Here is a 57175-nt window from a genome sequence, read left to right as displayed (position 1 = left end):
GCTCGGCTCACGCGACGGCGATGTGCGCGGCGCGACGATCTACACCCTCTCCGACCGCGCCTCCGACGCCGAGGCGCAGCGGCTCGCCGATTCGGAAAACAAGGCCGACATGATCGCCGGCCTCGACCTTTCCGAGGAGCCGGCGGACGTGGCGGGCATCCTGTTCGACCTTGCCCAGCGCGAGACCCGTAATTTTTCCGCGCAGTTCGCCCGGACCCTGGCGGGGAACGTGGCCAACGCGGCGCGGATGCACAAGGCGCCGCTCAAATCGGCGGGATTCAAGGTGCTGAAGGCGCCGGACGTGCCGTCCGTGCTGTTCGAGCTCGGCTATCTTTCGAGCGCGAAGGACCTTGAACTCATGACATCGGCCGATTGGCAGTCTAGTGTGACCGAAGCCATGGTCGGGGCGATCGACGCTTACTTCGCGACGCAGAAACCCCATGACGCTGTTCCGGCCGCTCTGCCCGCGAGTATCGGCGGGACGGGCGGCGAGCCATTGGCCTCCACCCGGCCGGAACCAGCCGCGATTAGGCCATAGTTGCCACGCACACGGTGCCGTTCAGGGCGACGACAGGATAACGACACGCGGCGTGCGCGCGGCGGCGTCTTCAGCTACGGGGTCTAGGCCGCATGCGGCTGCTTCTGCGGTTTTTGGGGTTCATGTTCGCCCTCGGCACGATCGTCTTCGTGGTGGGCGGAGCCGTCGCCGGCTATTTCGTGTGGAAATTCTCGCAGGATCTGCCGGACTACTCGCAGCTGCAGAACTACGAGCCGCCGGTGATGACGCGCATCCACGCGACGGATGGCTCGCTGCTGGCCGAGTACGCCAAGGAGCGCCGGCTCTATCTGCCGATCCAGAACATTCCCAAGCGGGTGATCGACGCCTTCCTCTCCGCCGAGGACAAGAACTTCTATTCGCATGGCGGCATCGACCTGTCCGGCATCGGCCGCGCGGGCTATGCCTTCCTGCAGAATTACGGCTCGGGCCGCCGCCCGCAGGGCGCCTCGACCATCACCCAGCAGGTGGCGAAGAACTTCCTCCTGACCAACGAGGTCTCGATCGATCGCAAGATCAAGGAAGCCCTGCTGGCGCTGCGCATGGAGCGCGCCTACTCGAAGGAGAAGATCCTTGAGCTCTATCTCAACGAGATCTATCTCGGCATCGGCGCCTATGGCGTCGCTGCGGCCTCGCTGCTGTATTTCGACAAGTCGGTCGGCGAACTGACCGTCGCCGAGGCGGCCTATCTCGCCGCCCTGCCGAAGGGTCCGAACAACTACCACCCCTTCCGCCGCCACGAGGCGGCCGTCGACCGCCGCAACTGGGTGATCGACCGCATGGCCGAGAACGGCGTGATCACGCAGAAGGAGGCCGACGAGGCCAAGGCGACCGACCTCGCCGTGACCGTCCGCCCCACCGGCGCGCAGATCTTCTCGGCCGAGTACTTCGCCGAGGAAGTGCGTCGCGAGATTTTCGAGCGCTATGGCGAGGACAAGCTCTATGGAGGCGGCCTGTCGGTCCGCACCTCGCTCAACCCGAAGCTCCAGCAGATCGCCAAGAAGGCGCTGCTCGACGGGCTGACGCGCTATGACGAGCAGCGCGGCTGGCGCGGTCCGGTCACCCGCATCGAGACCTCCGGCGACTGGGGCGCGCGGCTCGCGGATGTGCGCACCTTCACCGACATTCCCTGGCGCCTCGCCGTGGTGCTCGAATCGGACGCCAAGGGCGCGCGCATCGGGCTGCAGCCGCAGCGGGATCGTTCCGGCGTGCTCAGCAACCAGCGCGACGTCGGCGTCGTCACGCCGGACGGCGTGAAATGGGCGCTGCGCGGCAACAAGAACGGCGTGGCCGGCGTGCTGAAGCCCGGCGACGTGGTGTATGTCGAGCCCGTCGACGGCAAGCCCGACCAGTGGCGCCTGCGCCAGCAGCCCAACATCGAGGGCGCGCTCGTCGCGATGGACCCGTCCACCGGGCGCGTGCTCGCCATGGCGGGCGGCTTCTCCTTCGACGAGAGCCAGTTCAACCGCGCCACCCAGGCGCAGCGCCAGCCCGGCTCGTCCTTCAAGCCGTTCGTCTACGCCGCCGCGCTGGACAATGGCTACACGCCTTCCAGCGTGATCATGGACGCGCCGTTCGAGCTCGCCCAGCAGGGGCAGGCGACGTGGCGGCCGGAGAACTACTCCGGCAAGTTCTACGGCCCGCAGACCTTGCGCTTCGGCATCCAGCAGTCGCGCAACGTGATGACGGTTCGCCTTGCCAATGATCTCGGCATGCCGATGATCGCCGAATACGCCAAGCGCTTCGGCGTATCCGACAACCTGCTGCCGGTGTTGTCGATGTCGCTCGGCGCGGGCGAGACCACCGTACTGCGCATGGCGGGCGGCTACTCGATGTTCGCCAATGGCGGAAAGCGCATCAAGCCGACCTTGATCGACCGTATCCAGGACCGTTACGGCAAGACCATCTACAAGCACGACGAGCGCGAATGCCGCGGCTGCGACGCGGTCTCCTGGACCGGCCAGAACGAGCCCGTGCTGATCGACCGTCGCGAGCAGGTGCTCGACCCCATGACCGCCTACCAGATCACCTCGATGCTGGAAGGCGTGGTGCAGCGCGGCACCGGCACGGCGCTGAAGGAGCTCGGCAAGCCGATCGCCGGCAAGACGGGGACGACCAACGACGAGAAGGACGCCTGGTTCGTCGGCTACACCCCGGACATGGTGGTCGCCGTCTATCTCGGCTTCGATTCGCCCAAGCCCATGGGCAAGGGCTCGACCGGCGGTCTTATCGCCGCCCCCGTGGTGCGTGACTTCATGAAAGTCGCGCTGGCGGATCGGCCGGCGGTGCCCTTCCGCGTGCCGCCGGGAATCAAGCTCATCCGCATCAACCCGAAATCCGGCCTGCGCGCCGGGGCCGGTGAGGGCTCGATCCTCGAAGCCTTCAAGCCGGGCACGGCACCGCCGGACAATTATTCGATCATCGGCGCGACCGATTCTTCCGGCCAGCCGACCCAGATCAATCCGGAAGCCGACCGGGCGGTCGGTGCCAGCGGCACCGGCGGCCTCTACTGAGCCGGTGCCGGCGTCGCGCCGGCTTCAGCCGTCGAAAGGCGAGGCGCGGAACTCCGGCAGCGCCTCGGCGCGGGCAGCGTAGCGCGCCACCGTCGGGAAGGCGTCGGCCGGCACGATCTCCGGCACGAGGTTGCGGGTGAAGGTCAACGCCACCGCCGTCGTGATGTCGGCCTGCATCGGCCGCTCCCCGACCAGCCATCCGTCGCCGGGGCCGATCTCCCGCTCGATCTCGCCATAGGCGGCGAGAAGCTGGGCGCGTACCCGGTCGAGCCATGGCTGGTGGCGCTTCTCCTCCGGACGCAGCTGGTGTTCGTAGACGATCTGCACCGTCTTCTCGCAGGCGGCGAGCGCGAGCCCGACGAGACGCTGGTGGCGCGCATGCGTCGCGATGTCCGGCGGCACGAGCGAGCGTTTGGGATCGGCGAGACGCTCGACGTGATCGAGGATCAGGGTCGAATCCATCAGCACGATGCCCGTGTCGGTGACGAGGCTCGGTGCCTTCACCACCGGGTTGATGGTGGCGAAGTGGTCGTAGTGGCGGAACACCGACACGGGCTCGTGCGCATAGCGCAGGCCCAGAAAGTTCAGGGATATCGCCACGCGGCGGACATAGGGCGAATCCAGCATGCCGATAAGGCGCATCTCGGTCTCCATTGCAGACGCGGTACCGAGCATGGCAGCGACGCGCGCGGCGGCACATGCTAACTCATCGGCCGAATGAGGAATTCTCCGATGGATTCAAGGTCGTTTGCCCCTCTGCCGCGCCATCTGCGCGATGCCGGCCTCGACGACAAGGATGTCGAGATCGTGGAAGCGCTTCAGCTCGACGGGCGCATGCCGATGTCGGAGCTCGGGCGGCGCATCGGCCTGTCGCAGCCCGCCACGTCCGAGCGGGTAAAGCGGCTGGAGGAGCGCGGCGTCATCACCGGCTATGGCGCGCGGATCAACCTTCCGGCGCTTGGACTCGACATGACCGCCATCATCCGCCTGAAAACCGCGCACGAGCATATCCGCGCGTGTCTGCGGCAGTTCGAGGAACTGCCGCACATCGTCGAGGTGCACCGGGTGACCGGGGACGACTGCTTCATTCTCAAGGCGATCGTGCCGGCGCCCGAATATCTGGCGACGATCGTCGATGCGATCGGCCGGTTCGGGGCGGTCACCACATCGGTGGTGTTGCGCAGCGAGGAGCCCAAGCCCGTAGGGCGTGCGCTCATGATGGCGGCGCGCGGCAGGGCATGAGCGTCGCATCGCGGGCAGGGGCGTTTACAGCCCTCGCCAAGGCCTCTATTTTCCGCCGCCTTCCGCGTCCTTTCGAGAGTAACCATCATGCGCGCCGAGCTCGCCGCGAGCGTCGACGAAATCCGCGAAGCCGCTACCCTGCTGCGGCAGCACATCGATTTCGACCGTTCCAAGGCCCGCCTCGCCGAGCTGAACGCGCTCGCCGAGGACCCGAACCTGTGGAACGACCCCGAGCGCGCGCAGAAGCTCATGCAGGAGCGCGGCACGCTGGAGGATGGACTCGGCGCCATCGAGCGCATCAATCGCGAGCTGGCCGACAATGTCGAACTGATCGAGCTTGGCGAGGCGGAAGGTGACGAGGGCATCGTCGACGAGGCGGCCGCTGCGCTCGACCGCCTCAAGGCCGAGGTCGCCCGCCGCCAGCTCGAGGCGCTGCTTTCGGGCGAGGCCGACGCCAACGACAGCTATCTCGAAGTCCATGCCGGTGCCGGCGGCACCGACAGCCAGGACTGGGCGCTGATGCTGCTGCGCATGTACACGCGCTGGGCCGAGCGGCGCGGCTTCAAGGTCGAGCTGATCGAAGAGCAGGCGGGTGAAACCGCCGGGCTGAAGTCCGCCACCATCCTGGTGAAGGGGCACAACGCCTATGGCTGGCTGAAGACTGAGGGCGGCGTGCATCGGCTGGTGCGCATCTCGCCCTTCGATTCGAATGCGCGGCGCCAGACTTCCTTCGCCTCGATCGACGTCTATCCGGTGATCGACGACCGCATCGTCGTCGACATCAAGGAAGCCGACGTGCGCGTCGATACGATGCGGTCGGGCGGCGCCGGCGGCCAGCACGTGAATAAGACCGAATCGGCGGTGCGCCTCACCCATATCCCCACCGGCATCGCCGTGGTCAGCCAGGGCGACCGTTCGCAGCACAAGAACCGCGCCACCGCCTGGGACATGCTGCGCGCCAAGCTCTACGAGATGGAGCTGAAGAAGCGCGAGGCGCAGGCTGCCGCCGATCAGGCCGCCAAGACCGATATCGGCTGGGGCCACCAGATCCGCTCCTATGTCCTCCAGCCCTACCAGCTGGTGAAGGACCTGCGCACCGGCGTCACCTCCGGCACGCCGCAGGAGGTGCTGGATGGCGACCTCGACCCGTTCATGGAAGCCGCGCTCGCCCAGCGCGCCTATGGCGGCGGCCCGGCGAGCGTCGAGGATGTCGACTGACACCCCCTCCGCTCCGGCAGGCGGGTTTCAGAGCGCCTTGGCGGCCGCGAGCACTTCCTCGGCGTGGCCGGCGACCTTCACCTTCGGCCACAGGCGGGCGATTCGGCCCTCGCGGTCGACCAGCACGGTCGTACGCTCGACGCCCATATATTTGCGCCCGTACATGCTCTTCTCGACCCAGACACCGTAATCCTCCAGCGTCCGGTGCTCCTCGTCGCCGGCAAGCGCGAAGGTCAGCCCCTCCTTGGTGCGGAACTTCGCGAGTGCCTTGTCGGGGTCCGGGGAAATGCCGACGACACGCGTGTCTGCCGCGTCAAACTCGGCTTTCAGGCGGTTGAAGTCGTGGGCTTCGATCGTGCAGCCTTGGGTGCCGGCCTTCGGATAGAAGTAAAGCACCAGCTTGCGTCCCCGGCAGGACGCGAGCGTCACGCTCTCGCCGGTATCGGTCGTCAGGGTGAAGTCGGGTGCCGGTTCTCCGATGGCGATCTTGGCCATTTGCCTTCCTTTCGGCGTGATTGGAGGTGATCGGCTGAGGGCCTTGCTGTTCACGGGGAGTGAAAGCAAGGCGTCAGCCAGCGTGTGGAAAGATGTCGCCGCTCGTCCGCCGCGCGGGCATTATGGCGAAGCTTGCGGGGATTCGAGCCGTAAATGAAAGAGCCGACGACGCACGGGCCGGAGTCCGGCGGGAAACGCCGCACCGGGAAGCTGCGCATGCGCCGCGCCGCGAAGGCGGCTGCCGTGCGGTGCGCCGTCCCCAGTGGGCGTCCGCGCTGGCTGCGGGTCTGCTATTGGTCGGGCGGTTCGGTCTTCATTCTCCTCGCGGCCCTCGTGGCGACCGGCTACCTTCTCTTTTCCACCGGCATGATCACCGTCGACATGGCCCGCCCCTATGTCGAGCGGGCGCTGGAAGCGCGGATCGGTGAGGGGCGCACGGTGCAGATCGGCGCCATCGTCGGCGACCGGGCGCCCGGCGGCGGCATCCTGCTGCACGCCAACGACATCACCGTGCGCGACGTCGACGGCGATGTCATCGCCACGGCGCCGCAGGCCGAGGTGGCCCTGCAGGACAGCTGGCTGCCCTGGCTCATGCAGCCCAAGCGCATCGATCTGGTCGGCGTCCGGCTGAACGTGTTCATCGACTCGCAGGGGCAGCTCGCCGTCTCGACCGAAGGCGGCGCGACGCTGCGCACCACGCCCGACGGGCATCCGGTGAAGGGCCCGGCGGTGCAGATTCCCCCTGTCGCTTCCGCGCCGGTGGCGACCTCAGCTTCCGCGCCTCCTGCCGAGCCTCCCGCGGTCGCCTCTTCCGATGCCGCACAGCCGACGCCGTTCGGGCCGCTGCGCCTCGCGGGCCTCGCGGTGCTGGCGGAGCAGATCGACAAGGGCGGCCTTGACGGCGGCAAGCTGAGCGAGGTCGGGCTCAAGGACGGCGTGCTCGTCATCCGCAAGGAGGCGAGCAGCCGCCAATGGACCTTCGACAATATCGACCTGTCGCTGTCGCGTCCCGCCGAGGGCGGGGTGGCCTTCGACATGCGGGCCGGCGGCACGGACGGGCCCTGGTCGGCGCGGGCGACCATCGGCGCTCTCGTCGACAAGCAGCGCCATCTCGCGCTGGAGATTCGTGACCTCGCCCCGCGCGACCTGATGATCGCCGCCGGCAAGGCGAGCGGCGACATACTGGCGACCTCGCCGCTCTCGGTCGACCTCGAAGCGGTCATCGACGGGGCCGGCCTGCTGGTCTCGACGCAGGGGCGTCTGGCGGTGGGGGCCGGCGAACTCCAGCTCGGCTCGGACGATGCCGGCCGCATGCTGATCGACGAGGCGGCCATCGCGTTCTCCGTCGATCCCAATCGGCGCGTGGTGGACCTTACCTCGGTGGATGTGCAGGCCGGGCCGTTCAGTCTGGATCTGGCCGGGGTGGTGCAGATGCCGGCGGATACGGCCGGCAAGTGGACGCTGCACAGCTCCTCCGCCAAGGCGGTGTTCGGCGGGGGCGGCACCTTCGCCAAGAAGGAACCGCCCCTCATCCTCGACAACGTCGACCTCGGTCTTTCCTTCGATCCTTCCGCGCAGCGCATTTCCATCGATCAGGGCGTGCTCAAGGGCCCGCAGGGAGACGTGACGCTGAGTGGCGCACTCGACCTCGGCGCCGCCGCGCCGTCCCTCGCCATGACGGTCTCCACCTCGCCGATGACGGCAACCGCGCTGAAGCGGCTCTGGCCGGTGGTCGCCGCGCCGGCGCCGCGCAAATGGGTCTACGACAACCTCATCTCCGGCGACGTGACCGCGGCCCAGATCGTCTTCAATGCACCGCTCGACTCGATCGGCAAGAAGGACAAGCCGCTGGCCGAGGATGCGCTGAGCATCAACATCACCGGCGTCAACGGCCGCTTCCATCCGGTGCCGGGCCTGCCGCCGGTCGGCGGCGCGGATGTGAGCGTGCGCGTCACCGGCCGCACCGTCCATGTCCAGGTGAGCAAGGGCGACATGGAGACGCCCGGCAAGCGGCGGCTGAGCGTGACCGAAGGCGTCTTCGATATTTCCGACACCGCGCCCGAGAAGCCGGAAGCCAAGGTGAAGGTCGTGGTCAACGGCGCGGCCGCCGCTGCCATCGAGCTGTCCAACATGCCGCCGCTGCGCGGTCCCGGCATGGTGCCCATCGATCCGTCGACGGTGAACGGCACCATCGCGGGCACGGCCCAGATCAGCGTCAAGCTTTCCGACGACATCGCCCCGTCGGATGTCGACTATGCCTTCGATGCCGACCTGACCGATTTCGATGCCGCCAAGGTGGCGTTCGGCCAGAATCTCGACGATGCGAAGGTGCGGGCCTTCGTCACCCCGGCCGCCACCGTGCTGCGCGGGGAGGGCAAGTTCGGCGGGGCGCCCGCGAGCTTCGAGTACAGCCGCCCGGCCTCGGGCGACACCACCTTCGTGCTGGCGGCGACGCTCAATGACGCTGCCCGCGACAAGCTCGGCCTCGATCTCGCCGGCATATCCGGTTCGGTCGGCGTCAAGCTTTCCGGCATCATCGGCACCAAGACCAAGACGGCGGATGTCGATGTCGACCTTACCGGTGCTCGCCTCGCCGAGCTCGTGCCAGGCTGGTCGAAGCCGGCCGGCCGGCCCGCTCGCCTCACCGCGAAGGCGACGCTCACCGCGTCCGGCACCCGGCTCGACGATCTCGTCGTCACCGGCCAGGGGGTCAATATTCGCGGATCCGTCGAGCTGGACGCCGATGCCAGCCTCGTCAGCGCCAACCTGCCGACCTTCCAGCTTTCCGACGGCGACAAGGCCAATGTGAAGGTCGAGAACGTCGACAACGCGATGAAGATCACCGTGCGCGGCGACGTGATCGAGGCGCGCGCCTTCCTGAAGAGCCTGATGGAAGCGCCCATCGCCGGTCGCGAGAACGAGAAGCCGGCCGACCTCGATCTCGACGTCAAGCTCGAGGTGGTGGTGGGCAACAATGGCGAGACCATGCGCCAGGTCTCACTGAACCTGTCGCGCCGCAATGGCGACCTGCGGGCCTTCTCGCTTGCCGCCCGCGTCGGCCGCGACGGCGGCGTCGCCGGCAATCTGGCGGCGCAGGCCAACGGGCGGCCGCGCCTGCAGGTGGCGACGAGCGATGCCGGTGCGCTGCTGCGCTTCGTCAATCTCTACGCCCGCATCTATGGCGGAGACCTGTGGGTCGATATCGACGCCCCCAGCGGCGACGGCAAGCCGCAGGTCGGCGTGGTCAACATGCGCGACTTCGTGATCCGTGGCGAACCCGGTCTCGACCGCCTCATCGCGGCCGCGCCGGCCACCGCGCGCAACGGCCGTCCTCAGCCCGGCTCGGCCATCGCGTTTCGCAAGCTGCAGGTCGATTTCCAGCGCTCCGCCGAGCAGCTCAACATTCGCGAGGGGGCGATCTGGGGGCCGACCATCGGGTCGACCTTCGACGGCACGCTCGATTTCGCCTCCGACCGCATCGCGGTGCGCGGCACCTATGTGCCCGCTTACGGGCTGAACAACCTGTTCAGCCGGCTGCCGGTGCTCGGATTCTTCCTCGGCGGCGGGCCGAACGAAGGGCTCGTCGGCGTGACCTACGAGATCGTCGGGCCGCTGGCGGGACCGACGCTACGGGTCAATCCCATTTCCGCCGTGGCGCCGGGCTTCCTGCGCAAGATTTTCGAGTTCCGCCAGGCGCCGGATCCGACGCCGCCGGCCGTGGTCCCGACGCGGTAGGTCAAATCCGTTCCTAAGTCGTCAATCCCGGCTAATCCGGCATCCCAGCCAGAACACCGTCATGCCCGGGCTTGGCTCGGGCATCCACGACGTGGGACCGGGGGGCTGCGGGAAAAAGACGTGGATGGCCGGGCCAAGCCCGGCCATGACGGTGTGAATCCAATGACGGTCGCCCAGGAAGCCGACCGCGAATGCCTCACACCGGCCGCAGCAGGACGTGCTTCTTCTTGCCGAGCGAGAGCTTGATCACGCCCTCGGGGGTGAGGTCGCGGCTGGTTAGCACCGCCTTCTCGTCGGTGACGGTGGCGTCGTTGACCTTCAGCCCGCCGCCCTTGACCTGCCGGCGGGCCTCGCCGTTCGAGGCGACAAGCCCGGTCTTCTCGGCGAAGGCGGCGAGTACGCCGATGCCGGCCTCCAGCTCGCCCGCCGGCACTTCGACGGTCGGGAGATCCGCGGAGAGCCCGCCTTCCTCGAAGGTCTTGCGCGCCGTCTCCGCCGCGGCTTCGGCCGCCGCGCGGCCGTGCAGCATGGCGGTGACTTCGGTGGCGAGGATCTTCTTCACCTCGTTGATCTCGGCGCCGCCAAGCGACGAGAGCCGGGCGATCTCCGCCATCGGCAACGTGGTGTAGAGCTTGAGGAAGCGCGGCACGTCCGCGTCCTCGGTGTTGCGCCAGTACTGCCAGAACTCGTAGGGGCCGAGCATGTCGGCGTTCAGCCACACGGCACCGCCCAGCGTCTTGCCCATCTTGGCGCCGGAGGCGGTGGTGAGCAGCGGCGAGGTCAGGGCGTAGAGCTGCGGGCTACCCATGCGGTGGCCGAGGTCGATGCCGTTGACGATGTTGCCCCACTGGTCGGAGCCGCCCATTTGCAGCCGCACGCCGTAGCGCTTGTTCAGCTCCACGAAGTCGTAGGCCTGCAGGATCATGTAGTTGAATTCGAGGAAGGACAGCGACTGCTCGCGCTCGAGCCGCATCTTCACGCTGTCGAAGGACAGCATGCGGTTGACCGAGAAATGCCGGCCGACGTCGCGCAGGAACTCCAGATAGTTGAGCTCGCGCAGCCATTCGGCGTTGTTGATCATCATCGCGCCGCGAAGGCTGTCGCCGTGGTTGCCGTCGCCATAGTTCAGGTAGTTCGAGAACACCCGCTTGATCGAGGCGATGTTGGCCTCGATCGTGTCGACCGTCATGAGCTGGCGCGCCTCGTCCTTGAAGGACGGATCGCCGACCATGCCGGTGCCGCCGCCCATCAGCGAGACCGGCCGGTGGCCGGTCGCCTGCAGCCAGTGCAGCATCATGATCTGGATCAGGCCGCCGGCATGCAGGCTCGGCGCGGTCGGGTCGAAGCCGATGTAGGCCGTGACGGTTTCCTTCGCGAAAAGATCGTCGAGGCCCTGTTCATCGGAGATCTGATGAATGAAGCCGCGCTCGTCCAGCGTGCGGAGGAAATCGGATCGGAACTTGCTCATATCGGGCCTGCGGGCATCAACGCCATGTTAGGAACGGCGGGTCATGTATCAGCTTCGCGCGGCGAAAGCACCCCGAGCCGGCGCATGCGAGGAATGAAGATGCCCCATCCCCTCAAGGCGATCGGCCTGATGAGCGGCACCTCGCTCGACGGGGTGGACGTCGCTTTGATCGAAACCGACGGCGAGAGCGTCGCCGCTTTCGGCCCTTCCCGGACCTATGCCTATTCGTCGGACGACCGCGTGCTCCTCGTCGAGGCGCTGGAACTGGCACGAGGGCTGACGGATCGTGATGCCCGCCCCGGCGTGCTGGCCGATGCCGAGCGGCGGCTGACGGAGCGCCACGCCGAGGCGCTGGCGGCGTTCTTCCGCGAGTTTCCCGGGCATCGGGACGTGGCCGCCATCGGCTTCCACGGGCAGACCGTGTTGCACCGCCCGGAAATCCGCCTCACCGTGCAGATCGGCGATGGACCGGCCCTGGCGCGGGCCGTGCGGGTCCTGACCGGCGGGGCGGGCCCGTCGCTCGTCTACGACCTGCGCGCGGCGGACGTGGCCGCCGGAGGGCAGGGCGCGCCGCTGGTGCCGGTCTATCACCGGGCGCTGGCGCGGGGGCTGGTGCTACCCGGTCCGCTCCTGGTGCTCAATCTCGGCGGCGTTGCCAACATCACCTATATCGACGCGGATGCCGATCCCGTCGCCTGCGACACCGGGCCGGCCAATGCGCTGATCGACGATTTCATGAAGGCGCGCACCGGCGTGCCGGTCGACCGCGATGGCGCGGCGGCGGCGGCGGGGCGGGTGGATGAAGCCGCGCTCGCCCGGTTGCTCGATCATCCCTTCTTCGCGCGCAAGCCGCCGAAGTCGCTGGACCGCAACGATTTTCGTGAATGGGTCGCTCTCCATGGCGGTCTCGACCTCATGAGCACGGAGGACGGCGCGGCAACGCTTACCGCGTTGACGGCGGCCTGTGTCGGCGCCGTTTTCCCGCATCTGCCGAAGCGCCCGGCAACCCTGATCGCGGCCGGCGGTGGGGCGCACAACCCGACGCTGCTGCGCTTCCTGCACGAGCGTCTCGGCATCCCTGTCCTGCGGGCGGAGGAGGTCGGCTGGTCGAGCGATGCGCTGGAGGCGCAGGCTTTCGCCTTTCTGGCCGTCCGGTCCATGCGCGGACTCGCCCTGAGCTTCCCCACGACGACAGGCGTGCCGCAGCCGATGACCGGCGGCATCGTCGTGCCTGCGGCCGCATCGCAGGGAAGTTGAATCTGATTTTCAGAAAAAATGAATACTAGTACGGAATGTCGCAGTATTCCTGAAACGCATTAGTGCGATGCAGAATGCGATGATGCGCTGCACAATATTCTGCGTAGATTGAGGGCTCCCGGAAGTCCGGCTCGCCAGGCAGGCAGCTTCCTATCAACACGCCTGGACAGAACTTTGGAGCTTCGAGATGCGCAGCCTCATTCGCGATATTCTGCCGCTTGCCGTCGCCGGCGGTCTCATCGCCGTCGCCGTCATCGCCCCGGTGCGTGCGGCCGACAAGCCGGCCGGCCTGCGTCCGGCCACCGCCCAGAAGATTCAGCTCGGTTATGTGAACGGCGTCGCTTACTACACGACCGAGAACGACGGCTACCATGTCGTCGCCACGCTCAGTGTCGCCGATGGCGCGCCGGTGCGTGTCGCCGCCACCTTGCAGCCGGAGCAGGCGGTGAGCTTCTCCGTGCCCGGCGGCATGGAAGGCGTGACCCGCACGGTCGAGATCGCCCGTCGCGGCGATGTCGTGACCGTCACCGAGCCGGCGCGGCTCGTGCTCAACTGATCGGTCTTCTCTCCCCCCAAGAAAAAAGCCCGGCGCTCGCAGCGTCGGGCTTTTTCGTTTGTCGGGACCGGAGGGAAAGCTCAGGCCGGGCTCACGCCGCGCTGGTCTTCTTGGCGGTTTCCGGCAGGCGCTTGTCGAGATAGGCGCCCACGACCTCCATCAGTTCCTCGGTCTTGCCGTCGAAGAAGTGGTTGGCGCCCGGCACGGTCTGCTGGTCGATCACGATGCCCTTCTGCGTCTTGAGCTTCTCGACCAGGCCGGTAACGGCCGAGAAGGGCACGACCGCGTCCTTGTCGCCATGCACGAACAGGCCGGAGGACGGGCAGGGCGCGAGGAAGGAGAAGTCGTAGAGGTTCGCCGGGGCGGCGATGGAGATGAAGCCCTCCACCTCCGGGCGGCGCATCAGCAACTGCATGCCGATCCAGGCGCCGAAGGAGAAGCCGGCGATCCAGCAGGCGCGCGCGTCCGGGTTGATCGACTGCGCCCAGTCGAGCGCCGCGGCGGCGTCCGCCAGCTCTCCCTGGCCATGGTCGAACGCGCCTTGGCTGCGGCCGACGCCGCGGAAGTTGAAGCGCAGCGTCGAGAAGCCCCGGTTCACGAACTGGTAGTAGAGGTTGTAGACCACCGGATTGTTCATCGTGCCGCCGAATTGCGGGTGCGGGTGCAGGATGATCGCGATGGGCGCGTGGCGCGTCTTGGCCGGCTGGTAGCGGCCTTCCAGCCGCCCCTTCTCACCGGTAAAAATGACCTCAGGCATGAAGTTCGTGACCTTGAATGCGGCGGGGGAAGGCGAAGTCCGTCAGGAGGGGACGCTGAACCTGCGTCCGGCGTGGGTCCCCGGGGGTGGCAGCCTTACCGCCTGCGCCTTGACGACATAGGGTTGGAGCCCTAACTTATTAGAATAATTCTAATATTCTACGTTGGGTTGCGGTCGCATCGCGTTCAACCAGCGCGACCGGCACTCCTTCGCAGAAGACGGGACGCCAAGCTATGCCGGAGGCCGCTTGAATTTGCAAGCATCTCGCGGAAGAGGCGGGCAGACTTGGCGACGCTTTCCTATATAGGGAGCGGATCTGGCATTTCGAGCCGCAGGAAGATGAGCGAACGCACCTATCTCGATCATAACGCGACCTCGCCGGTCCGCCCGGAAGCGCGGGCCGCGCTGCTCGACGCGCTCGACGCGACGGGCAACGGTTCGTCCGTGCACGGCGAAGGGCGCGCGACACGCTCGACGATCGACACGGCCCGGCGGCGGGTGGCGGCTCTGGTCGGGGCCGACCCGCGCGGCGTGATCTTCACCGCCGGCGGGACCGAGGCCGACACGCTGGCGCTCACCCCGGACTACCAGCGCGGCGAGGAAGCGCTGACCTTCGACGTGCTGCTCGTCAGCGCTGTCGAGCACGCCGCCGTGCTGCGCGGCCACCGCTTTCCCGCCGATCGGGTCGAGGTGCTGTCGGTCGACGCTCGCGGGCGCGTGCTGCTCGACGCGCTCGACGCGGCACTGGAGCGTCATGCGGGCGAGGGGCGTCGCGCCCTGGTCTCGGTGATGCTGGCGAACAACGAGACCGGCGTCGTTCAGCCGGTCGCGGAGGTGGCCCGGCGCGCCCATGCCCATGGAGCGCTCGTCCATACCGATGCGGTGCAGGTCGCCGGGCGCATGCCGGTCTCGATCTCCGATCTCGGCGTCGACCTCATGTCGGTGTCCGCGCACAAGCTCGGCGGGGCTCCGGGGGCGGGGGCGCTGATCACCGCCGATCCCGATCTGCGGCCCGCGCCGGTCTTCGCCGGCGGAGGGCAGGAGCGCGGCCGGCGCGCGGGCAGCGAGAACGTGCCCGCCATCGCCGCCTTCGGGGCGGCGGCAGAGCGTGCCGCGGCCTGTGCGGAAGCGGATGCGATGCGCATCCATGCCTTGCGCGAACGGCTTGAAAGCGCTCTAAGGTGCGAGTTTCCCGAGCTCGTCCTGCTCGTCGGCGATGTCGACCGCCTGCCGAACACGTCGTGCCTTGCGCTCCCGGGCGTGCCGGCCGAAACCGTGGTCATCGCGCTCGATCTCGCCGGTGTGGCGGCGAGTGCCGGCGCGGCCTGCTCGTCGGGCAAGGTTGCCGCCTCGCATGTGCTGGAGGCGATGGGCGTGCCCGAGCGCATCGCGCGTTCGGCGATCCGCCTGTCCTTCGGCTGGTCGAGCGGGGAAGAGGATGTCGACCGGACCATCGGCGTGTTCCGCCGGGTGGTGCCGGGACTTTTACGCCGCCGCGCCGCGGCGTGAGGAAAGGGCCGCGCTCGCGCGGCACACGAAGACGCAGGCGGGCATCGGGCGCACGGTGTCCGCATGTGAATGTTGACCTGACCCGTGGGCCTTGACCCCGCGTGGGAGAGGAGATGAGACGATGCCGGCCGTACAGGAGACAGTGGACCAGGTCCGCTCCATCGATGTCGATCAGTACAAGTACGGGTTCTTCACCGAGATCGAATCCGAGAAGGCGCCGAAAGGCCTGAGCGAGGACACGGTCCGCTTCATTTCGGCCAAGAAGGAAGAGCCGGAATGGATGCTGGAGTGGCGGCTCGAGGCGTTCCGTCGCTGGCAGACCATGCGCGAGCCGGACTGGGCGCGGGTGAGCTATCCGCCGATCGCCTACCAGGAACTCTATTACTATTCCGCGCCGAAGCGGAAGGAAGGGCCGAAGTCGATCGACGACATCGACCCGGAGATCCTCGCGACTTATGAGAAGCTCGGCATCCCGCTGCGCGAGCGCGACGCGCTGCTCGGCATCGAGAGCGGTGGCGCCAAGGTGGCGGTCGACGCGGTGTTCGACAGCGTCTCGGTGGCGACTACCTTCAAGGAGGAGCTCGCCAAGGCCGGCGTGATCTTCATGCCGATCTCCGAGGCCATCCGCGAGTACCCTGAGCTGGTGAGGAAGTATCTCGGCTCGGTCGTTCCGGTGACGGACAATTTCTTCGCCACGCTGAACTCGGCGGTGTTCTCCGACGGCTCCTTCGTCTACGTGCCCAAGGGCGTGCGCTGCCCGATGGAGCTGTCGACCTATTTCCGCATCAACGAGCGCAACACCGGCCAGTTCGAGCGCACGCTCATCATCGCCGACGAAGGCGCCTATGTGAGCTATCTCGAAGGCTGCACGGCGCCGATGCGCGACGAGAACCAGCTCCACGCCGCCGTGGTCGAGCTGGTGGCGCTGGCCGACGCCGAGATCAAGTATTCGACGGTGCAGAACTGGTACCCCGGCGACAAGGACGGCAAGGGCGGCATCTTCAACTTCGTCACCAAGCGCGGCGATTGTCGCGGCGACCGCTCCAAGATCTCCTGGACGCAGGTGGAGACCGGCTCGGCCATCACCTGGAAGTACCCGAGCTGCATCCTGCGCGGTGACAATTCGCAGGGCGAGTTCTACTCGATCGCCATCTCGAACGGCCGCCAGCAGGTCGACAGCGGCACCAAGATGATCCACCTCGGCAAGAACACGTCGAGCCGCATCATCTCCAAGGGCATCGCCGCCGGTCACTCCGACAACACCTATCGCGGTCTCGTCTCGGCGCATCGCAAGGCGACCGGTGCGCGCAACTTCACCAATTGCGACAGCCTGCTCATCGGCGACAAGTGTGGTGCGCATACCGTGCCCTATATCGAGTCGAAGAACTCCTCCGCGCAGTTCGAGCATGAGGCGACGACCTCGAAGATCTCCGACGACCAGCTCTTCTACTGCCGCCAGCGCGGCCTCGATCCCGAGGAGGCGACGGCGCTGATCGTCAACGGCTTCGTCAAAGACGTGCTGCAACAGCTGCCGATGGAGTTCGCGGTCGAGGCGCAGAAGCTGATCGCGGTGAGCCTGGAAGGCTCGGTGGGCTGACGCTCCAAGTCGTGGATGCCCGGGGCAGGCCCGGGCATGACGCCGGATTTTTCAGAACCCTCGCATTCGTCATGGCCGCATTTGATCCGGCCATCCACGGATCGGGTTCAAGACAACGGAACAGATGAAATGGCCATGCTCGAAATCGACAATCTCCACGCCAAGATCGACGGCGAACACGGCAAGGAGATCCTCAAGGGGCTGTCGCTGAAGGTGAACCCCGGCGAGGTGCACGCCATCATGGGGCCGAACGGCTCCGGCAAGTCGACGCTTTCCTACATCCTCGCCGGCAAGGAAGACTACGAGGTCACCGACGGTTCGGTCACGCTCGACGGCGAGGACCTCCTGGAGATGGAGATCGACGAGCGCGCCGCGAAGGGCGTGTTCCTCGCCTTCCAGTACCCGGTCGAGGTGCCCGGCGTCGCCACCATGACCTTCCTGCGCTCGGCGCTGAACGCGCAGCGCAAGAAGCGCGGCGAGGAGGAGATCTCCACGCCGGACTTCCTGCGTCTGGTGAAGGACAAGGCCGGCCATCTCGGCATCAGCCAGGACATGCTGAAGCGCGGCGTCAATGTCGGCTTCTCCGGCGGCGAGAAGAAGCGCGCCGAAATTCTCCAGATGGCCATTCTGGAGCCCAAGCTCTGCATCCTCGACGAGACCGATTCCGGCCTGGACATCGATGCGCTCAAGATCGTCTCGGAAGGTGTCAACGCCCTGCGTTCGCCCGACCGCGCGATGATCGTCATCACTCACTATCAGCGCCTGCTGAACCACATCGTGCCGGACTTCGTGCATGTCATGCACAAGGGCCGCATCGTCCGTTCGGGCGGCAAGGAGCTGGCGCTGGAGCTGGAAGCCAATGGCTATGCCGAGTACCAGCAGGACGCGGCGTGAGGAGGGGGCGATGAACGCTGAGATACGTCCCATCCGCACCCCGGCCGAGCAGGCGCTGATCGCCGAACTCGGCGGTCTGCCGGCCGGCACCGACCGCCTCGCCGATCTGCGCCGCGCCGCTGCTCGCAGCTTCGAGGAAAACGGCCTGCCGCACCGGCGGGTCGAGGAATGGAAGTACACCGACCTGCGCACGCTGATGCGCGAGGCGACCCCGGTCGCCGGCACCGCCGCCGTCGCCGAGGCGGACGCCCGCGCCAGGCTGCTGCGCGAGGTCGAGGCCCGCCGTATCGTCGTCGCCAATGGCGCCGTGGTGCCCGAGCTTTCCGACCTCGCCGGCCTCGAAGAGGGGCTGACGGTCACCACGCTCGCCGCCGCCATCGCGTCCGGCGACGAGGTGCTGAGCCGCGTCGGCGGCATCCTGCCGGGCCGCTACGACGCCGCGCTGGCGCTCAACACCGCGCTGGCCAGGGACGGCGTCGTCCTCACCGTGGCGCCGGGCGTGACCATCGAGCGTCCGATCCATGTCGCCCACGTCTTCGCCGGCGATGCCGCCGCAGCGAGCTATGCCCGCTCGCTGGTCGTGGTCGGCGCCGGCGCGAAGCTCACCTATGTCGAGAGCTTCGAGGGGCCGGAGGCGGTCGCCTATCAGGCCAATGCCGCGACCGAGTTCGTGGTCGGCGACGAGGCGCATCTCGACGTGGTGCGGCTGCAGGAGGACGGTGCCAGCGCCTTCCATCTCGCTACCCTGCTGTTCGATGTCGGCCGTGAGGCGCAGGTCCATGCCTTCACCTTTGGCCTCGGTGCCGGCGTCGCCCGCACCTCGCTTTACGCCACGCTGTCGGGTGAAAGCAGCCAGGTCGGCTTCAACGGCGCCTCGCTGCTGAAGGGCCGCCAACACGCGGATTCGACGCTGTTCGTCGATCATCAGGTGCCGGGCTGCGAGAGCCGGGAGCTGTTCAAGACCGTGCTCGACGACAGCGCGCGCGGCGTGTTCCAGGGCAAGATCGTCGTCCGGCAGGCGGCGCAGAAGACCGACGGGCGGATGATGAGCCGCGCGCTGGTCCTCGGCGAGGACGCCGAGATGGACAACAAGCCGGAGCTGGAGATCTTCGCCGACGACGTGCAGTGCGGCCACGGCGCCACCTGCGGCGACATCGACGAGGAGCTGCTGTTCTATCTTCGCGCCCGCGGCATTCCGCTCAAGGAGGCACAGAGCCTCCTCGTGCAGGCTTTCGTCGGCGAGGCGGTGGAGACCGTCGAGCACGAGGGGCTGCGCGAGGCGCTGGTCGAGCGGGCGGAAGCCTGGCTCAAGGCGCGCGGGTGATCGCGGCGGGGCCGCATTAGGATCGTCATGGCCGGGCCTGGCCCGGCCATCCACGTCTTCCTTCCACGCGTGAGGCGTGGATGCCCGGGCCGAGCCCGGGCATGACGGCGCACCGAAGGCGCCGTCCGTGACGGGTGAAGCCATGACCACCATCCATCCCGCCGTTGCCAACGGCACCTACGACGTCGCCGGCGTGCGGCAGGATTTCCCGATCCTGTCCAAGCAGGTCTACGGCAAGAAGCTGGTCTATCTCGACAACGCCGCCTCGGCGCAGAAGCCGGTGCAGGTGCTGGACCGCATGCGCTTCGCCTATGAGAACGAATATTCCAACGTCCATCGCGGCCTGCATTTCCTCGCCAACGCGATGACGGAGGCCTATGAGCAGGCCCGCGAGCGCTGCCGCGCCTTCCTCAACGCGCCGACGCTGGAGGAGGTGATCTTCACCCGCTCGGTCACCGGCGCCATCAACCTCGTCGCCTCCTCGCTGGGACAGTCGATCAAGGAGGGTGACGAGATCATCCTCTCGATCATGGAGCACCACTCCAACATCGTGCCGTGGAACTATCTGCGCGAGCGCAAGGGCGCTGTGATCAAGTGGGTACCGGTGACGGAGGACGGCTCCTTCGACCTCGAAGCCTTCAAGGGGGTGCTCACCGAGCGCACGAAGATCGTCGCCGTCACCCACATGTCCAACGTGCTCGGCACGGTGACGCCGGTGAAGGAGATCGCCCGTCTCGCCCATGAGGCCGGCGCGGTGGTCGTGGTCGACGGGGCGCAGGCGGCCGTGCACATGCCGGTCGACGTGCAGGACCTCGGCGTCGATTTCTACGGCATCACCGGCCACAAGCTCTACGGGCCGACCGGCATCGGCGTGCTCTATGGCCGGCGCGCCCTGCTGGAGACGCTGCCGCCCTATGAAGGCGGCGGCGAGATGATCCGCACCGTCACCGAGGACGGCGTGACCTATGGCGAGCCGCCGCACCGCTTCGAGGCCGGCACGCCGCCCATCGTGCAGGCGATCGGCCTCGGCGAGGCGCTCGTCTACATGGAAAGTCTCGGCCGCGAGCGCATCGCCGCCCACGAGGCCTCGCTCGGCGCCTATGCCCGGCAGCGCCTGTCGCAGATCAATTCGGTGCAGATCTATGGCGATGCGCCGGGCAAGGGGGCGATCTTCGCCTTTGACGTGAAGGGCGCCCATCCTCACGACATCGCGACCATCATCGACCGCGCCGGCGTCGCCGTTCGCGCCGGCACCCATTGCGCGATGCCGCTTCTGGCGCGATATGGTGTGACGGCGACGTGCCGGGCGTCGTTCGCGCTCTACAACACGCATGAGGAAGTCGACGCTCTCGCCGACGCCCTCATCAAGGCTCAGGACCTCTTCGCATGAGCGAAACCCAGACCTCTGAAGGCCCGAACGCTCCCGCGATCGATTCCGCGATCCCGGCGGAAGAGCTGGAGCGCCTGACCGACGACATCGTCGCGGCGCTCAAGACCGTCTACGATCCGGAAATCCCGGTCGACATCTACGAGCTCGGGCTGATCTATAAGGTCGACATCGCCGACGACAGGCAGGTCGCCGTGGAGATGACGCTGACCACGCCGAACTGCCCCTCGGCGGCCGAGCTGCCGGGCATGGTGGAAGGCGCGGTGGCGAGTGTGGGCGGCGTCTCCGGCGTCACCGTCAACCTCACCTTCGACCCGCCCTGGGATCAGGGCCGGATGTCGGAGGAAGCCCGTCTCGCGCTGAACCTCTGGTGAGCCGGGCATGACGGCGGGGAGCGAGGGCACGAGTGCACCGCCCCTCTCCGGTGTGCTGGAGGCCGGCCTCTATGTCGACGACCTCGCCCGCGCCCGCTCCTTCTACGAGAACGTGTTCGGCCTGACGCCGATGATCGCCGATGCGCGCTTCTGCGCCTATGGCGTTGCGCCCGGCAGCGTGCTGCTGCTGTTCCTGCGCGGCGCGACGCTGGAGCCGGTGCGGATGCCCGGCGGGATCATTCCCCCGCATGACGGCCATGGTCCGCTGCATTACGCGCTGGCGATCGCCGAGGACTCGCTGGAGCAATGGACCGTCCATCTTGAAAAGCGGGGCGTGGCGATTGAAAGCCGCGTGGAATGGAAGGGTGGCGGGGTCAGCCTCTATTTCCGCGATCCGGACGGTAATCTGGTCGAACTGGCGACGCCGGGGCTCTGGCCGAATTATTGAGGTTCTTCGGCCACATGCCTGCTCGCCACCGCGATGGCTGATCCGCGCCGCATGATCTTGTGTCGGGCGGTGCTCTGCCCCATTTTAGAAGCACCGATCCGCCGGCCTTGAACCGGCGCCGATTAGGAGAGCTGATATGGCCGAAATGCGTTCCCGTCCTCCCGTAATGACGCTGACCGAAGCGGCCGCCGAGCGCGTGCGCTCGGTGATGGCGCGGTCCGAGAAGCCGCTCGTGGGGCTGCGCGTCGGCGTCAAGAACGGCGGCTGCGCGGGCATGGAATACACGATGGAATTCGCCGAGGAGGCGGGCCGCTTCGACGAGGTCATCGAGGACAAGGGCGTGAAGGTCCTGATCGATCCTAAGGCGATCCTCTATCTCCTCGGTACCGAGATGGACTTCAAGGCCGACAAGCTCTCCGCCCAGTTCGTGTTCAACAACCCGAACCAGACTTCGGCCTGCGGCTGCGGCGAGTCGGTCGCCATCACCCCTGTCCAGCAGGAAACCACCGGCGCGGGCGCCTGATCGCCGGAGGGCGCCGCGATGGACGAGGCGGCGATTGCCGACATCTTCGCCGCCTTCCGCCCGGTTCGCTGCCGGCGCATGTTCGGTGGGTATGGCCTGTACGCCGAGGGCGTTATGTTCGGCGTCTTCGTCGGCGAGCGTATCTATCTGAAAGCCGATGCCGAATTCGCGCGCACGCTTGAAGGCGAGGGCGCGGAGGCGTTCACCTATGAGCGGAGCGGCAAGCGTGTCGCTCTTGGTTTCTGGTCGCTGCCCGAGGCGGCGCTCGACGATGCCGACGCGGCGGCCGAACTCGCCGGCCGCGCGCTGCGCGTCGCGCTCGCGGCGGCTGCGTCAAAGCCGCCGGAGCGGCGCAGAAGCTCCCGGAGCCCGCGTCCACGCTGAATCCGGCGGACTTTCGTCGTTGCCATGGAAGAACAATCCATGGAGCGACGGCATGAATCTGGAAGAACTCAGGAACCTCTTCGTCCTTCACGGCCTCCACGCGCTGACGCTGCTCATCGCCCGCGGGTGGGTGGCGGCGCGGCTGTGGTCGCGATTTCGGGCGGAAGCGGAGGCGTCACCGGGCCTGGGCTGCCGGGGCTGGCAAACGGGCGCGCCGGCTCGCGGCGCGCCGGAGGCTGGCGGGCTGCTCAGCCTGCCTTGATCTTCACCGGGCGCAGCAGGAAGGCCGGCAGGTGCGAGGTATCCGCCGGCTCGTCCACCGGCGCGCGCTCGCTGCGGCGGTGGGTGAGAGGCGTAACCGGCGCGCGGGGCGGTGCCGGCGGGGCCTTCTCCTTGCGCTCGCGCGGATTCGCGGTGGTGCCCTGAGAGGGCTCGGCATCCTTGCGGCGCCGTGCCGGCTTCGCCGCCGGGACGGCGGCCGGCGCGGCCACGACGGCTTCCTCGGGCTCGTCGACGACGGCAACCCTCTCGGCACCGTCGCGGCGACGCGCGGGACGGGCGCCACGGCGTTCTTCCCTGCCGCCGCGCTTTTCCTTGTCGCGACCGCCGCGCGAACGCGGCTCGGAGGCGGGCAGGGTGTCGAGCGAGGAGCCTTCCTTCCAGTCGATGGCGCGGCCGATCAGCTTTTCGATGGCGGCCAGCGACTTGGAATCGGAGGGGGTGACGATCGTGTAGGCGACACCCGCGCGGCCGGCGCGGCCCGTGCGGCCGATGCGGTGGACGTAGTCCTCCGCGTGGTGCGGGGTGTCGTAGTTGAAGACGTGGCTCACCGCGGGAATGTCGAGGCCGCGCGCGGCCACGTCCGAGGCGACCAGCAGGTTCGCCTCGCCGGTGCGGAAGGCGTCGAGCGCCTGCATGCGCGAGCGCTGATCCATGTCGCCATGCAGGGCCACCACCTTGAAGCCGTGACGCTGCAGCGACTTGTGCACAACCGCGACGTCGCGCTTGCGGTTGCAGAAGATGATGCCGTTCTGCAGGTTCTCGGAACCGTTGATGAGCGTGCGCAGCGTCTCGCGCTTCTCGTAGTCCTCCTTGCCGGAGGCGACGAGGAGTTGGGTGATGGTCGAGGCGGTGGAGGACGGGCGCGAGGCCTCGATCTGCACAGGGTTCGACAGGAACTGCGAGACCAGCCGCTGGATTTCCGGCGGCATGGTGGCCGAGAAGAACAGCGTCTGCCGGGTGAACGGCACCAGCTTGCAGACGCGCTCGATGTCCGGGATGAAGCCCATGTCCAGCATGCGGTCGGCCTCGTCGATGACGAGGATCTCGATGCCGGAGAGCAGCAGGCGCCCGCGCTCGACGTGATCGAGCAGGCGGCCCGGCGTGGCGATCAGAACGTCGACGCCGCGCAGCAGCTTGGCGTCCTGATCCCCGAAGGAGACGCCGCCGATCAGCAGGGCGACGTTCAGCTTGTGATTCTTGCCGTACTTGACGAAGTTCTCTTCGACCTGCGCGGCGAGTTCGCGCGTCGGTTCGAGGATCAGCGTGCGCGGCATGCGCGCCCTGGCGCGACCCTGCTCCAGCAAGGTGAGCATCGGCAGCGTGAAGGCCGCGGTTTTGCCGGTGCCGGTCTGCGCCAGGCCCAGTACATCGCGGCGGGCGAGCACGTGCGGAATCGCCTGCGCCTGGATCGGCGTCGGCTCGGTGTAACCTGCATCGGCGACGGCCGAGAGCACCTTGTCGCTCAGGCCCAGTTCGTTAAAAGGCATCTGGGGTCAATTCTACGGCCACGCACCGCTGGCCAATTCCCACGAGCCGTGACCGGGGATGGCTGCTTCGTCGTCGCGCGGCGCGCATCGGTCGGATATGATCGGACGACGCGTTGCACCATAGGCGCAACGCCCGCAAAGTCAACGAGTTTCGCCGCTTTCAAGGGTTCCACGGTGCATTCCGGCCCGGTAAGCGGTGCAGGAAGGCAGGTCGCGCGATGAGCCGGGCATTCGTGAAGGAAGACAGCGGCGCCGATACGCTGCCCGAGCGGCCCGTCAGCGCGAACCGGAATCTCGTCACCCGGCGCGGTCTGGCGCTGATCGAAGCCGAGGCCGCGCGCCAGCGCGAGGCGCTCGCCGCCGCCGGCGCGCGGGGAGACCGCGACGGCGTCGCGCAGGCCTCGCGGGAGTTGCGCTACTGGTCGGCGCGGCGGGCCAATGCCGAGCCGGTCGACCCGCCGCAGGACGGCGAGGCCGTTACCTTCGGCATGGCGGTGACGCTCGAGGACGGGAATGGCCGGCAGCGCCGCTTCCGCATCGTCGGGGAGGACGAGGCCGACCCGAAGGAAGGGCGCATCGCCTGGGTCTCGCCGGTGGCGCGCGCCCTCATGGGCAAGTGGACCGGCGACGAGGTGAGCCTTCCCGGCGGCACGATGGAGATCGTCGCCGTGGATCCGCAGCCCGAGGCCTTCTGAGCGCCGATGCTCATCCCCTTCGAGACCCTTCTCGTCTTCGCCCCGGCGGCACTGGCGCTCAACCTCACGCCCGGCAACGACATGCTGTTCTGCCTCGGCCAGGGCATGCGCTCGGGCGCGCGGGCCGGTGTCGCGGCGAGTTTCGGCATCGCGACGGGCGTGTTCCTGCACACGCTGGCGGCGGCGGTCGGGCTGGCGGCGCTCATCGCGACCCACCCCGGCGCCTTCGAGGCGATACGCTGGGCGGGCGTCGCCTATCTCGTCTTCCTCGCCTTCCAGGCGTTTCGCGGCTCGGCGACGCTGCCGGCGCCCGATGCGGCGCAGCCCGTCCGCTCCGCCGCGCGGGCGTGGCGCGAAGCGGTGCTGGTGAGCCTGCTGAACCCCAAGGTCGCGATTTTCGTCCTGGCGTTCCTGCCACAATTCGTCGATCCGGCGCGCGGCAGCACCTTCGTCCAGTTCATGCTGCTGGGCACGGTGCTGAACATCGGCGGCACGGTGATCAACAGCCTCGTCGGTGGTTTCGCGGGCACGATCGGCGGATGGTTGTGGAGCCGCCGGCGCATTGCTGCCCTCTTCCAGCGTTTCACTGGTGTGGTGTTCCTGGCGCTTGCCGCGCGTATTGCCTTTGAGCGACGTTGACGCTCTATTCAGCGGCTTCCGCTAGGTTTGGGTTTGCCGGACAGGGGTGAGCCAAGGTACGACGCGCGAATGAGCCGACCGAAGAGCGATGATGTCGAGTGCGTCGAGCAGACAGGGTTGTTCGATACCGCCTGGTATCTGGAGGAACATCCTGATGTCGCGGGATCGCGTGCGCGTCCTCTTGAACACTATCTCCTGAGCGGCTGGCGCGAAGGCCACCATCCGTCGCCCTACTTCGACGGCTCGTTCTACCTTTCCGCTCACCCCGACGTGGCGGAGGCCGGCGTCAATCCGCTGCTGCACTATGCCCGCTGGGGGCGAGACGAGGGACGCGCCATCCGGGCGCTGGAGTGGACCGACACGGCGGCCGACGAGGTCGCCTTCTCGGTCATCCTCGCGAGCTTCAACCGCGCCGGCATCATCGACGACGCGATCCGTTCCATCCTCGCCCAGACGCATCGCAAATTCGAGCTGATCATCGTCGACGACGGCTCCACCGATGGCACCGAGGACCTCGTGCGCGAGCGCTATGCCGCCGAGCTGGCGGAAGGGCGCATCGTCTACATCCGCTTTTCGCGCAATCTCGGCGTGTCGGCCGCCCGCAACGCCGGGCTGCTGGCGGCGCGCAATCCCTGGATCGCCTATGTCGATTCCGACAATGTGGTGTCGCCGCGCTTCCTCGATGCCTTCGCCCGCCGCATCGTGGTGCATGACGGCACGCTGACCTTCTACGCGCGCTTCCTGCAGGAGAGCGTGCCGCGCGCCGTCGGGCGGCCCTTCGATCTCGAGGAGCTGCGGCGCAGCAACTATATCGACCTCGGGGTCTTCATCCACCACGCCACCTGCTTCACCGAGCTTGGCGGCTTCGACATCAGCCTGCGCCGGCTGGTCGACTGGGACCTGATCCTCAAATACGTGCACCGCTACCCGCCGGTCTATGTCGGCGAGGTGCTGATGACCTATCGGGACCGAAACGCGGGTGGGCTTGGCCGCATCACCGACCGCGAGCCCGTCTCCCTGCCGATGGTTCGCGTGCTGCGGCGCTACAATGTCTGCCCGACTGTGACCAGCCTGATCGTCTGCTACAATCAGGCGAATTTCATCGCCGAGGCGATGGAGAGCGTGCTGGCGCAGCGCGGCGATTTCTATCATGACATCGTGGTCGCCGATGACGGTTCGACCGACGGCACCGCTGACATCGTCCGCGACTACTGCGAAAAGCACAAATGGCGGATGCGTTCGATCGGCGACGGCGTCAATCGCGGCATCTCCGGCAATTTCCGCCGAGGCTTCGCGTCGGCCGGCGGCGCCTATCTCGCCGTTCTGGAGGGGGACGACTACTGGAGCGACCGCGACAAGATCGCCAAGCAGGTGGCGTTCCTCGATGCCAATCCCGATTGCTCGATGGTGTTCTCCAAGATCGAGGTGAAGACGCCCGGCAAGTGGCGGCACTCGACGCTGGAGCGGCAGGATCGCCTGCGCAAGAACAAGCTGGACGCCGCCGATTTCCTCGCCGATCCGAGCCTGAACCTCATCGCTAACCTGTCCAGCTGCATGTTCCGCAGCGACCTGATGAAGGCGCTGCCCAACGTGCTGTTCCGGCACCGGCTGAGCGAGATGGGGCTCGCCTTCTACCTCGACCGCTTCGGCGCCATCGGCTACCTGAACCAGCCGATGAGCGTCTATCGCCAGCACCCGCAGGGGGTCTGGAGCGGGGCGACGGAGGAGATGAAGCTCAGCAGTGGCCGTCAGGTGCGCGAGGTCGCCAAGATCGTCGCGCGTGAGCGCTACAAGGCGCAGATCCAGGCCATACTCGACCGGCACTACGCACAGGCCCCGTCCAGCTGAACGGGGGCGGGCAGCGTCCCTGCCTCAGATATCCAGCAGTTCCTCGTCGGCGAAGGCCGCCCGCTCGGAAATGAAGGCGAAGCGGCTCTCCGGCTTGTTGCCCATCAGCCGCTCGACGATGTCGGCGGTGGCGGCGCGCTCCGCCTCCTCGATGGTGACGCGCAGCAGGGTGCGCGTCTTCGGGCTCATGGTGGTTTCCTTGAGCTGCGCCGGCATCATCTCGCCGAGGCCCTTGAAGCGGCCGATCTCCACCTTGCCGCGGGAGGAGAACTCCGTCGCCAGCAGCTTGTCCCGGTGCGCCTCGTCTTTCGCATAGAGCGTCTTGGCGCCCTGGCTCAGGCGGTAGAGCGGCGGCACGGCGAGGAACAGGTGGCCGTTCTCGATCAGCTTCGGCATCTGGCGGAAGAAGAAGGTGACCAGCAGCGAGGCGATGTGGGCGCCGTCCACGTCGGCATCCGTCATGATGATCACGCGCTCGTAGCGCAGGTCTTCCTCGCGGTACTGGCCGCCGGTACCCGCGCCCAGCGCCTGGACCAGGTCGCCGATCTGCTGGTTCTGGGCGAGCTTGTCGCGGCCGGCGCTGGCGACGTTGAGGATCTTGCCGCGCAGCGGCAGCACGGCTTGCGTCTGCCGCTCGCGCGCCTGCTTGGCCGAACCGCCGGCCGAGTCGCCCTCGACGATGAACAGTTCCGAACCGGCGGCGGAATTGTTGGAGCAATCCGCCAGCTTGCCGGGCAGGCGCAGCTTGCGCACGGCGGTCTTGCGGGAAATCTCCTTCTCCTGCCGGCGGCGCAGGCGCTCCTCGGCGCGCTCCACCACCCAGTCCAGCAGGCGGTTGGCCTGTGCCGGGTTGCCGGCGAGCCAGTGGTCGAAGGGATCGCGCAGGGCGGTCTCGACGATGCGCGTCGCCTCGGCGGTGGCGAGCTTTTCCTTGGTCTGCCCCTGGAATTCCGGCTCGCGCACGAAGACCGAGAGCATGGCGGCGCAGCCGGCCATGATGTCATCGGTGGTGACGATCGCCGCGCGCTTGGTGCTGCCGGTGCGCTCGGCATGGTCGCGCAGGCCCTTCAGCAGCACCGAACGCAGCCCCGCCTCATGGGTGCCGCCCTCGGCGGTGGGGATGGTGTTGCAATAGGAGGAGATCGAGCCGTCGGCGTCGCCCAGCCACGCTACCGCCCATTCGGCGGAGCCGTGGCCGCCGGGACGTGAGGTCTTGCCGGCGAAGATGTCGGGATGGACCAGCGTGTGGCCCGCGATATCGGCGGCGAGGTAGTCCTTCAGGCCGCCCGGAAAGCGGAAGGTCGCCTTCTCCGGAATCTCGGTGCCGGCGACGAGCGAAGCGTCGCAGCTCCAACGGATTTCCACCCCGCCGAAAAGATAGGCCTTCGAGCGCGCCATCTTGAACACGCGGGCCGGCTTGAAATGCGCGCCCTCGCCGAAGATCTGCGCGTCGGGGTGGAAGCGCACGCGGGTGCCGCGCCGGTTCAGCACCCGGCCGACTTCCACGATGGGCCCCTGCGGCAGGCCGCGCGAATAGGTCTGGCGGTAGAGCGTCTGGCCCCGCGCGATCTCGACCTCCAGCACGTCGGAGAGCGCGTTGACCACCGAGACGCCGACGCCGTGCAGGCCGCCCGAGGTCTCGTAGACCTTGCTGTCGAACTTGCCGCCGGCGTGCAGCGTGGTGAGGATGACCTCGAGCGCCGACTTGCCGGGGTATTTCGGGTGTTCCTCGATCGGGATGCCGCGGCCGTTGTCGGTCACGGTGAGGAAGCCGTCTTCCGTCAGCTCCACCTCGATGAAGCTGGCATGGCCGGCGACGGCCTCGTCCATCGAATTGTCGATCACCTCGGCGAAGAGGTGGTGCAGCGCCTTCTCGTCCGTGCCGCCGATATACATGCCCGGCCGGCGCCGCACCGGCTCCAGCCCTTCCAGCACCTCGATATGCGCAGCGGTGTAGCCGTTCTCGCCGGGCGTCGCCTCGCCCCGTCCCGCAGGCGCGGAGGGCTTGGCGGCCGGACGGGCCGGACGCGGGGAAGGAGCGGCGGCGAAGAGGTCGTCGGAATTCGACATGGGCGAGGGTTTGGCTCGGATCTCTTGGAAAATGATTCGATGTCCATAGCACTATGGCAGGCGTCAGCCTAAACCGGAACGCTCCGTGAACATAGCGGGGCGGCGATGCAGGGGCATCATGCGTTTGTGCATGTGCGGCCGTCTTCCGCCGGACATGCATAAGGTGTAATGGCGCACGTCCATGCGCGCAGGCCGCCATCGTGGCGGGCCGCGCCGGCAGGAAGGAATGCCACCATGACGGAGAGCAAGGCGCGGATCGCCATCCTCGGGGCCTCGGGCTACACCGGCTCGGAGTTGCTGCGCCTGCTGCTGCGCCATCCGCGCGTGGAGATCGTCGCCCTCACCGCCGACCGCAAGGCGGGGCAGGCGGTGGCGGACGTGTTCCCGCAATTCGCGCCCTTCGCGCTGCCGAAGCTGATCACCATCGAGGAGGTGGCGTGGAAGGACGTCGATCTCGTCTTCTGCGCGCTGCCGCACGGCACCACCCAGCTGGTGATCAAGAAGGTCTTCGAGACCGCGCCGCATGTGAAGGTCGTCGATCTCTCGGCGGACTTCCGGCTGCGCGACGACGGCGCCTATGAGCGCTGGTACGGCCATCCGCATCAGGCTCTGGAGCTCCAGCAGGAGGCCGTCTACGGCGTCGTCGAGCTGTACCGGGACGATATCCGCAAGGCCCGGCTGGTCGCCAATCCCGGCTGCTATACCACGACCGCCATCCTGCCGGTGGTGCCACTGATCGAAGCCGGCGCCATCGACCCCGAGCAGATCGTCATCGATGCCAAGAGCGGTGTCACCGGCGCCGGCCGCTCCGCCAAGGAATCGCTGCTCTACGCCGAGGTGACGGATGGCATGCACGCCTATGGCGTGGGAAGCCATCGCCACATGGCGGAGCTCGACCAGGAATTCTCCAAGGCCGCCGGCCGCAGCATCGTGCCGAGCTTTACCCCGCACCTCATCCCGATGAGTCGCGGCATCTACGCGACGATCTATCTGAAGACCGGAGCGGGCGTCGGCGCGCAGGGCGTCCATCGCGTCCTGGCCGACTTCTACAAGGGGCAACCCTTCGTCCACGTCCTGCCGCTGGGCCAGGTTCCGCAGTCGCGCTTCGTGAAGGGTTCCAACATGGCCTTCATCGGCGTGATCCAGGACCGCGCGCCCGACCGCGTCATCGTCATCGCGACGACCGACAATCTGGTGAAGGGCGCTTCCGGCCAGGCGGTGCAGAACATGAACCTCGTGCTCGGCTATCCCGAGACGCTGGGGCTGGAGCAGATCGCTCTCTTCCCCTGAGCGTTCATTCCCGGCCGCTCACTGCGGATGGACGGCGAGGCTCGCCTTGAGAGTCGAGCCGTCCCATCGCCACGTGCTCCAGCAGGCGTCGCCCGGCTTGGCGCCGTCACACGTGAAGCGATCGACCCAAAGCGCGAGCGTGGTGGCATCGCCCTCCTGCGCCAGCGTCGGGTTCGCCCCGCGCAGGTCGAGCGGCGCGTAGCCGGCGCTCGACAGGGCGACGGCGACCGTGCAGCCGTCATTGGCGCAGAAGGCGGTGGCCGCGCCTTCGCAGCGCAGGTTGGCGCTGTTCAGCACGTAGTCGGGCCTGCTGTCACGATCGAGGTCGCCGGTCATGGTTTCGGGGGCGGCATTGCCCATCAGACTGCCGCCGAGTTCGCGGCATTGCTGGCCGAAGGCGGCGATGCGGTCGATCACCGGCTGCGGCGCCGGGGGAGCGGGCGGAGCATCGGCATCGGCCTGCCGCGCCAGATTGTCGATGGCGCTGGCGACCTGCTCCTTCAGCGTGGCGATGCGCGCCGCATAGAGGCGGGCGAGGCAGGCCGCATCGGCGCCACATGCGCCGCGCGCGGTCAGGAAAGCCTGCGCGTCGTCCCGCCGGGCGCCGGTTGCGCCCATCAGCAGCGGGAAACGGCTATAGGCGTACCACAGCGCGCCCATCTCGCTGTCGAGCGCCGAGAGCGCGGGGCTGGCGCAGACGGCGCGCTCGTCCGGCGTCCGCGCGCGGCCGCAATCGAAGCTGGCCGCGGCCGCCGGCGTGCCCTCCAGCGATGGCAGGGCGAGGCCCAGCACCACCAGCGTTGCCGCGGAAATACGGCTCACGCCTTCACCTTCACATAGCTGCCCGGCGCGTCCTCGATGGCGGGGAAGGGGCCCGTGCCCGGCACGCGCCCGGGCACGCGGCGCCCATCCTGCCGTTCGATCCAGTCGAGCCAGTCCGGCCACCACGAGCCCGGATGCATCTCGGCCCTGGCGATCCAGTCGTCGAGCTTGCCGGTCGGCGGGCCGCCGGTCCAGTACTGGTACTTGCCGCGCTCGGGCGGATTGATGACGCCGGCGATGTGGCCGGAGCCGGCCAGCACGAAGCGTCCGGAATTGCCGAAGAGCTGCACGCCGAGGAACACCGAGGCGGCCGGCGCGATATGGTCCTCGCGGGTCGCCACGCTGTAGATCGGCATGTCGATGTCCTTCAGCTTTAGCATTTTGCCGGCTAACATCAGGCTGCCCTGGGCAAGCCTGTTATCGAGGTAGCAATTGCGCAGATAGAAGGAGTGGTTAGCGGCCGGAAGGCGTGTCGAATCCGCGTTCCAGTAGAGAATGTCGAACGGGAAGGGCGCCTGTCCCTTCAGGTAGTTGTTCACGACATAAGGCCAGATCAGGTCGTTGGCCCGCAGCATGTTGAAGGCGTTCGCCATCTGGCGGCCTTCCATCACGCCGGCTTCCAGCATCTTGCGTTCGAGATTGGCGACCTGCTCCTCATCGATGAACACCTTCAGGTCGCCCGCATAGGTGAAGTCGACCTGGGTGGTGAGGAAGGTCGTGCTGCGCACGCCGACATCCTTGCCCGCCGCCGCCAGCCAGGCGAGCGTCATCGCCAGCATGGTGCCGCCGACGCAATAGCCCACCGCGTGGAACTGCTCGGTGCCGCAGGCCTTCTTGGCGACCTCGAAGGCGGTCAGCACGCCGTCGCGCATGTAGTCGTCGAAGCTCTTGCCGGCGAGTTCGGGGCCGGGATTGACCCAGGACACCATGAACACCGTCAGCCCGTTCGCCACCGCCCAGCGGATGAAGGATTTCTCGGGGGAGAGGTCGAGCACGTAGAACTTGTTGATCCACGGCGGGATGATCACCACCGGCGTCTCCAGCACCGTCTCGGTCTGCGGCGCGTACTGGATGAGCTGCATCAGCTCGTTCTGGAAGATCACCTTGCCGGGCGTCACCGCGAGATTCTCGCCGACCCGGAACTTCGAGTTGTCGGTCTGGCGGATCTTCAGGTCGCCGCCGCCGGCCTCGATGTCCTCGGCGAGCATCTTCATGCCGCGCACGAGGTTGGCGCCGTTGGAGGCCAGCGTGGTGCGCAGGAGCTCGGGATTGGTGAGCACGAAGTTCGAGGGCGAGACCGCGCTGGCGATCTGGCGCACGTAGAATTCGGCCTTGTGCTTGGTGTGCGGCTCGATCTCGGCTTCCTCGACCATGTTCTCCGCCCAGTTGGCGGTGAGCAGATAGGCCTGCTTGAGGGCGTCGAAGAACGGGTTGGAGGTCCATTCGGGGTCGACGAAGCGCCCGTCGCGCGCGCCGGGCTCGACGACCGGGCGCGCCTTCTTGCCGCTGAGCTTCTTCAGCGCCGAGGACCACAGCGACAGGTAGCCGCCGATCAGCCGCGACTGCGCCTCCACCGTCCGCTGCGGATCGGCGAGCCAGTATTCCGCGACATTGCCGAGCGTCTTGGCGACGTCGGCGAGGTCCTCGGCGACCTCGTCCTTGATCCGGCCGTCCTCGCGCGGGCGCAGATAGGCGGCCATGGCCCGCCCGCCTTCCTCCATCATGCGCGCCAGATTGGCCGCGAAGACCTCGAGGTCGATGGGCCCGGCCGCGGCCCGTGCGGCTTCCTCGGGGGTGGTCGAGGCGTGCGGGGCCGGCATGGGAGCGGCGGCGGGTGCCGGCCGGGTCGGCGGCGGCTGGAGCGGGGCACGGGGGGCGGCCGTCGGAATCGTGGCGCCGCGCCGCGTGGTCGTCCCACGCCGGACGGCGGCCGCGCGGGCGCGCTTGGCGGCAGCGGCGGAGTTGCCGGTGGCCGGCTTTGCCGTTGTCGCCTCGCCTGTCGCAGGCGGGGGGGCGACCGGCGGCGCGGGCGTCTTGGGTGACGTCTTCACCGGGGCCGCACCGTGGGCACCGGCTCGTGCCGGCGCAGCAGGGGCCTTGGCCTTGCCGGCTTTCGCCGAGGCGGTCTTCGGGGAGGGGAACGTGGGGGCGGACGCCGTCGGCGTGGGCACGTTCGAGGCGGCGTGCCTTTCCCCGGTACGGCGCCTCGACGCCGGAGCCTTCGGCGCAGCGGTCCCGGAGGTTGCGGTCTTCGGTGCCGCGATCTTCGCCGTCGGCTTGGTCGCCGCTTTCGCTGCCGGCTTGGCCGGCGGCGTCTTGGCCGGCGGTGTCTTGCCGGCGGTGGCCTTGGCAGCCGTCGCCTTTGCAGCGGCCGGCTTGGTAGCGGTCGGCGTGGCCGCCGACTTTGCCGCGACCTGCCGCGACCTGCCCGCCGCGCTCGGCTTGGATGGCGCGAGCCTGGGCTCAACCGAGCCGGGGGCAGAGGCCTTGCCGGCAGCCTTGCCCGCTGCCTTGGCTGGCGCGCGCTTGGCGGCCGATGCCTTCACGGATTTGGATGCCGCGGCCGGCTTCGCGCCAGCGGTTTCCTTCGCCGGAGGCGCTGGCGGTGTCTGAGACGCGGGTTCGGAAGCGACGAGTGGAATTGCTGACTTGGGCATCGAAGGATTGGCCGGTATCCTGCTCGTGCGACGGTTGCTCACCGCTTGTCCCCGCGGGTAGGTGCGTTCATAGGTAGCCATAATAGACGCGCCATCCGGTGCTAGCGAGTGCGTAACAGGCCGGAGGGGGAAAGCGTTGCCGGAAGTTTCGGAGAGGCCGGGTTTGCGCCGCAGGGATTGGAAGGGTTGGAGCCGTCCGGGAGCCGCCGTGCTCGTTCTTGCCGGGCTGCTGCTCGGCGGCTGCGCTTCGGGCGGAATATCGAACGAGGCCCTCGACACGGCTACCTCCAGCCCCGCCTCCACCTCCGAATCAACCGGAGCCGCATCAGCCGGAACAGCGCCGCTGACGGCGCAGACCGATGGTTCGCGCGCCGCCCCGGCGCCCAAGGGGCGCGAGAAGGAGAAGGAAAAGCCCTATCCCAGCTTCGGTGCGCCCGCCCAGGTCGGCGACATGCCGGTGATGAGCAAGGATCAGTCCTCCAAGCTGCAGCAGGACCTTGAAACGCTCGCCCGCGAACGCGAGAGCAAGCTGCAGCGGCAGATCGAGGAAGAAGAAAGTCAGGATCAGCCGTAATTCCCGGCAGGGACATCATTCTTCTGCCCATTTAGGCTGACATCCGTCGATGTGCGGGCGCGTGAAGAGTGATATGTAGCGCTCGTTGCGCCGTTCCCATGAGAGAAGGAACGGCTTGGAGCTTGAGACCCATGACCGATTTCCATCGTATCCGCCGGCTGCCGCCTTACGTGTTCGAGCAGGTCAACCGCGTGAAGGCCGCCGCCCGTAACGCCGGCGCCGACATTGTGGACCTCGGCATGGGCAACCCGGATCTCGATGCCCCGGCTCATGTGACCGAGAAGCTCAAGGAGACCATCGGCAAGCCCCACACCGACCGCTATTCGGCGTCCAAGGGTATTCCGGGCCTGCGCCGCGCGCAGGCGGCCTATTACGAGCGCCGCTTCGGCGTGAAGCTGAATCCCGACACGCAGGTGGTCGCGACCCTCGGCTCGAAGGAAGGCTTCGCCAACATGGCGCAGGCGATCACCGCTCCGGGCGACGTGATCCTCGTGCCCAACCCCAGCTACCCGATCCACGCCTTCGGCTTCCTCATGGCGGGAGCGGCGATCCGTTCGGTGCCGTGCGAGCCGGGGCCGGAATTCTTCCATGCGCTGGAGCGCGCGGTGGCGCACTCGATTCCCTCGCCGCTGGCGCTGGTGCTCTGCTATCCCTCGAACCCGACGGCCTGCGTGGCGGATCTCGATTTTTACCGCGACGTCGTCGCCTTCGCGAAGAAGCACGATCTCATCGTGCTCTCCGACCTCGCCTATTCCGAGGTCTATTTCGACGATGTGCCGCCCCCGTCCGTGCTTCAGGTGCCCGGCGCGATGGACGTGACGGTGGAATTCACCTCCATGTCGAAGACCTTCTCCATGGCCGGCTGGCGCATGGGCTTCGCGGTCGGCAACGAGCGCCTCATCGCGGCGCTGGCGCGGGTGAAGTCCTATCTCGACTACGGCGCCTACACGCCGATCCAGGTGGCGGCGACCGCCGCGCTGAACGGCCCGCAGGATTGCATCGCCGATATGCGCTCGGTCTACAAGAAGCGCCGCGACGTACTGGTGGACAGCTTCGGCAAGGCCGGCTGGGACATTCCCTCGCCCTCGGCCTCCATGTTCGCCTGGGTGCCGATCCCCGAGAAGTTCCGCCACCTCGGTAGCGTCGAGTTCGCCAAGCTGCTGATCGAGAAGGCCGACGTTGCCGTCGCGCCGGGTGTCGGCTTCGGCGAGCATGGCGACGATTACGTGCGCATCGCCCTTGTGGAGAACGAGCAGCGCATCCGTCAGGCGGCCCGCAATGTCCGCCGCTTCCTTGAAACGGGCGCGGAAACATTGCACAACGTCGTCCCTCTCGCCGCGGCGCGTTGACGCTCGCTCCTCTCGGGCGGCGCCGTTTCCTGGTCTTTTGTTGAGTTCGGACAAACTATGGCGCTGCCGCTGAAAATTGGCATCGCCGGCCTCGGTACGGTCGGCGCGGGCGTGGTGCGTATGCTGGCCCGGCGCGGGGACGTGATTGCGGCGCGGATCGGCCGGCCGGTCGAGGTGGTGGCGGTGAGCGCGCGCGACCGTTCGCGCAACCGCGACTGCGACCTTTCCGGCATGCGCTGGTACGACGATGCCGTCGAGCTGGCCCGCGATCCCGACATCGACGTCTTCGTCGAACTGATCGGCGGCCATGACGGCGTCGCCAAGGCCGCCGTCGAGGCGGCCATCGCCGCCGGCCACGACATCGCCACCGCCAACAAGGCGCTGCTCGCCCATCACGGCGTCGCGCTTGCCCGCGCAGCGGAGGAGAAGGGCGTCGGCATCCATTTCGAGGCGGCGGTCGCCGGCGGCATCCCCGTCATCAAGACCCTGCGCGAGGCGCTGCTCGGCAACGAGATCACCCGCGTCTCGGGCATCCTCAACGGCACCTGCAACTACATCCTGACGCGGATGCAGGAGGAGGGGCTGTCCTTCGACGCCTGCCTCGATCAGGCCCAGCAGCTCGGCTATGCCGAGGCCGACCCGACCTTCGACGTCGACGGCTTCGACACCGCCCACAAGCTCTCCCTGCTCGCCGCGCTCGCCTTCGGCGTGAAGCCCGACCCGGACGCGATCCACGTCGAGGGCATCCGCACCATCACGCTCGCCGACATCGAGGCGGCGGACGAGCTCGGCTACCGCATCAAGCTGCTCGGCGTCGCCGCCCGCACCGGCCATGCGGTCGAGCTGCGCGTGCACCCCACCATGGTGCCCAAGCACTGGCCCATCGCCCAGGTCTCCGGCGTCACCAACGCGGTGGCGATCGACGGCGACGCGGTGGGGCTGACGCTGGTCGGTCCCGGCGCGGGAAGCGACGCGACGGCCTCCGCCGTCGTCGCCGATCTGTGCGACGTCGCCGCCGGCCGGGGCGGCGCGCCCTTCGGCTGGCGGGCGGAAACCCTGCGGCCGGCGGAGAAGGCAGCAATCCAGCGTCATGAAGGTGGGTATTATATCCGCCTTGCGGCGGTCGACCGGCCTGGAACGGCGGCGGCCATCGCCCGCCATATGGCCGAGCAGAACATCTCGCTCGAGTCCATCATGCAGCACCGGCGCGGCCGCCCGCATGGCGGCGAGCGCGCGGAAAGCGCGGAAGACCCGGCGCCGGTGGTGCTCATCACCTACGCCACCAACGAAGACGCGGTGCGCCGCGCGATCGACGCCATCGATCTCGATGGCGTTATCGCCTCGCCGCCGCAGGTGATACGGATCGAGAAGGACTGAGAGGGCTGGGACGATGGCGGAGATTACGGTCAAGGCGGGCCAGGCGCTCGAGCGTATCCTGACGCTTGAGCTGGTGCGCGTCACCGAGCGTGCGGCGGTTGCTTCCGCGAGCCTGCGCGGCCGCGGCGACGAGAAGGCGGCCGACAAGGCGGCGGTGGACGCCATGCGCCGCGAGCTGAACCGCCTGCCCATCGCCGGCCGCATCGTCATCGGCGAGGGCGAGCGCGACGAGGCGCCGATGCTGTTCATCGGCGAGGAGGTCGGCACCGGCAAGGGTCCGGCGGTCGACATCGCCGTCGACCCGCTGGAAGGCACGACGCTCTGCGCCAAGAACATGCCGGGCTCCATCGCCGTCATGGCGATGGCCGAGGGCGGCACGCTGCTCTACGCGCCGGACGTCTACATGGAGAAGATCGCCATCGGCCCCGGCTATCCCAAGGGCACGATCGACATCGACGCTTCGCCTGAGGACAACATCCATTCGCTCGCCAAGGCGAAGGGCGTGAAGCCGTCCGAGATCTCGGCGCTGATCCTCGACCGCCCGCGCCACGCGGCGATCATCGAGGCGGTGCGCAAGACCGGCGCGGCCGTGCAGCTCATCACCGACGGCGACGTTGCCGGCGTGATCCACACCACCAACCCGGAAGAGACCGGCGTCGACATCTATCTCGGCACCGGCGGCGCGCCGGAAGGCGTGCTGGCGGCCGCGGCCCTGCGCTGCATCGGCGGCGAGATGTACACCCGCCTCATCCTCGACACCGAGGAGAAGCGCGAGCGCGCCAAGAAGATGGGCGTCACCGACCCGAAGAAGATCTACACCATCACCGACATGGTGCGCGGCGACTGCCTGATCGCGGCGACGGGCGTCACCACCGGTAACCTGCTCAAGGGCGTGAAGTACGACAAGGGCGTGGTGAAGACCCACACCGTCGTCATGCGTTCGGCCACCGGCACGGTGCGCTGGATCGAGGCCGAGCACCGCGACCTCTCCAAGTTCCATCTCGGCTGAGACCGCCGGTCGCCGTTCCATTCCGGGCGGGGTGCGCGAGCGCCCCGCCTTTTTCTTTGACCGTATTTCTCTGGGAATGGCCGTTCGGGAAAGCCCGTTCACGGCCGCCGGGGGGCTTTGGCGACGGCTCGGTGTGCTGTATACCAGAGCATCGCCGGGGCGCGGTCCACGCGATTGCGCCCGGGAGAACGCAAAGCCAATTGCCAAAGCCAAAGGGAACGACCCATGCCCGCCCCCCATTCCGCGCTTCCCGCCCTGCTGGCCAAGATCGACACGCTCATCGAGGCCGACAAGTTCAAGGAGGTCGCCGAGACCTTCGCGGCCTTCGTCAAGGAGCACCCGACCACCAGCTACCTCGCCGCCGAGCCGATCCCGTTCAAGCTCAACGTGCGCTTCTCGAAGAAGCACGGCTCCTCGGCCACCACCACCTTCACCCTGCGCCACACCACCTGGGCCTCGGACGTGTCGGTCGCGCTGAAGCAGAGCCCGGAGGCCTTCGCGGCGCTGGTCGCCAAGTACGAGGCCGATCTCGCCGAGATTGCCAAGACGGTGAAGAAGGTCGCCTGAGCGCGCCTTCGCCGACGACATGAGGGAAGGCCGGCCACGGGGCCGGCCTTTTTGTTTTCCGGCGGTGCCGATCTGAAGGCCGTCATGGCCGGGCCGGGCCATCCACGCTTTTCGGTCTGTCCCCGTCAAGTCGTGGATGCCCAGCCCGAGGCCGGGCATGACGTCGTGTAGTGTGGGTAATGATCGGCGGCCTCGGGCGACTGCCTTCAACCCTCGTCATCCCGGCCGGGGCGCAGCGGAGAGCCGGGATCGCTTTCCATCCGGCGTGTGATCCCGGGCCGGCCTTGGCCGTCCGGGATGACGGCCGACGAAAACGGGATTACGCCCGCGCCGCGCCCTTCAGGAAATAGTCCACCCCGAGCTGCACCATGTCCGGCTGCGAGGCGTGCGGGCCGGGATGCTCGATATAGGTGAGCTCGTAGCCCGCGCCCCGCAGCTTGGCGGCATGCGCGCGGCCGGCGGTGTTGATCGGCGTCTGCGTGTCCTGCTGGCCGTGGGCGACGAACACCTTCGGCGAGCCCTCCTGCGCCAGCACGGTCATGAAGCCGGCCGAGAAGGCGAGGATGTGGGAGACGATCTGCCCGTTGCTCAGCCCGGTCGACAGCGAGTAGCTGCCGCCGTCCGAATGGCCGGCGAAGGCGAAATGATCCGGGTCCAGCGTGAAGCGCGAGGCGACCTCCGCGAGGCCGCGGTCGAGCCGCTCGCGGTCGGGCCCGTTGCCGGCGATCACGATGTCCCAGGTGGGAAACTGCGACTGCGGCACCAGCAGCAGGAAGCCGCGCTCCTCCGCATGCCGGCGCATGATCGGCATGATCTTCTCGGCGCTGCCGCCACCGCCGTGGAACAGCGTCATCAGCGGCGTCGGCCGGGCCGGATCGATGCCCTCCGGCACGACCAGCACATAGTCGCGCTCATCGAACAGGCCGAGATCGTGACGGCCGGCGGGAAGCGCCGGGCGGGTCGGGGCGGCGTGGCGGAAGTCGAGGCGGCCGAGCAGGGACAGGTTGAGCATGGCGCGCACCATAGTGCGCCCGCCGGTTCACGCAAGAAGGCGAGCGCGCGCCCTGTGCCATGAAGGGCACGCAGGGCTGATCTTGCCGCCGGCCTCTTTGCACGCGAACGGTGGAACGTTATCAGCGGCATTGTCGCGCGCGACTCGAATGCCGCGCCGGCGGCTAGCGGTTCGCCCAGAGGCCGCCTTTCCGCGTCCTCCCGCCTTCTGGTCTGCAATGCCGCTCAGGGACAAGCTGCTCGCCGTCGCCGTGATCTGCTTGTGGGCGCTCAACATGATCGTCATCAAGCTGGGCGTGGCGGAACTCCCGCCTATGCTGACCACGGCGCTGCGCTTCACGCTGGTTTCGGCGCTGCTGGTGCCGTTCACCCGCCTCTCGCGCAGGCAGCTGCCCGGCGTGCTGCTGGTGTCCGTCACTTTCGGCACCATCCATTTCGGTCTGCTCTTCGCGGCGCTGGAGCATGCCGAGGCGGGAACAAGCGCGGTCGTCATCCAATTGGGTGCGCCCATCGCGACGCTGCTGGCCTGCCTCTGGCTGCACGAGCCGCTCGGTCTCGTCCGGCTCGCCGGTCTCGTCATCTCGGTCGCCGGCATTGTGATCCTCGCCGCCGGCCCGACGCTGCCGCCGCCCCTGTCGCTGGTGCTGCTGGTGGTAAGCGCCAGCGGCTGGGCGGTGACGAACCTCATCGTCAAGCAGATGCCGGGTATCCGGCCGATGACGATGATGGGCTGGTCGTCGCTGTTCTCGGTCCCGCAGCTCCTGCTGGCGTCGTGGATCTTCGAGGCGGATCGTTGGGGAATGGTGGCCACCGCCGGCTGGAACGGCTGGTTCTCGGTCCTCTACAGTGCCGTCGGCTCGTCGATCATCGCCTATGGCATCTGGTACTGGCTGCTGCAGAGGCATTCGATCAATGCCGTGGTGCCCTATTCGATGCTCAACCCGCTGCTCACCGTGCTTTTCGGCATCGTGCTGATCGGCGACGATCCGTCGCCGGTGAAGATCATCGGCGCGCTGGTCATGGTGGTGGGCGTGGCGCTGATCCTGCGCAAGCCGACCACTACGCTGCCCGACACGGCGTGACGGAGCGCCATTTGACATAGGCCTGACGTCATCCCCGGGCTTGGCCCGGGGATCCACGCCTCTCTTCTGCCTGTCTGAAGTCGTGGATGGCCGGAACTCAGGCTTGCCTGAGTTCCGCTTCCAACAACCGAAGCCGGCAACTGCCGGCTTCGGGACAAGCCCGGCCATGACGGCGTTCGGTGGAAGCCTTACTTGGCCTTCAGGAAATCGCCGACTTCGAGCAGGATCATCTCGTTGTCGTCCGCCTTCTTCGGGTCGCGGCTCGACGAGAAGGGCAGGTTGTTGTCGTTGCCGACGACGATGTGCGTGGCATCGACCACGTCGACATTCTCGATGGTGAAGAAGGGGAAGGTCAGCACGCCGTCATTGAGCGGTTTGCGGGCCTTCTTGTCGGGGTCGGCGATCTTCATCAGGTCGATATGGCCGATCTTGCGCACCGGCTGGCCGACATTCGCATCCGTCAGCTCGACCTTGTAGACGCGCTTGAACTTGGCGAGGTCGTGGAAGCAGTCCGGGCCCTTGGTGCCTTCCGCGCAGGCCTTGTCGGCAGTGCCCTCGGCATTATCGCGCTCGATGATCAGGCCGGTGGTGCCGTCGATCATGTTGAAGTCGCCGATCGCGTTGCCGTTCTGCTCCAGCACGTACTGCCACACGCGGCCGGTCCACTTCTGCTGGCCGACGTCGAATTCGAGGATCGGCAGGAATTCCTTGCCGTCGGCGGTCTTCTGCCAGTCCTTCTTCGCCGCGTCCCAGAGCGGACCTTCGAGCAGGGCGTAGAGGAACTTGCCGTCCTTGGAGGCGGCCATGCCCTCGAAGCCCTTGGAGCGGCGGGCGTTGAACTCGGCCGGCTGGTTCGGCGCGCCGGCGGAGGCGACGAGGTAGTTGTCGGGCGAGCGCACCGGCGCCTCGCCGGCGACCGTGTCGAACACGGCGAGCACCTTGCCGGTCTTGTCGGCCTTGATCAGGAAGGGGCCGAACTCTTCCGCGATCCACAGGTCGTCGCCGATGATCTGGAAGCTCTCGAGGTCGAAGTCGGAGCCGGTGAGATAGCGCTTTTCGGTGCCGTCATGGACGATGCGGAACGGCACCTTCTTGTCGGGGTCGGTGAGGAAGACGGTCTCGACCGGCTCGAAGGCGCCCGTGGCCCAGTCGATCTTGTAGCGGTTGAGATAGAGCGCCGAATCCGAGCTGTTGGCCTTGGAGCCGAAGCCGTTGTCGGTGAGGATCCAGAAAGTGCCGTCCGGCATCACCTTGACGCCCGAATGCCCCTGGCGCGGCTGGCCCTTGAACGGCACGGAGACGCCGGTCGGACGCCCGCCGGACTTGCCTTCCACCGTGCCGATGGCCTCGACGCGCTTGCCGGTCGTGTACTTGCCGGAGGTCTTCAGGTCTTCCGGCGCGTCGGCCGGCATCTCGATGAAGCTCTCCGCCGGCAGCACGGCGTGGCCGGCGAGGGTGGCGGGGTAGGTCTGGTCGGCACGGGCGCCGGAGGAGGCGAGGGCGACGAGCGCCAGCGCGGCGCTCGCGAGCAGGGAGTGGCGGGAGGCGATGCAGGCCATGGCGGTTCTCCGTTGGGAAGGGGCGGCGAAGCCGGGAGCGCCCTTCCTGACCCGCCGCCATGTCGGCCAAGCAACGGAGCGATGACGGAGCGATGACGCTCCCCGCCGGCGTCGCGGCTCCTGCCCGGCCGGGCGAAAACGGCGGCGCGGGCGTGCCGTGCGCGGGGAACGGCTTCATGCGCGCGGCGCATCGTGCTTATCCTGCGGGCCATGAGTCTCGTCCTTCCCACCGCCGCGCCGGCGCCCCGGCCGTTCCTCGGCGTCTCCCGCTCGGTCACGGGCCGCTTCTGGCGCGAGCGGCTCGACGCGCGCGCCGCGCAGGCCACCCTCGCCATGGTGCAGCGTCACGGCGTGCCGGAGATCCTCGCCCGCGTGCTCGCCGGGCGCGGCGTCGGCATCGACGAGGTCGAGGCGTGGCTCGACCCGACCGTGCGCCGCCTGCTGCCCGATCCCGACACGCTCACCGATATGGGCGCCTGCGTCGCCCGGCTGGCCGACGCGGTGGTGAAGGGCGAATCCGTCGCGGTGTTCGGCGACTACGACGTGGACGGCGCCACCTCGACCGCCCTGCTGGTCGAGGTGCTGCGTGCCGGCGGGCTCGATCCTGCCTTCCACATTCCCGACCGCATCTTCGAGGGCTACGGGCCGAACATTCCCGCCATCGAGGCGCTGGCCGCGCGCGGCGCGAGCCTGCTCGTCACCGTCGACTGCGGCACGATGAGCTTCGAGCCCTTCGCCCGCGCCCGCGAGATCGGCCTCGACGTCGTGGTGATCGACCATCATCAGGCGGGCGAGACGCTGCCCGCGGTCGAGGCGCTGGTGAACCCCAACCGCGTGGACGACCTCTCCGGCCTCGGGCACCTGTGCGCCGTCGGCCTCGTCTTCGTGGTGGCGGTCGGGCTGGTGCGGGAACTGCGCCGGCGCGGCTGGTGGAACGCGGAGCGGCCCGAGCCGGACCTGCTCGCCAGCCTCGACCTCGTGGCGCTCGGCACGGTGGCCGACGTCGTGCCGCTGCTCGGCCTCAACCGCGCCTATGTGACCAAGGGCCTTCTCCAGCTGAGGAAGCGCGAGCGCCCCGGCCTCACGGCGCTGATGGACGCTGCGCGCCTCTCCGGCCCCCCCAAGGCATGGCACCTCGGCTTCCTGCTCGGCCCGCGCATCAATGCCGGCGGGCGCATCGGCGACGCGGGTCTGGGCACCCGGCTGCTGCTCACCCGCGATCCCATCGAGGCGCAGGCGATCGCCGCCGAGCTCGACCGGCTGAACACCGAGCGCCAGCAGGTCGAGCGGGCCATCGTCGCCGAGGCGGAAGCCGAAGCCGAGGCTGCCCTCGGTCTGGCGGGCGAGGGGGCGGTGATCCTCTCCAGCGGGCAGGGCTGGCATCCCGGCGTGGTCGGCCTCGTCGCCGCGCGGCTGAAGGAGAAGTTCGGCCGCCCGGCCTTCGCCATCGCCTTCACCGGCGAGACCGGCGCCGGCTCGGCCCGTTCCATCCCCGGCGTCGATGTCGGCCGGGCGGTTCGCGGGGCGGTCGAGCTCGGCCTTCTGGTGAAGGGCGGCGGCCACGCCATGGCGGCGGGCCTCACCGTGGCGCGCGACCGGCTCGGGGACCTGCGCGCCTATCTGGAGGAGGCGCTGACCGTCTCCGTCGAGGAGGCGCGGGCGGTGGACGAGACGATGATCGACGGCGCCCTCTCGGCGGCCGGCGCGACGCCGGATCTGGTCGACCTCATGGAGCGGGCGGGGCCCTACGGCGCCGGCAATCCGCAGCCCGTCTTCGCCTTCCCCGCCCATCGTGTCATCTATGCCGAGGCGGGCAATGCCGATCAGGTGCGGGTGCGCCTGCGCGGCTCGGACGGGGCGGTCATCTCCGGCGTTGCCTTCCGCGCGGCCAACGCCCCGCTCGGTCAGGCGCTGATGGCGGCGCGCGGCCAGCAGGTCCATGTCGCCGGCACGCTCGATCTCGACACCTGGCAGGGGCGCACGCAGGTGAGCCTGCGCGTCAGCGACCTCGCCTCAACGGAAATGCCGTGAGAATACATGGCGTTGTGTCAGATTCCGGAATCAATTCGTCAGACTGTTGAATCGGTGTTTGAAGCCGTCGCGGAACCTCTTCCACCAGCGGAATCGCCCACCGCGTTCCCCGGCCCAAGCGGCTGGCGGCACTGCGGAATTAAGACCGCGTTAACCCTGAATCGAAAGCTCAGCCGGTGAGTCCAAGCCACGACAGCGACTCGCGGATTCCCTCGGTGGCCGTCATCGGCGCCGGCCCGGCGGGTCTGATCGCCGCCGAGACGCTGGCGCGGGCCGGCTGCCGGGTGACGGTCTATGAGCGCATGGCCTCGCCGGCGCGAAAATTCCTCATCGCCGGGCGCGGCGGGCTGAACCTCACCCACTCCGAGCCGCGCGCGCCGTTCCTCGCCCGCTACGGCGCGGCGGCGGAGTGGCTGGCGCCGATGATCGACGCTTTCCCACCCGGCCGGCTGCGCGCCTTTGCCGAAGGGCTCGGCGAGGCGACCTTCGTCGGGTCGAGCGGCCGCGTCTTCCCCAGGAGCTTCAAGGCGTCGCCTCTGCTGCGCGCCTGGCTCGGCCAGCTGGAGGGGCTCGGCGTGCGGCTGGCGAGCCGGCACCGCTGGCTCGGCTGGGGCGCCGGGGGAGCGCTGCGCTTCGAAACCCCGGAGGGCGAAGGCGAGGTCTCCTGCGACGTCGCCATCCTCGCGCTGGGCGGCGCGAGCTGGCCGCGCCTCGGCAGCGACGGCGGCTGGGTCGCGATCCTCGAGGAGCAGGGCATCGCCGTCGCGCCGCTGCGTGCCGCAAACAGCGGCGTGCGCATCGGCTGGTCGGAAGCGTTCCGCACCCGCTTCGCCGGCGAGCCGCTGAAGCGCATCGCGCTCGCGGTCGAGGGGGTGAGCGTGCGCGGCGAGGCGATGATCGATGCCGCCGGGCTGGAGGGCGGCGTGGTCTATGCCCAGTCCGCCCGGCTGCGGGAAGCCATCGCCCGCGAGGGGCAGGTCGCCTTCGAGATCGACCTGCGGCCGGACCTCGGCCTCGATGCCCTCGCGGCCCGGCTGGCGCGCGCCCGCAAGGGCGAGACGCTGGCGAACTGGCTGCGCAAGGCGGCGGGCCTGTCCCCCGCTGCGGCGGGTCTCCTGCGCGAGGCGGCCTTCCCGCTGCCGGCAGAACCGGAGGCGCTGGCGCGGCGGGTCAAGGCCGTTCCGCTGGTGGCGACCGCCATGGCGCCGCTGGAGCGGGCGATATCGTCGGCCGGGGGCATCGCGCGCGCCGCCCTCGACGAGCGTCTGATGCTGCGCGCCCGTCCCGGCGTCTTCGCCGCCGGCGAGATGCTGGATTGGGAGGCGCCGACCGGCGGCTATCTCCTGCAGGCGAGCTTCGCCACCGGCTTCGCGGCAGCCTGTGGCGCGCTGCAATGGCTGAACCGCCCCGCGCCGGAGGCGTGGGCCGGTCCGTGGGCGGCCGGGGATGAGAGGGAAATGGCGCGGGACGACAGCTGAGGGAGCGCGTGCCGTCGTCCCGCGCGGTTCACGAGACCTGCCGGGATAAGGGTCTCGCGAAGGATTTGCCGGTAAGTTCGATGGTCGCGAGTGGTATTCGCGGTTCATCGTCGGCGTTGCGAGGATAAATACGCGCGCTTTTCGTCATGTACAACGATTATCTTCCGATATTATTATAGTTCTAAACTATTGGATCTGTGTTTTACTTTGCCGGCGACGGTGCTCGCGTCCGCGGCTTGCGCCGTCCGCGCGGGGCGCTTAACTCCCTGCGGTGAGGGGCGCGACGCGACGGGACGCGAGAGGTAGGCATGGCACGTCTGTTCTTCCGCCGGGGATCGGCCGGCGAGGCCGCACCGGATGCGGCGCGCGAGCTTGCGACCAAGGCGCGCGTGCTGCTGGGCGTGGGCGAGGAAACCACCATCTCGATCAGTGAGATCGCGTGCGGCGATCCCGCCTGCGGCGGGGCCGAGACGGTCGTGCTGGTCATGCGGCCGGGCCGGCGCACCGAGGCGGCCAAACTCATGAAACCGCTGTCGACCGTGACCGACGACGAACTGGCCGAAGCGCTGCAGCCGCTTCTTGACCCTGCGTCATAAGCGGGAGGCGGCGAGGCAAGTATTGCTGCGGATTTACATGTCTTCCGCGCTTGTGTTCCGTGTCATCGCAGTATGAAAGCGTTCTAAAGTAAGTCCGAACACTTGCGACTTCTTGGGGCGGTGGCGTAGGAGTCTCCCGCTATGACGCCGCGACGCCGGCGGGAGGAGACATTCCATGCGAGCCAGATCACTGTTCGCCGCGCCGCTTCTCGCGGCCGTCGCGCTGGGTGCCATCGTTGCGGCCGGCCCGGCTGCGGCCGACAACGCCCCGAAGGTGCGCGACATCGTCGTCACCTACGCCAACATCGCCGAGGCGATGTATGCCGACAGCCTGAAGACCGCCAAGGATCTGCAGGCGGCGGTCAATGCCTTCGTCGCCGACCCGACCGAGGCCAATCTCGACAAGGCCAAGGCCGCCTGGAAGGCCGCCCGCGTGCCCTACCAGCAGTCCGAGGGCTACCGCTTCGGCAACGCCATCGTCGATGACTGGGAAGGCCGCGTGAACGCCTGGCCGCTCGACGAGGGGCTGATCGACTATGTCGACAAGAGCTACGGCGACTCCTCGGACGAGAACCCGCTCTACACCGCCAACGTGATCGCCAACACCAAGATCCGCGTCGGCAAGAAGACCATCGACGCCTCGAAGATCACGCCGAAGCTGCTGGACAGCCTTCAGGAGGCGGGCGGCGTCGAGTCGAACGTCGCCATCGGCTACCACGCCATCGAGTTCCTGCTGTGGGGCCAGGACCTCAACGGCACGGGCGCCGGTGCCGGCAAGCGCCCGGCCACCGACTACTCGACCACGAACTGCACCAACGGCAATTGCGACCGCCGCGCCGCCTATCTGAAGGCCGCCACCGATCTGCTCGTGTCCGATCTCGAGGACATGACCAAGGCGTGGGGCGCCAAGGGCAAGGCCCGCGCTGCCGTGGCGAAGCAGAAGGACAAGGCCGCTCTCGGCACCATCCTCACCGGCCTCGGCTCGCTCTCCTATGGCGAGTTGGCGGGCGAGCGCATGAAGCTCGGCCTCATCCTCCACGATCCCGAGGAGGAGCACGACTGCTTCTCCGACAACACCCACAACTCGCACTATTATGACGAGTTGGGCATCGCCTCGATCTATCGCGGCAAGTACACCCGCGTGGATGGCTCGGTGGTCGAGGGGCCGTCGGTCGCCGCCTATGCGGCCGCCGTCGCGCCGAAGGCTGCCGAGGAAGCCGACGTCAAGGTCGCCGTCGCGCTGGCCGCCCTCAAGGCGATCAAGGACGAGGCCGACAGCGGCAAGCAGGCCTACGACCAGATGATCGGCGAGGGCAATGCCGAGGGCAACGCGCTTGTGCAGAAGGGTGTCGACGCGCTCGTCGCCCAGACCCGCGCCATCGAGGGCGTGGTCGGCGCGCTGAAGCTCAAGATCAAGGTCGAGGGCTCGGACAGCCTGGACGATCCGTCCAAGGTCGGTCAGTGAGGCCATGATGAAGAAGAGCGGCGCGGGTCTCTCGCGCCGCGCCTTTCTCGGCGCGGGCGCGGTCCTCGGGGCATCGGCGTGGCTCGCGCCGACGCGGACCGGACAGGCGCGGGTTCCCGCGCCCTTCGCGCCGACGCGGACGGTGGCGCTGAAGGCCGGCGAGTCCGAGCTGAAGCTGCTCGGGCCCGACAGGCCGGCGACCCGCATCCTCGCCTATGACGGGGAGCCGTTCCGCACCTTGCGCCTGCCGCGCGGCACCCGGCTTCAGGCGACCTTCCTGAACGGGATGCACGAAGGCTCGACGCTGCATTTCCACGGCATCCGCATGCCGAACGAATATGACGGCGTGCCGACCCTGACCCAGCCGCTGGTGCAGCCGGGCGGAAGCTTCGTGCACCTGCTGCCGCTGGACGATCCCGGCACCTTCTTCTTCCATCCCCATTGCGACGAGACCGGCCAGGCGGGGCGGGGGCTGGTGGGCGTGCTCATTGTCGAGGATCCGCGCGATCCGGCATTCGACGCCGAGTACGTGCTGACGCTCAAGGACTGGCGGCTCGCCGACGATGGCGGCTTCCTCGAGCTCTCCGAGCCCGACGGCGCCTCCAAGGCCGGCACCTTCGGCGCCACGCGCACCGTCAACGGCGCCGCCTCGCTGAACCTGACGGCGCCGGCGGGCGGGGATGTGCGGCTGCGCATCCTCAACGTCGATTCCACCCGCATCATGGATATCGGCGTCGAGGGCGGCGAGGCGTGGCTCATCGCGGTGGACGGCCATGCGCTCAAGCCCGTGCGGCTCGACGACCTGCCGGACGGCGTCTGGCGCATGGGGCCGGCGCAGCGCATCGATGTGCATCTGCGCATGCCACGCGACGGCAGCCCGGTGCAGGTCGGCGACTACCGCGCTGCCGACATCTACCACTTCGCCACCATCGCCGCCGAGGGCAAGGTTGCCCGGCCACGGAAGGGGCCACTCGCGCTGCCGAAGCCCGAACTGCCGCGCCCGGACATGAAGAAGGCGGAGCGCTTGTCCTTCACCCTCCAGCAGGCGACCGACGCGGCGGTGAAGGACATCGCCCTGCCGCCCGACGACCCGCTGGCCAAGGCGCTGCTCGACAGCCTGTGCGTCGGCTCGACCACCTATTGGGGCATCGATTCCGAATCCTGGCCGACCGGCAGTCGCCGCAACGTGCCGCCGCCGCTGGCGCGCATGACGACGGGCCGCTCCTATGCCGTCGAGATCAAGAACGAGACGCGCTTCCCCCATCCCGTGCACCTGCACGGCCACGCCTTCGAGGTGCTGTCGTCGAGCCTCGACCGCCTGCCGCGCCATTTCGCCGATACGGTGCTGGTGCAGCCCGGCGAGGCGGTGACGGTCGCCTTCGTCGCCGCGCCGGGCGACTGGGTGTTCCATTGCCACATCCTGGAGCATATGGAGACCGGGATGATGGGCTATTTCCGGATCGTGTGATGGGCCGCCGCCACCATGCCCGGCGCCCGGCGCCCTCCTCGGGCGTCCGGTCGCTGCGTGCCGTCCTGCTCGGTCTGGCGCTTCTCCCGGCGCCCGCCCTTGCCGAGGACAGTCGTCTCGACGCCGCCATCGGCAAGGCGCTGTTCGAGCGGCCCTGGGTGCCGGCGCCGAGCTCCACCCGCGCCAATGACGGCCTCGGCCCGCTCTTCGACGCGCGCTCCTGCTCCGCCTGCCATCCCGGCGGCGCGCGGCACGGCGCCACGGCGCTCGACGGGGCCGGGCGGCCGGACGGGCTCGGCCTGGTGCTGTCGCTGTTCCGCGCCGATGGCCAGGGCGATCCCGTCTATGGCCACCGGCTGGAGACCATGACGCTGCCGGGCGTTCCGGCCGAGGGCACCTTCGCCGTCTCGGTGGAGAAGGGCCGCCGCGTGCCGCGCATCGAGGTGCCCGGCTACGGCCCGCTCGATCCGGCGACGCATGTCTCCCTGCGCGCCGCGCCGGACCTGCGCGGGCGCGGCAAGCTGGAGCTGGTGGACGACGCGGCCATTCTCGCCCTCGAGGACCCGGACGATCGCGACGGCGACGGGGTGCGCGGCCGCGCGCGGCGGTTCGAGCCGCCCGAGGGCGGCTCCGTCGTCGGCCGCTTCGGCTGGAAGGCGAGCCACCCGACGTTGGCGGGCCAGACCTCGGAAGCCTTCGCGCTCGATCTCGGCCTGTCGACGCCGCTGCGGCCCGAGCCGTGGGGCGACTGCACGGAGGCGCAAACCGCCTGCCGCAGCGCGCCGCACGGGCGCGACGCGGAGGGCGAGCCGGAAATCTCCGCCGCTATCGTCGACCGCATCGTCGCCTATCTGCGCGGCCTCAAGCTGCCGGCATCGGAGGCGGATGCGCGCGGGGCGGTTGCCGAGGCGCGCGGTGCGAAGCTCTTCGCCGCCACGGGCTGCACCGCCTGCCACCGTCCCTCGCTGCCCACGCGCGGCGGCGGCAGCGTGTCGCTCCACACAGACGTGCTGCTGCACGACATGGGCGCGGGACTGGCCGACACCTCCGGCGTGCCGGGCGCGGCGGCCGGCGAATGGCGCACCGCGCCGCTGGCCGGCATCTCCGGCGCGCTGGCGCGCGGTGTCGGCCTGCTGCACGATGGCCGCGCCGCGACCGTCGCCGAAGCCGTGGGCTGGCACGACGGCGAGGCGGCGGGCGCCCGCACCCGTTTCGAGGCGCTGGACGCGAGGGAGCGCCGGACGCTGATCGATTATGTCTCTTCCCTCTAGAGCGAGGCCGACCATGAACCGCTCCCCCTTCGCCGTGGCGCTGGCGCTGGCGAGCCAGATCGGGCAGGCGGCGCAGGGCGTGCCCGCCATCGCGGCCGCCACCGCGCTCATCGGCAACATCTTCGTCAGCCGCGCCCATGCCGCCGCGATCTCGGCGCCCGACGTGGTCGAGAGCTGGCTGCTGCCGCGCTACGACACGCTGCTTGCCGGCGCGAAGGCCCAGCAGGAGGCGTGGGAGGCTTTCTGCAAGACTCCTTCCGCCGAGGGCGTGGCCGGGCTGAAGGCGCGCTTCGCCGCCGTTTCCGATGCCTGGGCCTCGGTGGAGTTCATCACCTTCGGCCCGGTGATGCTGTCGCTGCGCGCGGATCGCTTCAACCTGTTCCCCGAGCGGCGCAACGCCGTCGGGCGCTCGGTGGCGGAGATCGTCGCCGATCCAACCGACGAGCGCTTGCAGCCGGACCGCTTCTTCCGTCTCAGCGCGGCGGTGCAGGGCCTGCCCGCGATGGAGCGCCTGCTCTATGACGACGGCGCCGAGGCGGCGCTGCTGTCCGGCCCGGAAGCGTTGCGCCGCTGTGCCCTCGGCCGGGCTGTCGCCGGCAACCTCGCCATCATCGCCGGCGAACTGCGCGACGGCTGGGGAAGCAAGAGCGGGGGCCTTCTTGCCCAGCTTCTCGCCGGCAAGGCGGACCCCGTCTACTTCCCCGAGCCCAACGCCCTGCTGAGCCAGATCGTGACCGATCTCGCCGGTGCCTATCAGCGCGTCGTCGACCAGCGCCTGCTGGTGGTGCTGGGCAAGAACCCGGACGAGGCCAGGCCGCTTCTGGCCGACCGCCGCCGCAGCGGCCTGTCGAAGGAAACCATCGTCGCCATCATCGCCAGCGCCGGCGAGCTGGCGGAGCGCCTCGCGCAGGGGCTCGCCGCCAAGGATCAGGCGAGCATCGCCAAGACCATGCAGGCCGCCCGCGCGGCCGCCGAAGGATTGCCCGACGACATCGGCGCGGCGGCGACCACGGCGCAGGGCCGCAAGACGCTGGAAGGCGCGGCCGCCGCCTTCAAGGCGGCGCAGGCAAGCGTCGCCAGCCCACTGGCCGCCGGTCTCGGCGTGCCGCTCGGCTTCAACGCGCTCGACGGCGACTGAGGGGAGGCGGGGATGGGACGTCTCGATCTTTCCCGCCGCTCGCTGCTGGGCCGGCTCAGCGGCCTGGCGGTCGCGCCGCGCGTTCTGTTCGGCGGTGCCGCGCACGCGCAGGATCATCTGCTGGAAGCCGAATGGCTCGCCACTGCCGGTGTCGAGGGCGGCTTCGCGCCGGTGGTGCTGGCGCCCGATTTCGCCGCGACGTCGGTCGGTGCCGGCACGCAGCGCCTGCATTGGGTGGAACCGAGCCCGGACGGGCGCACGGCGGTGGCCGTCGCCCGTCGTCCCGGCACCACCGCGGTGCTGTTCGACCGGCGCGCCGGCTCCGTGCTGGCGACCTTCGAGCCGGGCGAGGGGCGGGTGTTTTCCGGCCATGGCCGGTTCGTGGATGGCGGCCAGCGTTTCCTCGCGGTGGAGATCGACCGTGCCAGCGGGCAGGGCACGGTCTCGCGCCGCGTGGTCGAGGCGGGCTTTGCCATCGAGGCGGAATGGGCGTCCTCCGGCATGGGGCCGCATGACATGCTGCCGGCCGGCGGCGCGCTCGTCGTCGCCAATGGCGGCATCGAGCCCCACACGCCGGAAGCGCTCGGCGCCGAGATCGCCGGCTCCAGCGTCGCCCGGCTCGATCCCGTCACCGGCGCGGTGCGCTCCGTCGCCGAGCTGGACGAGGATCTCGCCTCGTTATCGCTGCGCCATCTGACCTCCGGCCACGACGGCTTCACCGTGGTCGCCGCGCAGGACCTGCTGGCGGACGGCATCGCCCGTCCGCTCCTCTACGCGGTGGAGGCAAACGGCCTGCGCGCCTTCGACGCCCCGGAGGAGGCGTGGCGCGGGCTGCGCACCTATGTCGGCTCGGTGGCGCTCGATGCCTCCGGCGCCTTCGTCGCGGCGGCGAGCCCGCGCGGCAACATGGTCGCCGTCTGGCGCCGGGACGGGCGCTTCGTCGGCACGCTGCCGCTGGTCGATGGCTGCGGTCTGGCGCCGACGCGCGAGGCGGGCCGCTTCCTCGCCACCAGCGGGCTCGGCGAGACCGTGCTGATCGGCACCGATGGCGACAGCCTCGGCGTTCTGGCCCGGCGCTCCGGCGGACCGCGCTTCGACAATCACGCGGTGCTGGCAGCCTGATAGACGCGCGGGCCTTTCCTTTTGCCCGCCGCCGGATAAAACGGATGCACAGCGTTCGAACGCCGTTATTCCGAATCCGGTCCGTGGAATGAATTCCCTCTTCGCCTCCCTGCCGACCACCGTCTTCGAAACCATGTCGCGCCTCGCCCGCGAGCATGACGCGGTCAATCTCGGCCAGGGCTTTCCCGACGATCCCGGTCCGCTCGACGTCCGGCAGAAGGCGGCCGAAGCGATCGTCGACGGCTGGAACCAGTACCCCCCGATGATGGGCACGCCGGAGCTGCGCCATGCCGTGGCGGCGCATTATCGGGCGTGGCAGGGCCTCGACCTCGATCCCGAGAGCGAGGTCATGGTGACGTCCGGCGCGACCGAGGCGATCGCCGGCGCGCTTCTTGCCCTCATCGAGCCGGGCGACGAGGTCGTGCTGTTCCAGCCGCTCTACGACGCCTATCTGCCGCTCGTGCAGCGGGCCGGTGGCGTGCCGCGGCTCGTGCGGCTGGTGCCTCCGCACTGGCGGATCACCGAGGAAGCGCTGGCGCAGGTCTTCTCGCCGCGCACCCGCCTCGTGCTGTTCAACAACCCGCATAATCCCACCGGCCGCGTCTTCGGGCGCGACGAGCTGGATATCCTCGCCCGTTTCTGCACCCGCTCCGGGGCGGTGCTGATCAGCGACGAGGTCTGGGAGCACGTCATCTTCGACGGCCTCTCCCATCATTCGGTGCTGTCGCTGCCGGGGCTGCGCGGGCGGGCGGTGAAGATCGGCTCGGCCGGCAAGATCTTCGGCATGACGGGCTGGAAGGTCGGCTTCGTGTGCGCCGCGCCGGAGCTGATGCGGGCGCTCTCGCGCGCCCACCAGTTCCTCACCTTCACCACGCCGCCGGCGCTTCAGCAGGCGGTGGCCTACGGGCTCGGCAAGGAGCGCGACTGGTTCCTGTCGACCCGCGCCGGGTTGCAGCGCTCGCGCGACCGGCTGGCGCGGGGCCTCGCCGGGCTCGGCTTCAGCGTGCTGCCCTCCGCCGGCACCTACTTCCTCAACGTCGATCTTGCTCCGCTCGATCCCGCCCTGCGCGACGAGGCGTTCTGCCGGCGGCTGGTGGAGCGCGAGCGGGTCGCCGCGATCCCGGTATCGGCGTTCTACGCCGAGCAGCCGGTGGAGAGCGTCATCCGCTTCTGCTTCGCCAAGACGGATGCCACGCTCGACCGGGCGCTGAACCGTCTTTCCGCCGTCGGCGCCGAGCGGCTGGCGGGCACCTCCGCCTCGGATGCATACAAGTAGCGGGTGCTCTCGGGCAAACGCCCGAAATGTGACTATTTTGCCTATTTATTGATCGTTTCTGTCGTTGGGGCGGCCGGGCTGCGGTGAGACCCGGCTTGGTGGGGCCGGGCGCCCGACCTTTGGCATGCCCATTGCTCTTGTTTCCTTCGGCGCGCGGACGGGGGTCCTGCGCGTGAACTCCAGAAGGGAACAACGATGCTCAACCTGTTCACCCAGGCGCGGCGTGCAGCCGGCCGCGCCGCCGTCGGCGCGGCGACGCTCGCGCTGGCCGCGGCCAGCGTGCCCGCTCACGCGCAGGAAACGATCAAGGTCGGCGTGCTGCATTCGCTGTCGGGCACCATGGCCATCAGCGAGACCACGCTGAAGGACACCGTGCTGTTCATGGTTCAGGAGCAGAACGCGAAGGGGGGCGTTCTGGGCAAGAAGCTGGAAGCGGTGGTGGTCGACCCGGCGTCGAACTGGCCGCTCTTCGCCGAGAAGGCGCGCGAGCTGATCGAGAAGGAGAAGGTCGCGGTGGTGTTCGGCTGCTGGACCTCGGTGTCCCGCAAGTCCGTGCTCCCGGTGTTCAAGGAGCTGAACTCCATCCTGTTCTATCCCGTCCAGTACGAGGGCGAGGAGAGCGAGCGCAACGTGTTCTACACCGGCGCCGCCCCGAACCAGCAGGCCATTCCCGCCGTCGACTACCTCATGGAGAACGAGGGCGTGAAGCGCTGGGTGCTCGCCGGCACCGACTACGTCTATCCGCGCACCACCAATAAGATCCTGGAAGCCTATCTGAAGTCCAAGGGCGTCGCCGCCGAGGACATCATGATCAACTACACGCCGTTCGGTCATTCCGACTGGCAGACCATCGTCGCCGACATCAAGAAGTTCGGCTCGGCCGGCAAGAAGACGGCCGTCGTCTCCACCATCAACGGCGACGCCAACGTGCCCTTCTACAAGGAGCTCGGCAACCAGGGCATCAAGGCCACCGACATCCCCGTCGTCGCCTTCTCCGTCGGCGAGGAAGAGCTCGCCGGCATCGACACCAAGCCGCTGGTCGGCCACCTCGCCGCGTGGAACTACTTCCAGTCCGTCGACACGCCGGAGAACGAGGAGTTCATCAAGAAGTGGCGCGGCTACATCAAGAACGACAAGCGCGTCACCAACGACCCGATGGAGGCCACCGTCATCGGCTTCGAGATGTGGGTGAAGGCGGTCGAGAAGGCCGGCACCACCGAGCCGGACAAGGTCATCCCGGCGCTCATCGGCGTCTCCGTGCCGAACCTCTCGGGCGGCTTCTCCACCATGATGCCGAACCACCACATCACCAAGCCGGTGCTCATCGGCGAGATCAAGGATGACGGCCAGTTCGACATCGTCGAGCAGACCCCGGGCCTGATCGTCGCCGAGGAATGGTCGCCCTACCTCGAAGGCTCGAAGGACCTGATCGCCGATTGGCGCTCCCCGCTCAACTGCGGAAACTTCAACGTGAAGACCGGCAAGTGCGGCGGCGCCGGCCAGTGAGGCCGGCTCCCGGGCGGAGTTCGTGACCTCGCCCGGCCTTCCGAACACGACCGGCCGCCCCCGGGCGGCCGGTCCGCGTACCGCCGTCGCCGCCGGAGCCTGCTCCGGCCATCCCCAGCGCCCAATCGACGGACGATGATGATCCCCAGCGCTCGCCTTCGCCGCCTGAGCCGCGTGATGCTCCTCGCGCTCGCCGTGCTGTCCGCCGCCGCGCTGTCGGCCGCCGCCCTCGCCGGGCGCGCCGAGGCGCAGGACGTCGGCGGCGCGCTCGCCCAGCTCGCCACCAACAAGTACGACGACACCGAAGCCGCCCTTTCGGTGCTGGCGCTGAGCGGCGATCCGGCCGCCGTCGGCATCGTCTCGGCGCTCGCCGAGGGCAGGCTGGTCTTCGGCGGCACGCCGCCCCGCGTGTTCATCCAGGGGGAGGGCGGGGCGCTGCTCGATCCGCTCACCCGGCAGCCGGTCGCCGATGCGCCGGCGGTGAAGCCCGTGCGCGTCAACAACCGCGTCCGCCGCGCCATCGAGGCGGCGAGCGGCGCGCTGTCGCTGGTCAGTCCGGATCCCGCGAAGCGGCTGGAGGCGGCGCAGGCCGTCGGCCGCTCGCGCGACGTGGCGGCGCTGCCGGCGCTCGACGCCGTGCTGGCGAAGGAGACCGACCCGAAGGTGAAGTCGGCGCTGGCGCTCGCGCGCGCCTCCATCGTCATCGGTCAGGCCGGCGTGTCCGAGGCCGACCGCATCGCCGCCATCGAGGTGGTGGGCGCGCAGGGCAATCAGGACGCGCTCGCCCTCCTGCGCAGCGTGCCGGCCGACGCCTCGCCGGCGGTGAAGGACGCCGCCGCCGCCGCCATCGCCGGCATCGAGCGCAACCTCGCTTTGTGGGGTGCGGCGCAGAACGTCTGGTACGGCCTGTCGCTCGGCTCGGTGCTGCTGCTCGCCGCCATCGGCCTCGCCATCACCTTCGGCGTGATGGGCGTCATCAACATGGCGCATGGCGAGATGGTGATGCTGGGCGCCTACACCACCTTCGTCGTGCAGGAACTGATCCGCACCCACAATCCCGGCCTGTTCGACTGGTCGCTCATCATCGCCATCCCGCTGGCCTTCCTGTTCACCGGCCTCATCGGCGTGATCATCGAGCGCACCGTCATCCGCTTCCTCTATGGCCGGGCGCTGGAGACGCTGCTCGCCACCTGGGGCATCTCGCTGATCCTGCAGCAGGCGATCCGCACCCTGTTCGGCCCGACCAACCGCGAGGTCGGCGCCCCGAGC

General features: G+C 68.6%; 49 protein-coding genes (2 of these 49 only partly in view). 39 read left to right on the top strand and 10 right to left on the bottom strand.

Annotated features, from left to right (window positions below):
* Together FO470_RS10625 and FO470_RS10620 are read left to right on the top strand one after the other, a co-directional pair.
* Window positions 1-538, top strand: partial view of an N-acetylmuramoyl-L-alanine amidase gene (locus FO470_RS10625; RefSeq protein WP_144342940.1) — the final stretch only. 770 nt of this gene lie to the left of the window's left edge; the window shows 538 of its 1308 coding nt (coding positions 771-1308); its start codon lies beyond the left edge, outside the window; it ends in the stop codon at window positions 536-538.
* Window positions 539-630: 92 nt separating this feature from the next.
* Window positions 631-3069 carry a penicillin-binding protein 1A gene (locus FO470_RS10620; RefSeq protein WP_144342939.1) on the top strand — a complete coding sequence of 813 codons (2439 nt, stop codon included), beginning with the start codon at window positions 631-633 and terminating at the stop codon, window positions 3067-3069.
* 24 nt (window positions 3070-3093) lie between these two features.
* On the opposite strand, the gene FO470_RS10615 is transcribed toward FO470_RS10620, so the two are convergent.
* Window positions 3094-3711, bottom strand: coding sequence for a glutathione S-transferase (locus FO470_RS10615; protein WP_144342938.1), 618 nt, complete (start codon window positions 3709-3711; stop codon window positions 3094-3096).
* A gap of 90 nt (window positions 3712-3801) precedes the next feature.
* Here FO470_RS10615 and FO470_RS10610 point away from each other — a divergent pair, with 90 nt between their 5' ends.
* Window positions 3802-4311 (top strand): Lrp/AsnC family transcriptional regulator, encoded by a 510-nt coding sequence (locus FO470_RS10610; RefSeq protein WP_144342937.1) that lies wholly within the window; start codon window positions 3802-3804, stop codon window positions 4309-4311.
* 87 nt (window positions 4312-4398) lie between these two features.
* On the top strand, window positions 4399-5529 hold the full coding sequence (gene prfB, locus FO470_RS10605) for a peptide chain release factor 2 (RefSeq protein ID WP_144342936.1): 1131 nt from the start codon (window positions 4399-4401) through the stop codon (window positions 5527-5529).
* 27 nt (window positions 5530-5556) lie between these two features.
* On the opposite strand, the gene bcp is transcribed toward prfB, so the two are convergent.
* Complete coding sequence (bcp, locus tag FO470_RS10600; RefSeq protein ID WP_144342935.1) at window positions 5557-6024, bottom strand: thioredoxin-dependent thiol peroxidase; 468 nt, start codon at window positions 6022-6024, stop codon at window positions 5557-5559.
* Between the two features lie 216 nt (window positions 6025-6240).
* Between bcp and FO470_RS10595 the strand changes: the two genes are divergently transcribed.
* Window positions 6241-9759 carry a YhdP family protein gene (locus FO470_RS10595; RefSeq protein ID WP_246659552.1) on the top strand — a complete coding sequence of 1173 codons (3519 nt, stop codon included), beginning with the start codon at window positions 6241-6243 and terminating at the stop codon, window positions 9757-9759.
* A 196-nt stretch (window positions 9760-9955) separates the two neighbouring features.
* Here FO470_RS10595 and tyrS read toward each other — a convergent pair whose 3' ends face one another.
* Window positions 9956-11227, bottom strand: a complete 1272-nt coding sequence (tyrS, locus tag FO470_RS10590; protein ID WP_144342933.1) for a tyrosine--tRNA ligase — start codon at window positions 11225-11227, stop codon at window positions 9956-9958.
* Window positions 11228-11326: 99 nt separating this feature from the next.
* Here tyrS and FO470_RS10585 point away from each other — a divergent pair, with 99 nt between their 5' ends.
* On the top strand, window positions 11327-12484 hold the full coding sequence (locus tag FO470_RS10585; protein WP_144342932.1) for an anhydro-N-acetylmuramic acid kinase: 1158 nt from the start codon (window positions 11327-11329) through the stop codon (window positions 12482-12484).
* Between the two features lie 187 nt (window positions 12485-12671).
* Window positions 12672-13040, top strand: coding sequence for a hypothetical protein (locus tag FO470_RS10580; protein ID WP_144342931.1), 369 nt, complete (start codon window positions 12672-12674; stop codon window positions 13038-13040).
* A gap of 91 nt (window positions 13041-13131) precedes the next feature.
* Here FO470_RS10580 and FO470_RS10575 read toward each other — a convergent pair whose 3' ends face one another.
* Window positions 13132-13797 carry an alpha/beta hydrolase gene (locus tag FO470_RS10575; protein WP_144342930.1) on the bottom strand — a complete coding sequence of 222 codons (666 nt, stop codon included), beginning with the start codon at window positions 13795-13797 and terminating at the stop codon, window positions 13132-13134.
* A gap of 339 nt (window positions 13798-14136) precedes the next feature.
* Here FO470_RS10575 and FO470_RS10570 point away from each other — a divergent pair, with 339 nt between their 5' ends.
* The 10 genes from FO470_RS10570 (at window position 14137) to FO470_RS10525 (ending at window position 22499) form a co-directional block, all read left to right on the top strand.
* On the top strand, window positions 14137-15306 hold the full coding sequence (locus tag FO470_RS10570; protein WP_144342929.1) for a cysteine desulfurase family protein: 1170 nt from the start codon (window positions 14137-14139) through the stop codon (window positions 15304-15306).
* 121 nt (window positions 15307-15427) lie between these two features.
* Window positions 15428-16903, top strand: coding sequence for a Fe-S cluster assembly protein SufB (gene sufB, locus FO470_RS10565; RefSeq protein ID WP_144342928.1), 1476 nt, complete (start codon window positions 15428-15430; stop codon window positions 16901-16903).
* A 135-nt stretch (window positions 16904-17038) separates the two neighbouring features.
* The gene (sufC, locus tag FO470_RS10560; RefSeq protein ID WP_186291939.1) at window positions 17039-17797 is read left to right on the top strand and encodes a Fe-S cluster assembly ATPase SufC; all 759 of its coding nucleotides are present in this window, start codon (window positions 17039-17041) and stop codon (window positions 17795-17797) included.
* A gap of 10 nt (window positions 17798-17807) precedes the next feature.
* Entirely contained in the window at window positions 17808-19121 is a 1314-nt protein-coding gene (sufD, locus tag FO470_RS10555; protein WP_144342926.1) for a Fe-S cluster assembly protein SufD, read from the top strand.
* 142 nt (window positions 19122-19263) lie between these two features.
* On the top strand, window positions 19264-20511 hold the full coding sequence (locus FO470_RS10550; RefSeq protein WP_144343259.1) for a cysteine desulfurase: 1248 nt from the start codon (window positions 19264-19266) through the stop codon (window positions 20509-20511).
* Window positions 20508-20882, top strand: coding sequence for an SUF system Fe-S cluster assembly protein (locus tag FO470_RS10545; protein WP_144342925.1), 375 nt, complete (start codon window positions 20508-20510; stop codon window positions 20880-20882). The genes FO470_RS10550 and FO470_RS10545 overlap by 4 nt, the downstream gene beginning before the upstream one ends.
* Window positions 20883-20889: 7 nt before the next feature.
* A complete protein-coding gene (locus tag FO470_RS10540; RefSeq protein WP_144342924.1) occupies window positions 20890-21330 on the top strand; it encodes a VOC family protein in 441 nt (146 codons plus the stop codon).
* A 136-nt stretch (window positions 21331-21466) separates the two neighbouring features.
* The gene (gene sufA / locus FO470_RS10535) at window positions 21467-21853 is read left to right on the top strand and encodes a Fe-S cluster assembly scaffold SufA (RefSeq protein WP_186291923.1); all 387 of its coding nucleotides are present in this window, start codon (window positions 21467-21469) and stop codon (window positions 21851-21853) included.
* Between the two features lie 18 nt (window positions 21854-21871).
* The gene (locus FO470_RS10530; protein WP_144342923.1) at window positions 21872-22237 is read left to right on the top strand and encodes a TfoX/Sxy family protein; all 366 of its coding nucleotides are present in this window, start codon (window positions 21872-21874) and stop codon (window positions 22235-22237) included.
* A 52-nt stretch (window positions 22238-22289) separates the two neighbouring features.
* Window positions 22290-22499 (top strand): hypothetical protein, encoded by a 210-nt coding sequence (locus tag FO470_RS10525; RefSeq protein WP_144342922.1) that lies wholly within the window; start codon window positions 22290-22292, stop codon window positions 22497-22499.
* Here FO470_RS10525 and FO470_RS10520 read toward each other — a convergent pair.
* Entirely contained in the window at window positions 22486-24006 is a 1521-nt protein-coding gene (locus FO470_RS10520; protein WP_144342921.1) for a DEAD/DEAH box helicase, read from the bottom strand. The genes FO470_RS10525 and FO470_RS10520 overlap by 14 nt on opposite strands.
* Window positions 24007-24224: 218 nt before the next feature.
* Here FO470_RS10520 and greA point away from each other — a divergent pair, with 218 nt between their 5' ends.
* The 3 genes from greA to FO470_RS10505 all read left to right on the top strand — a co-directional run bounded on the left by greA (window position 24225) and on the right by FO470_RS10505 (window position 27188).
* A complete protein-coding gene (gene greA / locus FO470_RS10515) occupies window positions 24225-24701 on the top strand; it encodes a transcription elongation factor GreA (protein ID WP_144342920.1) in 477 nt (158 codons plus the stop codon).
* 6 nt (window positions 24702-24707) lie between these two features.
* Window positions 24708-25340, top strand: a complete 633-nt coding sequence (locus FO470_RS10510; protein WP_144342919.1) for a LysE family translocator — start codon at window positions 24708-24710, stop codon at window positions 25338-25340.
* Between the two features lie 69 nt (window positions 25341-25409).
* Window positions 25410-27188 carry a glycosyltransferase family 2 protein gene (locus FO470_RS10505; RefSeq protein ID WP_144342918.1) on the top strand — a complete coding sequence of 593 codons (1779 nt, stop codon included), beginning with the start codon at window positions 25410-25412 and terminating at the stop codon, window positions 27186-27188.
* A gap of 24 nt (window positions 27189-27212) precedes the next feature.
* Here FO470_RS10505 and parE read toward each other — a convergent pair whose 3' ends face one another.
* Window positions 27213-29258 carry a DNA topoisomerase IV subunit B gene (parE, locus tag FO470_RS10500; RefSeq protein ID WP_144342917.1) on the bottom strand — a complete coding sequence of 682 codons (2046 nt, stop codon included), beginning with the start codon at window positions 29256-29258 and terminating at the stop codon, window positions 27213-27215.
* Window positions 29259-29492: 234 nt separating this feature from the next.
* Here parE and argC point away from each other — a divergent pair, with 234 nt between their 5' ends.
* Entirely contained in the window at window positions 29493-30548 is a 1056-nt protein-coding gene (gene argC, locus FO470_RS10495) for an N-acetyl-gamma-glutamyl-phosphate reductase (RefSeq protein ID WP_144342916.1), read from the top strand.
* An 18-nt stretch (window positions 30549-30566) separates the two neighbouring features.
* Here the strand turns inward: argC and FO470_RS19530 are convergent, their stop codons facing one another.
* Together FO470_RS19530 and phaC are read right to left on the bottom strand one after the other, a co-directional pair.
* Window positions 30567-31370, bottom strand: coding sequence for a lysozyme inhibitor LprI family protein (locus tag FO470_RS19530; RefSeq protein ID WP_186291922.1), 804 nt, complete (start codon window positions 31368-31370; stop codon window positions 30567-30569).
* A complete protein-coding gene (gene phaC / locus FO470_RS19680) occupies window positions 31367-33190 on the bottom strand; it encodes a class I poly(R)-hydroxyalkanoic acid synthase (protein WP_418655051.1) in 1824 nt (607 codons plus the stop codon). The genes FO470_RS19530 and phaC overlap by 4 nt, the downstream gene beginning before the upstream one ends.
* Before the next feature lie 283 nt (window positions 33191-33473).
* On the opposite strand from phaC, the gene FO470_RS19855 reads away from it, so the two are divergent.
* The 6 genes from FO470_RS19855 to FO470_RS10455 all read left to right on the top strand — a co-directional run bounded on the left by FO470_RS19855 (window position 33474) and on the right by FO470_RS10455 (window position 38903).
* A complete protein-coding gene (locus tag FO470_RS19855) occupies window positions 33474-33983 on the top strand; it encodes a hypothetical protein (RefSeq protein ID WP_144342915.1) in 510 nt (169 codons plus the stop codon).
* Window positions 33984-34235: 252 nt separating this feature from the next.
* On the top strand, window positions 34236-34601 hold the full coding sequence (locus FO470_RS10475) for a hypothetical protein (protein ID WP_144342914.1): 366 nt from the start codon (window positions 34236-34238) through the stop codon (window positions 34599-34601).
* 131 nt (window positions 34602-34732) lie between these two features.
* Complete coding sequence (locus FO470_RS10470) at window positions 34733-35950, top strand: LL-diaminopimelate aminotransferase (protein WP_144342913.1); 1218 nt, start codon at window positions 34733-34735, stop codon at window positions 35948-35950.
* A gap of 57 nt (window positions 35951-36007) precedes the next feature.
* Window positions 36008-37327 carry a homoserine dehydrogenase gene (locus FO470_RS10465; RefSeq protein WP_144342912.1) on the top strand — a complete coding sequence of 440 codons (1320 nt, stop codon included), beginning with the start codon at window positions 36008-36010 and terminating at the stop codon, window positions 37325-37327.
* Window positions 37328-37340: 13 nt separating this feature from the next.
* Complete coding sequence (glpX, locus tag FO470_RS10460) at window positions 37341-38336, top strand: class II fructose-bisphosphatase (protein WP_144342911.1); 996 nt, start codon at window positions 37341-37343, stop codon at window positions 38334-38336.
* Window positions 38337-38561: 225 nt separating this feature from the next.
* Complete coding sequence (locus tag FO470_RS10455) at window positions 38562-38903, top strand: hypothetical protein (protein WP_144342910.1); 342 nt, start codon at window positions 38562-38564, stop codon at window positions 38901-38903.
* A 319-nt stretch (window positions 38904-39222) separates the two neighbouring features.
* On the opposite strand, the gene FO470_RS10450 is transcribed toward FO470_RS10455, so the two are convergent.
* A complete protein-coding gene (locus tag FO470_RS10450; RefSeq protein ID WP_144342909.1) occupies window positions 39223-39927 on the bottom strand; it encodes an alpha/beta hydrolase in 705 nt (234 codons plus the stop codon).
* Window positions 39928-40132: 205 nt separating this feature from the next.
* Here FO470_RS10450 and FO470_RS10445 point away from each other — a divergent pair, with 205 nt between their 5' ends.
* Window positions 40133-40996: a DMT family transporter gene (locus FO470_RS10445; protein ID WP_144342908.1), complete on the top strand. Its 864-nt coding sequence runs from the start codon at window positions 40133-40135 to the stop codon at window positions 40994-40996.
* Between the two features lie 188 nt (window positions 40997-41184).
* Here the strand turns inward: FO470_RS10445 and FO470_RS10440 are convergent, their stop codons facing one another.
* Window positions 41185-42555, bottom strand: a complete 1371-nt coding sequence (locus FO470_RS10440) for an esterase-like activity of phytase family protein (protein ID WP_144342907.1) — start codon at window positions 42553-42555, stop codon at window positions 41185-41187.
* A 210-nt stretch (window positions 42556-42765) separates the two neighbouring features.
* Here FO470_RS10440 and recJ point away from each other — a divergent pair, with 210 nt between their 5' ends.
* The 11 genes from recJ to urtB form a co-directional block, all read left to right on the top strand.
* Window positions 42766-44586, top strand: a complete 1821-nt coding sequence (gene recJ / locus FO470_RS10435) for a single-stranded-DNA-specific exonuclease RecJ (protein WP_144342906.1) — start codon at window positions 42766-42768, stop codon at window positions 44584-44586.
* Between the two features lie 215 nt (window positions 44587-44801).
* Window positions 44802-46064: a BaiN/RdsA family NAD(P)/FAD-dependent oxidoreductase gene (locus tag FO470_RS10430; protein WP_144343256.1), complete on the top strand. Its 1263-nt coding sequence runs from the start codon at window positions 44802-44804 to the stop codon at window positions 46062-46064.
* Between the two features lie 308 nt (window positions 46065-46372).
* The gene (locus FO470_RS10425; protein WP_144342905.1) at window positions 46373-46660 is read left to right on the top strand and encodes a hypothetical protein; all 288 of its coding nucleotides are present in this window, start codon (window positions 46373-46375) and stop codon (window positions 46658-46660) included.
* Window positions 46661-46835: 175 nt separating this feature from the next.
* Complete coding sequence (locus FO470_RS10420; protein WP_144342904.1) at window positions 46836-48125, top strand: imelysin family protein; 1290 nt, start codon at window positions 46836-46838, stop codon at window positions 48123-48125.
* Between the two features lie 4 nt (window positions 48126-48129).
* Window positions 48130-49593, top strand: a complete 1464-nt coding sequence (locus tag FO470_RS10415) for a multicopper oxidase family protein (protein ID WP_246659550.1) — start codon at window positions 48130-48132, stop codon at window positions 49591-49593.
* Complete coding sequence (locus FO470_RS10410; RefSeq protein ID WP_144342903.1) at window positions 49593-50864, top strand: di-heme oxidoredictase family protein; 1272 nt, start codon at window positions 49593-49595, stop codon at window positions 50862-50864. The genes FO470_RS10415 and FO470_RS10410 overlap by 1 nt, the downstream gene beginning before the upstream one ends.
* Window positions 50865-50877: 13 nt before the next feature.
* On the top strand, window positions 50878-52002 hold the full coding sequence (locus tag FO470_RS10405) for an imelysin family protein (RefSeq protein WP_144342902.1): 1125 nt from the start codon (window positions 50878-50880) through the stop codon (window positions 52000-52002).
* 12 nt (window positions 52003-52014) lie between these two features.
* Window positions 52015-53124 (top strand): DUF1513 domain-containing protein, encoded by a 1110-nt coding sequence (locus FO470_RS10400; RefSeq protein WP_144342901.1) that lies wholly within the window; start codon window positions 52015-52017, stop codon window positions 53122-53124.
* A gap of 88 nt (window positions 53125-53212) precedes the next feature.
* Window positions 53213-54400 (top strand): aminotransferase, encoded by a 1188-nt coding sequence (locus FO470_RS10395; RefSeq protein WP_144342900.1) that lies wholly within the window; start codon window positions 53213-53215, stop codon window positions 54398-54400.
* A gap of 195 nt (window positions 54401-54595) precedes the next feature.
* Window positions 54596-55906, top strand: a complete 1311-nt coding sequence (urtA, locus tag FO470_RS10390) for an urea ABC transporter substrate-binding protein (RefSeq protein ID WP_144342899.1) — start codon at window positions 54596-54598, stop codon at window positions 55904-55906.
* Window positions 55907-56083: 177 nt separating this feature from the next.
* Window positions 56084-57175 carry the 5' portion of an urea ABC transporter permease subunit UrtB gene (gene urtB, locus FO470_RS10385; RefSeq protein ID WP_144342898.1) on the top strand. 507 nt of this gene lie beyond the right edge of the window, so only the first 1092 of its 1599 coding nucleotides appear in the window; its start codon is at window positions 56084-56086; its stop codon lies beyond the right edge, outside the window.

Origin of the sequence: Ancylobacter moscoviensis (assembly GCF_007559435.1) — a bacterium.
In the GTDB taxonomy this organism is placed as follows: domain Bacteria; phylum Pseudomonadota; class Alphaproteobacteria; order Rhizobiales; family Xanthobacteraceae; genus Ancylobacter; species Ancylobacter moscoviensis.
Note: the sequence above shows the minus strand (reverse complement) of the source record. Positions and strands in the feature narration are given on the sequence as shown.

Excerpts from the sequence above, each read along its gene's own strand:
- FO470_RS10620 (WP_144342939.1), top strand. The coding sequence starts at position 631 with ATGCGGCTGCTTCTGCGGTTTTTGGGGTTCATGTTCGCCCTCGGCACG.
- FO470_RS10615 (WP_144342938.1), bottom strand. The coding sequence starts at position 3,711 with ATGCGCCTTATCGGCATGCTGGATTCGCCCTATGTCCGCCGCGTGGCG.
- FO470_RS10610 (WP_144342937.1), top strand. The coding sequence starts at position 3,802 with ATGGATTCAAGGTCGTTTGCCCCTCTGCCGCGCCATCTGCGCGATGCC.
- prfB (WP_144342936.1), top strand. The coding sequence starts at position 4,399 with ATGCGCGCCGAGCTCGCCGCGAGCGTCGACGAAATCCGCGAAGCCGCT.
- bcp (WP_144342935.1), bottom strand. The coding sequence starts at position 6,024 with ATGGCCAAGATCGCCATCGGAGAACCGGCACCCGACTTCACCCTGACG.
- FO470_RS10595 (WP_246659552.1), top strand. The coding sequence starts at position 6,241 with ATGCGCCGCGCCGCGAAGGCGGCTGCCGTGCGGTGCGCCGTCCCCAGT.
- tyrS (WP_144342933.1), bottom strand. The coding sequence starts at position 11,227 with ATGAGCAAGTTCCGATCCGATTTCCTCCGCACGCTGGACGAGCGCGGC.
- FO470_RS10585 (WP_144342932.1), top strand. The coding sequence starts at position 11,327 with ATGCCCCATCCCCTCAAGGCGATCGGCCTGATGAGCGGCACCTCGCTC.
- FO470_RS10580 (WP_144342931.1), top strand. The coding sequence starts at position 12,672 with ATGCGCAGCCTCATTCGCGATATTCTGCCGCTTGCCGTCGCCGGCGGT.
- FO470_RS10575 (WP_144342930.1), bottom strand. The coding sequence starts at position 13,797 with ATGCCTGAGGTCATTTTTACCGGTGAGAAGGGGCGGCTGGAAGGCCGC.
- FO470_RS10570 (WP_144342929.1), top strand. The coding sequence starts at position 14,137 with ATGAGCGAACGCACCTATCTCGATCATAACGCGACCTCGCCGGTCCGC.
- sufB (WP_144342928.1), top strand. The coding sequence starts at position 15,428 with ATGCCGGCCGTACAGGAGACAGTGGACCAGGTCCGCTCCATCGATGTC.
- sufC (WP_186291939.1), top strand. The coding sequence starts at position 17,039 with ATGCTCGAAATCGACAATCTCCACGCCAAGATCGACGGCGAACACGGC.
- sufD (WP_144342926.1), top strand. The coding sequence starts at position 17,808 with ATGAACGCTGAGATACGTCCCATCCGCACCCCGGCCGAGCAGGCGCTG.
- FO470_RS10550 (WP_144343259.1), top strand. The coding sequence starts at position 19,264 with ATGACCACCATCCATCCCGCCGTTGCCAACGGCACCTACGACGTCGCC.
- FO470_RS10545 (WP_144342925.1), top strand. The coding sequence starts at position 20,508 with ATGAGCGAAACCCAGACCTCTGAAGGCCCGAACGCTCCCGCGATCGAT.
- FO470_RS10540 (WP_144342924.1), top strand. The coding sequence starts at position 20,890 with ATGACGGCGGGGAGCGAGGGCACGAGTGCACCGCCCCTCTCCGGTGTG.
- sufA (WP_186291923.1), top strand. The coding sequence starts at position 21,467 with ATGGCCGAAATGCGTTCCCGTCCTCCCGTAATGACGCTGACCGAAGCG.
- FO470_RS10530 (WP_144342923.1), top strand. The coding sequence starts at position 21,872 with ATGGACGAGGCGGCGATTGCCGACATCTTCGCCGCCTTCCGCCCGGTT.
- FO470_RS10525 (WP_144342922.1), top strand. The coding sequence starts at position 22,290 with ATGAATCTGGAAGAACTCAGGAACCTCTTCGTCCTTCACGGCCTCCAC.
- FO470_RS10520 (WP_144342921.1), bottom strand. The coding sequence starts at position 24,006 with ATGCCTTTTAACGAACTGGGCCTGAGCGACAAGGTGCTCTCGGCCGTC.
- greA (WP_144342920.1), top strand. The coding sequence starts at position 24,225 with ATGAGCCGGGCATTCGTGAAGGAAGACAGCGGCGCCGATACGCTGCCC.
- FO470_RS10510 (WP_144342919.1), top strand. The coding sequence starts at position 24,708 with ATGCTCATCCCCTTCGAGACCCTTCTCGTCTTCGCCCCGGCGGCACTG.
- FO470_RS10505 (WP_144342918.1), top strand. The coding sequence starts at position 25,410 with ATGAGCCGACCGAAGAGCGATGATGTCGAGTGCGTCGAGCAGACAGGG.
- parE (WP_144342917.1), bottom strand. The coding sequence starts at position 29,258 with ATGTCGAATTCCGACGACCTCTTCGCCGCCGCTCCTTCCCCGCGTCCG.
- argC (WP_144342916.1), top strand. The coding sequence starts at position 29,493 with ATGACGGAGAGCAAGGCGCGGATCGCCATCCTCGGGGCCTCGGGCTAC.
- phaC (WP_418655051.1), bottom strand. The coding sequence starts at position 33,190 with ATGCCGGCCCCGCACGCCTCGACCACCCCCGAGGAAGCCGCACGGGCC.
- FO470_RS10470 (WP_144342913.1), top strand. The coding sequence starts at position 34,733 with ATGACCGATTTCCATCGTATCCGCCGGCTGCCGCCTTACGTGTTCGAG.
- FO470_RS10465 (WP_144342912.1), top strand. The coding sequence starts at position 36,008 with ATGGCGCTGCCGCTGAAAATTGGCATCGCCGGCCTCGGTACGGTCGGC.
- glpX (WP_144342911.1), top strand. The coding sequence starts at position 37,341 with ATGGCGGAGATTACGGTCAAGGCGGGCCAGGCGCTCGAGCGTATCCTG.
- FO470_RS10455 (WP_144342910.1), top strand. The coding sequence starts at position 38,562 with ATGCCCGCCCCCCATTCCGCGCTTCCCGCCCTGCTGGCCAAGATCGAC.
- FO470_RS10450 (WP_144342909.1), bottom strand. The coding sequence starts at position 39,927 with ATGGTGCGCGCCATGCTCAACCTGTCCCTGCTCGGCCGCCTCGACTTC.
- FO470_RS10445 (WP_144342908.1), top strand. The coding sequence starts at position 40,133 with ATGCCGCTCAGGGACAAGCTGCTCGCCGTCGCCGTGATCTGCTTGTGG.
- FO470_RS10440 (WP_144342907.1), bottom strand. The coding sequence starts at position 42,555 with ATGGCCTGCATCGCCTCCCGCCACTCCCTGCTCGCGAGCGCCGCGCTG.
- recJ (WP_144342906.1), top strand. The coding sequence starts at position 42,766 with ATGAGTCTCGTCCTTCCCACCGCCGCGCCGGCGCCCCGGCCGTTCCTC.
- FO470_RS10425 (WP_144342905.1), top strand. The coding sequence starts at position 46,373 with ATGGCACGTCTGTTCTTCCGCCGGGGATCGGCCGGCGAGGCCGCACCG.
- FO470_RS10420 (WP_144342904.1), top strand. The coding sequence starts at position 46,836 with ATGCGAGCCAGATCACTGTTCGCCGCGCCGCTTCTCGCGGCCGTCGCG.
- FO470_RS10415 (WP_246659550.1), top strand. The coding sequence starts at position 48,130 with ATGATGAAGAAGAGCGGCGCGGGTCTCTCGCGCCGCGCCTTTCTCGGC.
- FO470_RS10410 (WP_144342903.1), top strand. The coding sequence starts at position 49,593 with ATGGGCCGCCGCCACCATGCCCGGCGCCCGGCGCCCTCCTCGGGCGTC.
- FO470_RS10405 (WP_144342902.1), top strand. The coding sequence starts at position 50,878 with ATGAACCGCTCCCCCTTCGCCGTGGCGCTGGCGCTGGCGAGCCAGATC.
- FO470_RS10400 (WP_144342901.1), top strand. The coding sequence starts at position 52,015 with ATGGGACGTCTCGATCTTTCCCGCCGCTCGCTGCTGGGCCGGCTCAGC.
- FO470_RS10395 (WP_144342900.1), top strand. The coding sequence starts at position 53,213 with ATGAATTCCCTCTTCGCCTCCCTGCCGACCACCGTCTTCGAAACCATG.
- urtA (WP_144342899.1), top strand. The coding sequence starts at position 54,596 with ATGCTCAACCTGTTCACCCAGGCGCGGCGTGCAGCCGGCCGCGCCGCC.